This window comes from Candidatus Pantoea communis, from assembly GCF_011752685.1.
GTDB classification, from domain to species: Bacteria; Pseudomonadota; Gammaproteobacteria; order Enterobacterales; family Enterobacteriaceae; genus Pantoea; species Pantoea communis.
The window spans coordinates 56,681-114,351 of record NZ_VWXC01000016.1 but is presented as its reverse complement, the minus strand read 5'-3'; the positions used below and the strand labels follow the sequence as shown (position 1 = coordinate 114,351).

The 57,671-nt window shown below is 55.6% G+C and carries 52 protein-coding genes and 1 pseudogene (2 of these 53 running past the window's edge); 23 read left to right on the top strand and 30 right to left on the bottom strand.

Annotated elements, in window-relative coordinates:
- Together F3J37_RS19900 and F3J37_RS19895 are read right to left on the bottom strand one after the other, a co-directional pair.
- Positions 1–520: the 5' portion of an ABC transporter substrate-binding protein gene (locus F3J37_RS19900; protein WP_166935226.1), read on the bottom strand. 428 nt of this gene lie to the left of the window's left edge; the window shows 520 of its 948 coding nt (coding positions 1–520); it begins with the start codon at positions 518–520; its stop codon lies off the left edge, out of view.
- 9 nt (positions 521–529) lie between these two features.
- Entirely contained in the window at positions 530–1,294 is a 765-nt protein-coding gene (locus F3J37_RS19895; protein WP_160868882.1) for a class II aldolase/adducin family protein, read from the bottom strand.
- 238 nt (positions 1,295–1,532) lie between these two features.
- Between F3J37_RS19895 and F3J37_RS19890 the strand changes: the two genes are divergently transcribed.
- Both F3J37_RS19890 and F3J37_RS19885 read left to right on the top strand, forming a co-directional pair.
- Positions 1,533–3,137 (top strand): EAL domain-containing protein, encoded by a 1,605-nt coding sequence (locus F3J37_RS19890; RefSeq protein WP_160868925.1) that lies wholly within the window; start codon positions 1,533–1,535, stop codon positions 3,135–3,137.
- The gene (locus F3J37_RS19885) at positions 3,112–4,071 is read left to right on the top strand and encodes a D-2-hydroxyacid dehydrogenase family protein (protein WP_166935224.1); all 960 of its coding nucleotides are present in this window, start codon (positions 3,112–3,114) and stop codon (positions 4,069–4,071) included. Before F3J37_RS19890 ends, F3J37_RS19885 begins: the two co-directional genes overlap by 26 nt.
- On the opposite strand, the gene F3J37_RS19880 is transcribed toward F3J37_RS19885, so the two are convergent.
- Positions 4,063–4,530, bottom strand: a complete 468-nt coding sequence (locus F3J37_RS19880) for a hypothetical protein (protein WP_034819738.1) — start codon at positions 4,528–4,530, stop codon at positions 4,063–4,065. The two genes, F3J37_RS19885 and F3J37_RS19880, sit on opposite strands and share 9 nt — an antisense overlap.
- Before the next feature lie 572 nt (positions 4,531–5,102).
- On the opposite strand from F3J37_RS19880, the gene proP reads away from it, so the two are divergent.
- The 3 genes from proP (at position 5,103) to F3J37_RS19865 (ending at position 8,791) form a co-directional block, all read left to right on the top strand.
- Positions 5,103–6,608, top strand: a complete 1,506-nt coding sequence (proP, locus tag F3J37_RS19875; RefSeq protein WP_034819744.1) for a glycine betaine/L-proline transporter ProP — start codon at positions 5,103–5,105, stop codon at positions 6,606–6,608.
- A gap of 117 nt (positions 6,609–6,725) precedes the next feature.
- A complete protein-coding gene (hemB, locus tag F3J37_RS19870; RefSeq protein ID WP_034819746.1) occupies positions 6,726–7,703 on the top strand; it encodes a porphobilinogen synthase in 978 nt (325 codons plus the stop codon).
- Positions 7,704–7,816: 113 nt separating this feature from the next.
- On the top strand, positions 7,817–8,791 hold the full coding sequence (locus tag F3J37_RS19865; RefSeq protein WP_166935222.1) for a sensor domain-containing diguanylate cyclase: 975 nt from the start codon (positions 7,817–7,819) through the stop codon (positions 8,789–8,791).
- Between the two features lie 40 nt (positions 8,792–8,831).
- On the opposite strand, the gene F3J37_RS19860 is transcribed toward F3J37_RS19865, so the two are convergent.
- Positions 8,832–9,857, bottom strand: a complete 1,026-nt coding sequence (locus tag F3J37_RS19860; protein ID WP_166935220.1) for an alpha/beta fold hydrolase — start codon at positions 9,855–9,857, stop codon at positions 8,832–8,834.
- A 322-nt stretch (positions 9,858–10,179) separates the two neighbouring features.
- On the opposite strand from F3J37_RS19860, the gene F3J37_RS19855 reads away from it, so the two are divergent.
- Positions 10,180–10,668, top strand: coding sequence for a helix-turn-helix domain-containing protein (locus F3J37_RS19855; protein WP_058960638.1), 489 nt, complete (start codon positions 10,180–10,182; stop codon positions 10,666–10,668).
- A gap of 196 nt (positions 10,669–10,864) precedes the next feature.
- On the opposite strand, the gene F3J37_RS19850 is transcribed toward F3J37_RS19855, so the two are convergent.
- Positions 10,865–11,866, bottom strand: coding sequence for a GlxA family transcriptional regulator (locus tag F3J37_RS19850; protein ID WP_166935218.1), 1,002 nt, complete (start codon positions 11,864–11,866; stop codon positions 10,865–10,867).
- Positions 11,867–11,954: 88 nt separating this feature from the next.
- Here F3J37_RS19850 and F3J37_RS19845 point away from each other — a divergent pair, with 88 nt between their 5' ends.
- On the top strand, positions 11,955–12,650 hold the full coding sequence (locus tag F3J37_RS19845; protein ID WP_034819757.1) for a cysteine hydrolase family protein: 696 nt from the start codon (positions 11,955–11,957) through the stop codon (positions 12,648–12,650).
- On the opposite strand, the gene F3J37_RS19840 is transcribed toward F3J37_RS19845, so the two are convergent.
- The gene (locus F3J37_RS19840; protein ID WP_058960701.1) at positions 12,651–12,998 is read right to left on the bottom strand and encodes a hypothetical protein; all 348 of its coding nucleotides are present in this window, start codon (positions 12,996–12,998) and stop codon (positions 12,651–12,653) included.
- A gap of 282 nt (positions 12,999–13,280) precedes the next feature.
- On the opposite strand from F3J37_RS19840, the gene F3J37_RS19835 reads away from it, so the two are divergent.
- Complete coding sequence (locus F3J37_RS19835) at positions 13,281–14,273, top strand: glycosyltransferase family 32 protein (protein WP_034819759.1); 993 nt, start codon at positions 13,281–13,283, stop codon at positions 14,271–14,273.
- Positions 14,274–14,339: 66 nt separating this feature from the next.
- Here F3J37_RS19835 and F3J37_RS19830 read toward each other — a convergent pair whose 3' ends face one another.
- Complete coding sequence (locus F3J37_RS19830) at positions 14,340–15,524, bottom strand: BaiN/RdsA family NAD(P)/FAD-dependent oxidoreductase (protein ID WP_166935216.1); 1,185 nt, start codon at positions 15,522–15,524, stop codon at positions 14,340–14,342.
- A gap of 243 nt (positions 15,525–15,767) precedes the next feature.
- Here F3J37_RS19830 and pitA point away from each other — a divergent pair, with 243 nt between their 5' ends.
- Positions 15,768–17,267, top strand: a complete 1,500-nt coding sequence (gene pitA / locus F3J37_RS19825) for an inorganic phosphate transporter PitA (protein ID WP_166935214.1) — start codon at positions 15,768–15,770, stop codon at positions 17,265–17,267.
- A gap of 63 nt (positions 17,268–17,330) precedes the next feature.
- Here the strand turns inward: pitA and uspB are convergent, their stop codons facing one another.
- Positions 17,331–17,666 (bottom strand): universal stress protein UspB, encoded by a 336-nt coding sequence (uspB, locus tag F3J37_RS19820; protein WP_034819764.1) that lies wholly within the window; start codon positions 17,664–17,666, stop codon positions 17,331–17,333.
- A gap of 421 nt (positions 17,667–18,087) precedes the next feature.
- On the opposite strand from uspB, the gene uspA reads away from it, so the two are divergent.
- Positions 18,088–18,525, top strand: coding sequence for a universal stress protein UspA (gene uspA, locus F3J37_RS19815; protein ID WP_034819767.1), 438 nt, complete (start codon positions 18,088–18,090; stop codon positions 18,523–18,525).
- Between the two features lie 102 nt (positions 18,526–18,627).
- Here uspA and rsmJ read toward each other — a convergent pair whose 3' ends face one another.
- Complete coding sequence (gene rsmJ, locus F3J37_RS19810) at positions 18,628–19,377, bottom strand: 16S rRNA (guanine(1516)-N(2))-methyltransferase RsmJ (protein WP_058960645.1); 750 nt, start codon at positions 19,375–19,377, stop codon at positions 18,628–18,630.
- Between the two features lie 8 nt (positions 19,378–19,385).
- Entirely contained in the window at positions 19,386–21,428 is a 2,043-nt protein-coding gene (prlC, locus tag F3J37_RS19805; protein ID WP_160833791.1) for an oligopeptidase A, read from the bottom strand.
- 223 nt (positions 21,429–21,651) lie between these two features.
- Here prlC and F3J37_RS19800 point away from each other — a divergent pair, with 223 nt between their 5' ends.
- Together F3J37_RS19800 and F3J37_RS19795 are read left to right on the top strand one after the other, a co-directional pair.
- Positions 21,652–22,494 (top strand): 23S rRNA (adenine(2030)-N(6))-methyltransferase RlmJ, encoded by an 843-nt coding sequence (locus F3J37_RS19800; protein ID WP_034819774.1) that lies wholly within the window; start codon positions 21,652–21,654, stop codon positions 22,492–22,494.
- Positions 22,495–22,556: 62 nt separating this feature from the next.
- Positions 22,557–23,372 (top strand): CPBP family intramembrane glutamic endopeptidase, encoded by an 816-nt coding sequence (locus F3J37_RS19795; protein WP_166935212.1) that lies wholly within the window; start codon positions 22,557–22,559, stop codon positions 23,370–23,372.
- On the opposite strand, the gene rnz is transcribed toward F3J37_RS19795, so the two are convergent.
- Positions 23,369–24,280 (bottom strand): ribonuclease Z, encoded by a 912-nt coding sequence (gene rnz / locus F3J37_RS19790; protein ID WP_166935210.1) that lies wholly within the window; start codon positions 24,278–24,280, stop codon positions 23,369–23,371. The two genes, F3J37_RS19795 and rnz, sit on opposite strands and share 4 nt — an antisense overlap.
- Before the next feature lie 125 nt (positions 24,281–24,405).
- On the opposite strand from rnz, the gene gorA reads away from it, so the two are divergent.
- Positions 24,406–25,758 (top strand): glutathione-disulfide reductase, encoded by a 1,353-nt coding sequence (gene gorA / locus F3J37_RS19785; protein WP_166935208.1) that lies wholly within the window; start codon positions 24,406–24,408, stop codon positions 25,756–25,758.
- Positions 25,759–25,785: 27 nt separating this feature from the next.
- On the opposite strand, the gene F3J37_RS19780 is transcribed toward gorA, so the two are convergent.
- A complete protein-coding gene (locus F3J37_RS19780; protein ID WP_166935239.1) occupies positions 25,786–26,784 on the bottom strand; it encodes a LacI family DNA-binding transcriptional regulator in 999 nt (332 codons plus the stop codon).
- Between the two features lie 108 nt (positions 26,785–26,892).
- Between F3J37_RS19780 and F3J37_RS19775 the strand changes: the two genes are divergently transcribed.
- The 4 genes from F3J37_RS19775 (at position 26,893) to F3J37_RS19760 (ending at position 31,477) form a co-directional block, all read left to right on the top strand.
- Positions 26,893–27,642: an SDR family oxidoreductase gene (locus F3J37_RS19775; protein WP_166935206.1), complete on the top strand. Its 750-nt coding sequence runs from the start codon at positions 26,893–26,895 to the stop codon at positions 27,640–27,642.
- 19 nt (positions 27,643–27,661) lie between these two features.
- Positions 27,662–29,275: an FGGY-family carbohydrate kinase gene (locus F3J37_RS19770; protein WP_166935204.1), complete on the top strand. Its 1,614-nt coding sequence runs from the start codon at positions 27,662–27,664 to the stop codon at positions 29,273–29,275.
- Positions 29,276–29,505: 230 nt separating this feature from the next.
- Entirely contained in the window at positions 29,506–30,438 is a 933-nt protein-coding gene (locus tag F3J37_RS19765) for a nucleoside recognition family protein (RefSeq protein WP_166935203.1), read from the top strand.
- A gap of 259 nt (positions 30,439–30,697) precedes the next feature.
- The gene (locus F3J37_RS19760) at positions 30,698–31,477 is read left to right on the top strand and encodes an L-threonylcarbamoyladenylate synthase (protein ID WP_166935201.1); all 780 of its coding nucleotides are present in this window, start codon (positions 30,698–30,700) and stop codon (positions 31,475–31,477) included.
- A 42-nt stretch (positions 31,478–31,519) separates the two neighbouring features.
- Here the strand turns inward: F3J37_RS19760 and F3J37_RS19755 are convergent, their stop codons facing one another.
- Positions 31,520–32,536 carry a zinc-dependent alcohol dehydrogenase family protein gene (locus F3J37_RS19755; protein WP_166935199.1) on the bottom strand — a complete coding sequence of 339 codons (1,017 nt, stop codon included), beginning with the start codon at positions 32,534–32,536 and terminating at the stop codon, positions 31,520–31,522.
- 134 nt (positions 32,537–32,670) lie between these two features.
- A complete protein-coding gene (locus F3J37_RS19750) occupies positions 32,671–33,492 on the bottom strand; it encodes an SDR family oxidoreductase (RefSeq protein ID WP_166935197.1) in 822 nt (273 codons plus the stop codon).
- Positions 33,493–33,587: 95 nt separating this feature from the next.
- Between F3J37_RS19750 and F3J37_RS19745 the strand changes: the two genes are divergently transcribed.
- Complete coding sequence (locus F3J37_RS19745) at positions 33,588–34,490, top strand: LysR family transcriptional regulator (protein WP_166935195.1); 903 nt, start codon at positions 33,588–33,590, stop codon at positions 34,488–34,490.
- Between the two features lies 1 nt (position 34,491).
- Here the strand turns inward: F3J37_RS19745 and F3J37_RS19740 are convergent, their stop codons facing one another.
- Positions 34,492–35,133, bottom strand: a complete 642-nt coding sequence (locus tag F3J37_RS19740; RefSeq protein WP_166935193.1) for a hydrolase — start codon at positions 35,131–35,133, stop codon at positions 34,492–34,494.
- Positions 35,134–35,386: 253 nt separating this feature from the next.
- Between F3J37_RS19740 and F3J37_RS19735 the strand changes: the two genes are divergently transcribed.
- On the top strand, positions 35,387–36,304 hold the full coding sequence (locus F3J37_RS19735) for a bestrophin family protein (RefSeq protein WP_097119412.1): 918 nt from the start codon (positions 35,387–35,389) through the stop codon (positions 36,302–36,304).
- Positions 36,305–36,424: 120 nt separating this feature from the next.
- Here the strand turns inward: F3J37_RS19735 and F3J37_RS19730 are convergent, their stop codons facing one another.
- The 4 genes from F3J37_RS19730 to F3J37_RS19715 form a co-directional block, all read right to left on the bottom strand.
- A complete protein-coding gene (locus tag F3J37_RS19730) occupies positions 36,425–37,270 on the bottom strand; it encodes an alpha/beta hydrolase (protein ID WP_034819812.1) in 846 nt (281 codons plus the stop codon).
- A 398-nt stretch (positions 37,271–37,668) separates the two neighbouring features.
- Positions 37,669–38,016, bottom strand: a complete 348-nt coding sequence (locus F3J37_RS19725) for a YaeQ family protein (RefSeq protein WP_045814112.1) — start codon at positions 38,014–38,016, stop codon at positions 37,669–37,671.
- A gap of 26 nt (positions 38,017–38,042) precedes the next feature.
- Positions 38,043–39,392, bottom strand: coding sequence for a cation:proton antiporter (locus tag F3J37_RS19720; protein WP_166935191.1), 1,350 nt, complete (start codon positions 39,390–39,392; stop codon positions 38,043–38,045).
- Between the two features lie 53 nt (positions 39,393–39,445).
- The gene (locus F3J37_RS19715) at positions 39,446–40,654 is read right to left on the bottom strand and encodes an MFS transporter (RefSeq protein ID WP_166935189.1); all 1,209 of its coding nucleotides are present in this window, start codon (positions 40,652–40,654) and stop codon (positions 39,446–39,448) included.
- Positions 40,655–40,746: 92 nt separating this feature from the next.
- Between F3J37_RS19715 and F3J37_RS19710 the strand changes: the two genes are divergently transcribed.
- Positions 40,747–41,676, top strand: coding sequence for a LysR family transcriptional regulator (locus F3J37_RS19710; RefSeq protein WP_166935187.1), 930 nt, complete (start codon positions 40,747–40,749; stop codon positions 41,674–41,676).
- A gap of 39 nt (positions 41,677–41,715) precedes the next feature.
- On the opposite strand, the gene F3J37_RS19705 is transcribed toward F3J37_RS19710, so the two are convergent.
- From F3J37_RS19705 to F3J37_RS19665, 9 genes are all read right to left on the bottom strand, one after another.
- Positions 41,716–42,213: a TIGR00645 family protein gene (locus F3J37_RS19705; RefSeq protein ID WP_045832201.1), complete on the bottom strand. Its 498-nt coding sequence runs from the start codon at positions 42,211–42,213 to the stop codon at positions 41,716–41,718.
- Positions 42,214–42,267: 54 nt separating this feature from the next.
- Positions 42,268–44,943 carry a two-component system sensor histidine kinase KdpD gene (gene kdpD, locus F3J37_RS19700; protein ID WP_166935185.1) on the bottom strand — a complete coding sequence of 892 codons (2,676 nt, stop codon included), beginning with the start codon at positions 44,941–44,943 and terminating at the stop codon, positions 42,268–42,270.
- Positions 44,944–44,988: 45 nt separating this feature from the next.
- Positions 44,989–45,561, bottom strand: coding sequence for a potassium-transporting ATPase subunit KdpC (gene kdpC / locus F3J37_RS19695; protein WP_166935183.1), 573 nt, complete (start codon positions 45,559–45,561; stop codon positions 44,989–44,991).
- A gap of 11 nt (positions 45,562–45,572) precedes the next feature.
- On the bottom strand, positions 45,573–47,621 hold the full coding sequence (gene kdpB / locus F3J37_RS19690; protein WP_058960661.1) for a potassium-transporting ATPase subunit KdpB: 2,049 nt from the start codon (positions 47,619–47,621) through the stop codon (positions 45,573–45,575).
- A 7-nt stretch (positions 47,622–47,628) separates the two neighbouring features.
- On the bottom strand, positions 47,629–49,308 hold the full coding sequence (kdpA, locus tag F3J37_RS19685) for a potassium-transporting ATPase subunit KdpA (protein ID WP_166935181.1): 1,680 nt from the start codon (positions 49,306–49,308) through the stop codon (positions 47,629–47,631).
- On the bottom strand, positions 49,308–49,397 hold the full coding sequence (gene kdpF, locus F3J37_RS19680) for a K(+)-transporting ATPase subunit F (RefSeq protein WP_100701897.1): 90 nt from the start codon (positions 49,395–49,397) through the stop codon (positions 49,308–49,310). The genes kdpA and kdpF overlap by 1 nt, the downstream gene beginning before the upstream one ends.
- 108 nt (positions 49,398–49,505) lie before the next feature.
- Complete coding sequence (locus F3J37_RS19675; RefSeq protein WP_166935179.1) at positions 49,506–50,669, bottom strand: HD-GYP domain-containing protein; 1,164 nt, start codon at positions 50,667–50,669, stop codon at positions 49,506–49,508.
- 180 nt (positions 50,670–50,849) lie between these two features.
- A complete protein-coding gene (locus tag F3J37_RS19670; RefSeq protein ID WP_166935177.1) occupies positions 50,850–51,809 on the bottom strand; it encodes a 2-hydroxyacid dehydrogenase in 960 nt (319 codons plus the stop codon).
- A complete protein-coding gene (locus F3J37_RS19665) occupies positions 51,790–53,184 on the bottom strand; it encodes an MFS transporter (RefSeq protein ID WP_160869231.1) in 1,395 nt (464 codons plus the stop codon). The genes F3J37_RS19670 and F3J37_RS19665 overlap by 20 nt, the downstream gene beginning before the upstream one ends.
- A 468-nt stretch (positions 53,185–53,652) precedes the next feature.
- On the opposite strand from F3J37_RS19665, the gene F3J37_RS19660 reads away from it, so the two are divergent.
- On the top strand, positions 53,653–54,567 hold the full coding sequence (locus F3J37_RS19660) for a sugar ABC transporter substrate-binding protein (protein WP_097119426.1): 915 nt from the start codon (positions 53,653–53,655) through the stop codon (positions 54,565–54,567).
- A gap of 67 nt (positions 54,568–54,634) precedes the next feature.
- Here F3J37_RS19660 and F3J37_RS19655 read toward each other — a convergent pair whose 3' ends face one another.
- Both F3J37_RS19655 and F3J37_RS19650 read right to left on the bottom strand, forming a co-directional pair.
- Positions 54,635–55,129, bottom strand: a complete 495-nt coding sequence (locus F3J37_RS19655; RefSeq protein WP_097119427.1) for a GNAT family N-acetyltransferase — start codon at positions 55,127–55,129, stop codon at positions 54,635–54,637.
- A 63-nt stretch (positions 55,130–55,192) separates the two neighbouring features.
- The gene (locus tag F3J37_RS19650) at positions 55,193–56,353 is read right to left on the bottom strand and encodes an RNA-guided endonuclease TnpB family protein (RefSeq protein ID WP_166935175.1); all 1,161 of its coding nucleotides are present in this window, start codon (positions 56,351–56,353) and stop codon (positions 55,193–55,195) included.
- An 89-nt stretch (positions 56,354–56,442) separates the two neighbouring features.
- Between F3J37_RS19650 and tnpA the strand changes: the two are divergent.
- Both tnpA and F3J37_RS19640 read left to right on the top strand, forming a co-directional pair.
- Positions 56,443–56,838, top strand: a pseudogene (tnpA, locus tag F3J37_RS19645) (IS200/IS605 family transposase); the annotation flags it as partial.
- 87 nt (positions 56,839–56,925) lie between these two features.
- On the top strand, positions 56,926–57,671 hold the 5' end (the start) of the coding sequence (locus tag F3J37_RS19640) for an ABC transporter ATP-binding protein (RefSeq protein ID WP_058960667.1). It continues 1,087 nt past the right edge of the window; 746 of the gene's 1,833 nt are visible here — the first part of the coding sequence; the start codon lies at positions 56,926–56,928; its stop codon lies beyond the right edge, outside the window.

Below are 57,671 nucleotides of genomic sequence, written 5' to 3'. Positions count from 1 at the left end.
AATTAAACGCTGCACTGGCATCGGTTGGCAAAACAAACCGCACCGGCACCGTATCGCGTTTGACCTGCGCTTCTTCCAGCGCTTCATACAACAGATGCTGCGAAATGCTGCCGCGCGCCGATGACACCACCACTTCTTTTCCGGCCAGATCTTTTACGCTGTGGATTGGCGAATCCGCCGGAACGATCAATCCGTTCGAACCGGAATCGCCGACGTTGGTGGCGATGATCTTCAACGGTACGCCACCGGACGCCGCCATCAATACCGGCAAATCTCCGGCGTAGGAGGTATCGACCGCACCCGCACGCTGTGCTTCAAACAGCGGTGCCGCCCCCTGGAAATTCGCCCAGCGATATTGATAGGGCGCATCTTTCATGACATCGGCGGCCTCAATCAGCGAACGCAAATTGCGCGCCTGATCGCCCAGCACCAGAGTGACTTTGCTTAAGTCAGGCGCTGCCTGACTGCTGAACGCCGCGCACAGCAACAGCGTCGAAACTACCGGTTTCAGCCATTTCATAAGGGATTCTCAGAGTGCGTTGCGGTTGAGCTGGCGGATGTAGGCATCCCAGTGCAGCTGATATTTGTGGTTACGGATGCTGTTGTCGAACGCCTGCGCCGCTTTCTCGGATACCTCATCAGGCAGGATGATCAAATCCGCACCGCCCGATTGAGCCGCTAGCTGCGCCTGGCAAGCACGCTCCAGGTAGTAAAGGTTATAGAACGCTTCTTCAATACTGCCGCCGCTGGTCAGCAGGCCGTGATTACGCAGGATTAGCGCATTAAGATCGCCGAGATCGGCCACAATGCGTTGCTGCTCATCAAGATCCAGCGCAATGCCTTCGTAATCGTGATAGCCAAGGCGATGGTGGAAGCGCGTGCTGTGCTGCGAAATCATCAGCAAACCGTTGCGCTGCGCAGAGACACCAATGCCCGCCGCCGTATGCGTATGCAGCACGGCATGCGCATCCGGACGCGCACGGTGAATAGCGCTGTGAATCACAAATCCCGCGTGGTTAATCCCCAGCCCCGTCGGGTCATCAATGATGTTTCCGTCGATATCAATTTTCACCAGCGTCTCCGCCGAGATTTCATCGAAGGTTTGACCGAAAGCGTTAATCAGAAAATGGGGCTGATCGCCCGGCACACGTAGAGAAAAGTGGGTGTAGATATGGTCAGTCCAGCGCAGCCTGGCCGCCAGGTGATAGGCCTGCGCCAGCTTCACACGCGCCTGCCACTCACCTTCGCTAATGCGTTGGCGCAGGGAAGCCACATCCAGGGTTTCAGTGCTCATTTTCGCTCCTCATTTCAGGTCAATATGCTTTCCCAACATCGTGGCACAGCGCTTTTCCCGCTGGGAAATGCCAATAACGGCAAAACATTGTCAATTAACGCAAAGCGACGCCGATATTTGACCTGAGTCAGCCCAGAGCAAAATCAAAACGCTAATATGCACGGCCCCTGGAAGTGTTATGCTGCTGACGCCGCAGCTTAGCCCTCATCTGCTGCTTAAAATGACCGAGGAAAGTCAGGTGCCACCGCAAAGAAAAAATCGCGATTTTGGCTGGCTGTTAATTGTCTGTGCCGGGTTATTACCACTGGTACTGGGCATCCTTTGTACGGCCATTGAAGCACGGCACACGGTGAGCCAGCAGCAGATCTCCACCGCTAACTCCTTACTCACTCAAGCCGAAAAAATGAGTGATAACGCATGGGATATGATCACCCAGCTGCGTCAGTACCATTATCAGCCTTGTGCGAAGATCGAGGATCAACTGCAGCGCGCTGGCACCCTCAACGCCTATTTTCGTTCCGTTGGTCTGCTGAGTGGCGAGAACATCAGCTGCTCATCGGCGTTTGGTTTGGTGCATGGCACCCTGACCCAGATGATGATGCAACCACCGCCGATCACGGGTAAAGCCTGGTGGAGCCTCTCCATTCGTGGCACTTACGGCGTGCCCAATCGGCCCGCCGTGGTGTTTGTGCGTCAACTGCCTGATAGCACCGGCTTCTGGGCGGTGATTGATGGTCAGTATCTGATGGACTTTATGCACGCGATTGGCGAGTCGCGTGGCTATCAGATGAGCATGCGCTTTAGCGGCGGTGCACCCATTACCAGCGGCCCGGCCGACATCGAACCCGAACTGTATCTGAAAAGTGAGCCTTATCAGGCCGAATCCAGCCGCTACCCGATTAGCGTGAATGTCACGGTGCCCGCCTCCGAGTTGCTGAAAGCCTGGCGCCAGGCGCTGTTTATCTTCCTGCCGATGGCGGCGATTTTTTCTATCCTGCTGATGGTATTGACCGCCAACTGGCTGCGCCGCCGCATTTCGTGGGCCGATGAAATCCGCCGCGCGATGCGTAGCCGTCAATTCTCGGTCCATTACCAGCCGGTTTACAGCACGGAAATCGAGCGCTGCAAAGGCGCGGAAGCCCTGTTGCGCTGGCAATTGCCGAATGGTGAGATGATCCGTCCGGATATCTTTATCAGCCACGCCGAATCTGAAGGGATCATTGTGCAGCTGACCCAGCATTTGCTGGATCTGATGGCGGAAGATATTCAGGGCTGGCAGGTTGAGCCCGGTTTCCATATTGGCCTGAACGTGGCGGCAGAACATTTGCAACATGCCGATTTCGTGCAGGACATTCAGCGCTTTGCCCGCCGCATTAAAGACAAACAGATGGTGGTGACGCTGGAGCTCACTGAGCGCAGCCTGATTGATGACGGCGAACTGGTGGCGCGTAAACTCCGCTACCTGCAGTCACACGGCATGAAAGTGGCGATTGATGACTTTGGTACCGGCCACTGCTCACTTTCTTATCTGCTAACCTTCCCGCTGGATTACCTGAAAATCGATCGCGGCTTTATTAACGCCATTGAAGGTCTGGAGGTAGAAACGCCGGTGCTGGATGCCATCATAAATCTGTGCCACAAACTCAAGCTGGATGTGCTCGGTGAAGGGGTGGAAACCTCGTTACAATATGACTACCTGCGGCAGCGTGGCGTGGTGCTAATTCAGGGCTACTATTATGCCCGTCCGATGGATAATGACCGGCTTCGCGCCTGGCTCAATGAGCAAGGGCGTCAGCCACTTCTCGTTGAGGAATCCCATGAGCCTGAATTGCGTCATTCTTGATGATTACCAAAACGTTGCCCTGTCGCTGGCCGATTGGGCATCGCTGCAACCGACTGTCCACACCACCGCACTGACCCGGCATTTTGACAATGAAGATGAGCGGGTGCGCCATATCGAACACGCCGATATCCTCGTTGTTATGCGCGAGCGCACACCTCTCACGGCTGAACTGATTGGTCGCTTGCCTAACCTGAAACTGGTGGTCACCTCCGGCATGCGTAATGCCTCGATTGATCTGCACGCCTGTGCCGAGCGCTATATCGCCGTGTGCGGCACCGCCAGCAGCAGCGCTGCACCGATGGAGCTCACCTGGGGTTTGCTGATTGGGCTGGCACGCCACATCAGGTTAGAAAATCAGGCAATGCGCAATAACGGGCCGTGGCAGCAAACGCTGGGGCTCGGTTTGCAGGGCAAAACGTTGGGCTTAGTGGGGCTGGGTAAAATCGGTGGCGAGATGGCCAAAGTGGCGCAGGCCTTTGGGATGCGCGTTTGCGCATGGAGTCAAAATCTCACCGACTCACGCGCGACCGAATGTGGCGCAGAACGGATGCCTTCGCTGCACGCCTTGATGCAAGCGAGCGATTTTGTCTCGGTGCACCTGGTGCTCAGCGAGCGCTCGCGCCACGTGATTGACCATGCTGCACTGGCGCAGATGAAGCCAGGCGCGCTGTTGATCAACACCTCACGCGCCGCACTTGTCGACCAGCAAGCGATGATTGCCGCGCTGCAATCCGGTCAATTGGCTGGGGCCGGAATCGATGTGTTCGAACAGGAACCGCTATCTGCTGACCACCCGTTGCGCCATCTGCCCAATGTGCTGGCCACGCCTCACCTTGGCTATGTCGCCGACAGCAATTACCGCACCTACTTCACGCAGGCAGTGGAAGATATTCAGGGATGGATAAGCGGCGCACCACTGCGATCGCTACTCTGAGCGACGGCGTTTTTCGGCGATACGCAGCGCCACTTCCAGTGTGTCATCCGCCAGCGTGACTGGCGGGCGCTGGCCATTCAGGCGCTGGTTAATACGTTCTAAGGTCGGCGTCAGCTGTCCCACCAACTGCTGATACTCATCAAGCTGGGTAATGGGTTGATTACGCGCGATACTGGTTTGCGTCAGGCGTTGCAGCTGCCGCAAACTCTCGGCCGCCTGGCTGGTGAGCAATCCCGCCTGCCGCCAGGTTTTCAGGCGTTTCAGCAGTTCATCAGGTTGTTGGGCCAGTAATGCCAATTGGGCATCGGCACGTTCACCGCAGTCGATCCAACCAATCGGTGCCACAGGATCGGTGAACGTTCGCCGTGCATCAGGCGCATAATTGATAAGATTCCTTTCTACACTGTCAATTTGCGACAGCCAGGGATTCTCAAACAATCGGGCGTTTTTTCTCGACATGAACACTCCACCTGAGCCAGGCGGCAGAGTATTACCGAATGATGACAGGCTGGCAAGCAAAGCTTACCGCTTCGCTTAATGATAAGAATTTCTTATTTATTGCGCAACAATCAGGTATAGCAATCAAGCCGCCACTTGTCAGAACAATGGATTAATCAATCAGCAATGCGCAGTTGATATCGCTGATAATCATCAAAATTTTCTCCGCGTTTTTTCAGAAAAAAAATAAATGACACCCTTTGCCACCCTTTTGATGCATTCCTGGCTGAAACGCACGCATTACGCGGCCTGACGCGCGATAACCAGGATTTTATAAGCTGCGTTTTCCCCATCATTCCGCCAGAGTTTTAGCCAAAAAATAGCCAGTTGCTGGCTGAAACATGACAAATATCACACAAAATCGGTATACTCTGTCGCGGGACGTAATCATTTCGCCCCTAATTATTACCGTTGCTACGCCGGATAAAGTCCTCTTTCACGGCTATGCTTAAATCTTCTCAACGCCGTGGACTGGCCACAAAATGTAGTCTGCAGCGTTGAGGAATTTTCGAATTCCAATACAGGGTTACATCATGAAACTACGTAGGAAGCGTGTAAAACCTATCGGACTGGATGACGTCACGATTATCGATGACGCCCGTTTACGTAAAGCCATTACCGCTGCGTCTCTGGGCAACGCGATGGAGTGGTTTGATTTCGGTGTTTATGGCTTTGTGGCGTATGCGCTGGGTAAGGTGTTCTTCCCGGATGCATCGCCTAGTGTGCAGATGATTGCTGCACTGGGTACCTTCTCTGTTCCCTTCCTGATTCGCCCACTGGGTGGACTATTCTTCGGTATGCTCGGCGACAAATACGGTCGTCAGAAAATCCTCTCTATTACCATTGTCATCATGTCGATCAGTACCTTCTGTATCGGCCTGATCCCCTCTTATGCCACCATCGGCATCTGGGCACCGATTCTGCTGCTGCTGGCGAAAATGGCGCAGGGCTTCTCAGTGGGCGGTGAATATACCGGTGCCTCGATCTTTGTCGCGGAATATTCGCCGGACCGTAAGCGTGGCTTTATGGGCAGCTGGCTCGACTTCGGCTCCATAGCCGGCTTCGTGCTGGGTGCGGGCGTCGTGGTGCTGATTTCCACCGTCATCGGTGAAGCGAAATTCCTTGAGTGGGGCTGGCGTCTGCCGTTCTTCCTCGCGCTACCGTTAGGGATCATCGGTCTGTATCTGCGTCACGCACTGGAAGAGACACCGGCGTTCCAGCAGCACGTTGATAAGCTGGAACAAGGCGATCGTGAAGGTCTGCGTGACGGCCCGAAAGTATCCTTCAAAGAGATCGCCACCAAGCACTGGAAAAGTCTGCTGGCCTGTATCGGTCTGGTGATTGCCACCAACGTGACCTACTACATGTTGCTGACCTACATGCCGAGCTACCTGTCGCATAACCTGCACTACTCGGAAGATCACGGCGTGCTGATCATTATCGCCATCATGATGGGTATGCTGTTTGTGCAGCCGGTGATGGGCATGTTGAGTGACCGCTTTGGCCGTCGCCCGTTTATCATCATCGGCAGTATCGCGCTGTTCGCCTTCTCGATTCCGGCATTTATGTTGATTAACAGCGGCGTGCTGGGGCTGATTTTTGCGGGTCTGCTGCTGCTGGCGGTGATCCTTAACGCCTTTACCGGCGTGATGGCTTCGTCGCTGCCGGCGATGTTCCCAACGCACATTCGTTACAGTGCGCTGGCCAGTGCCTTCAATATCTCGGTACTGATTGCCGGTTTAACCCCGACCTTCGCCGCGTGGTTGGTTGAAACAACCAACAATCTGTATATGCCGGCTTATTATCTGATGGTGGTCGCGGTGATTGGTTTGATCACGGGTATCTATATGAAAGAGACCGCCAACAAGCCGCTGCGCGGTGCCACACCGGCGGCGTCGGATATTGAAGAAGCGCGTGAAATCCTGCAGGAGCATCACGACAACATTGAGCAGAAAATCGAAGATATTGATGAAGAGATCGCTAAGCTCGAGGCGAAACGTAAAAACCTGGTGCAGCAGCACCCGGACATCAACGAGTAATCTTCCCCACTCCCGCCGCCCGGCGGGAGTTTTCGTTTCCGCACACAATCCTTCATCCCCGCTGGCGAAAAGGGGTAAACTGTTGTCACTTTTTTCACCAGCAAAAGTTGTACGAACATGTCTGAATTCAATCTTCTCCAACGTCCAAGAAGACTGCGCAAAAGCGCATCAATGCGTGAAATGTTCCAGGAATCCCACCTTCGTCTGAGCGATCTGGCCCTGCCAATCTTCGTTGAAGAAGGCGTGGACGATTACGTGCCGATTAACGCCATGCCGGGTGTGATGCGTATTCCTGAGAAACGTCTCGCCTATGAGATTGAGCGTATCGCCAAAGCCGGTATTCGCTCTGTGATGACCTTCGGTATCTCGCATCACACGGATGCAACCGGCAGCGATGCATGGAATGAGAATGGCCTGGTGGCGCGTATGTCGCGTATCTGCAAAGACACCGTGCCAGAAATGATCGTGATGTCCGATACCTGCTTCTGTGAATACACCAGCCACGGCCACTGTGGCGTGCTGTGCGATCACGGCGTGGATAACGACCAGACATTAATTAACCTCGGCAAACAAGCCGTGGTCGCCGCGCAAGCCGGTGCGGATTTTATCGCCCCTTCAGCGGCAATGGATGGCCAGGTGAAAGCCATTCGTCAGGCACTGGATGCCGCAGGCTTCACCGATACGGCCATCATGTCTTACTCCACCAAGTTCGCCTCTTCATTCTACGGTCCGTTCCGGGAAGCAGCAGGAACGGCATTAAAAGGCGATCGTAAAACTTATCAGATGAATCCGATGAACCGCCGTGAAGCGATTCGCGAGTCCCTGATTGATGAAGCCGAAGGGGCCGATTCACTGATGGTAAAACCGGCGGGTGCTTACCTCGATATTCTGCGTGATATCCGCGAACGCACTACTCTGCCGCTGGCTGCGTACCAGGTGAGTGGTGAATACGCGATGATCAAATTCGCCGCGCAGGCGGGTGCCATCGATGAACGTAATGTGGTTCTGGAAAGCCTTGGTGCGATTAAACGTGCCGGTGCTGACCTGATTTTCAGCTATTTTGCCCTTGATCTTGCCGAGCAAAAAGTGCTCTGATAATCGTTACGCTTAGCAATGGATATCGCACCGTTGCTAAGCGCTTTATGCCGTTATGGCAGCAAAACACCAGTGAAGTTGTACCCGAATAATTTAAAAGAAAGAGTAACGCGATGAAAGCACCTGCACTGCCTGCGGACGAGTCACGTCGTCTGGCCCAGTTACGTGCGCTCAACATTCTGCACACGCCTGCAGAAGAGCGTTTTGATCGTTTAACCCGCCTTGCTCGTCGTTTGTTCGGCGTGCCGGTTGCGCTGGTTAGCCTGCTGGAGGAGGACCACCAGTGGTTCAAATCTATCGCTGGCCAAAGCGCGGCGACCGCACCCCGTAATACGTCGTTCTGTGGCCACGCGGTCCTGCAAGACGATGTGATGGTGGTCGAAAACGCCCTTGAAGATGAGCGTTTCCACGATAATCCGTTAGTGAAAACCTCAGAGAATCCCGTGCGCTTTTACGCGGGTTGTCCGCTGCGTACGCCAGCGGGTGCCAAAGTGGGCACGCTCTGTATCGTCGACCACCATGCGCGCGAATTTAATGCGGATGACATGAATACGCTGCGCGATTTGGCCGCGATGGCCGAAGCAGAGTTGGTGGCGTTCCAGACAGCGACCTCGGATGAACTGACGCAAATCACCAACCGTCGCGGATTTATGACGCTGGGACAGCTCGCGCTGAATGAGTGCGAAGTCAGGCAACTCCCGGCCAGTCTGACCTTCCTCGACCTCGACCGTTTTAAAGCTATCAATGATACGCTCGGCCACCGCGAGGGGGATCGTGCATTGATGGATTTTGCGGATGCGATGAAAGTGAGTTTCCGCCACGCTGATATCTTTGCCCGCCTGGGCGGTGATGAGTTTGTGGTGCTGTTTAACGGCTTACAGCAGGCCGATGCCGAGGGCGTTTTGGCGCGCTTTGATCGTTTCCTGCAAAAGCAAACTCAGGATCTCGACCGCCGCTACGCACTGCACTTCTCATCAGGCATTGTGGAGTTTGATCCCGACCATCCGCTGTCGCTGGAACAGCTGCTGGAAGGCAGCGATGCGCGTATGTACGAAGCCAAAAACGGCAAAAAAAAGCAGGTACAGTAATGCCAGGGCGTGCAAAAGCACGCCCATTTGCCACCGCATCTTACAGTGGACGCGCCAGATCGCTAATCAGCGTCTGATTAAACTTCTGCGGCTCTTCCATCTGCGGCGCATGTCCCATACCTGGGAACTCAATTAAATGTGCCTCCGGAATCATCTTTGTCACCTGTTTGCCCAACACATTGTAATGACCTAACTGCGCTTTGACCGCAGCGGGAGCAATATCGCTGCCAATCGCGGTGGTATCGGCGGTTCCGATCATCAGCGTTGTCGGCACTTTCAGGTCTTTGAATTCGTAATAGACCGGCTGGGTGAAAATCATGTCGTAAATGAGCGCAGAGTTCCACGCCACCTTCTTATGGCCTGGCCCGCTGTTGAGGCCTGCCAGCATATCCACCCACTTGTCGTACTCCGGCTTCCACTGACCGCTGTAGTAAGTCGTCTGTTCATACTTTTTAATGCCCGCCGCACTGAGCTTTAGTTCGCGCTGATACCACTGGTCCACCGAGCGCCACGGTGCGCCTTTGGCTTTCCAATCCTCCAGGCCAATCGGGTTCACCAGCACCAGCTTCTGTGTCTGCTGTGGATACATCAGCGCATAGCGCGTCGCCAGCATGCCACCGGTTGAATGCCCGATAATCACCGCCTTAGCAACGCCAAGATGCGCTAACAGTTGATGGGTATTCAGCGCCAGTTGCTGGAAGCTGTATTGGTAATTGGCGGGTTTCGTCGAGCTGCAAAAGCCAATCTGGTCCGGCGCAATCACCCGATATCCCTGCTGGCTAAGCGCTTTGATGGTGTCTTCCCAGGTTGCACCACAAAAATTCTTACCATGCAGTAATACCACCGTTTGACCATTAGCCTGCTGCGCGGGTTTGACATCCATGTACCCCATGCTCAGCGGTTGCTGCTGTGAGGAGAAATTAAAGTGTTCAAGTGGGTAGGGATACTGAAAACCTTCCAACTGCTCGCCATACACATTGGCCGCTAACGCGGAGGGGGTGGGTAGCGCTGCCATCGCCGTCAAAATCACGGCAAGTGACTGTTTTAGCGGGAAACGAAAAGCCATGCGCACTGCTCCTGAGCTATGAAAAAACCATCAGTCTGGCACGTTAATCGCCAGTGCGTATTGATGAGGTGTGCCAGCGCCACGTTTTCTCATACTGTTAAGCTCGGCAAAGTGATGGAAAATTTGAGTTAAAAATAACGGGCGTAATTACGCTAAATATTCAACATCGATTCAACAAAAGCGGCCTTAATTTCACTAAAAGCAAGACCAGCCTTGATGACAAATAATAAAACAGCCAATTCCTTATGAAACTTTACGTTAATCGGATGAATGGAAAGATTAATTATTTTACACTGTGTCCAGTTAATGGAGGATCAAAAAGATGCCGCAAAAATACAACGAAGGGGTTATTGATTCGGTGACCAAATGGATTATGGACAATCTGGATCAGCGCTTAAGCATTGATGATATCGCCGTGAAATCGGGTTATTCTAAATGGTATTTGCAGAAATTATTTGCCCGCTATCATAATGAAACGCTGGCACGGTATATCCGTAAAAAGAAACTGGCATGCTGTGTCAGCGAGCTGAAATACAGCAACGCACCGATCATCAGTCTGGCCGTAAAATACCATTTTGAAAGCCAGCAATCGTTCACTCGCTCCTTTAAGCAAGTGATGGGTTGCACCCCACTCTACTGCCGTAAGCGTCAGCTGGGGAGCGAAGCCGAGCAGCAATTGAAAGAGAGCACTGATCCATGCGTGATTTGCCGTAAGCATGGATTTAACAGCAGTGAGAAAATGAAAGAAGTGAGAACGCCAGCGCTGCGCTCAGGTCAATTTCCCTCACGTATTGATTGTGTGATGCGTTAATAATTCGCGTAACTATTTTTCTTTGCAGGATTTGCATAACAACGGATGGTTCGCCATCCGTTGTTAAGAATAGCCCTCATTGGCCACGCTGAAATACTCTTCTCATCAGATAGCCTGTCAAAATGATCCGGGAATAATTTTATCCGCCCTATTTTCAATGCATTCTTATCAATAGGTTGATTTACAAACCATTAATTCACACCCGACCACGAAATGTTTTCCGGTATTGTAACGGAGACGTATTCAAATTCTTTTTAAAATGTCGCCTTAACATTAATGGCGAAGAGAATCCGGCTTTTTCTGCGATCAGCTCAATCGGCTGGTCGGTTTTTTCCAAAAATCGCTGCGCCAATGCCAGACGCTGATTCACTAACCAATCACTGAAACAGCTGCCAGTGGTTTGGTTAAAACGGCGCGTAAAACTGCGGCGACTCATCAACGCTCTCTCCGCCAACTGATCCAGCGTGAGGGCCTGCTGCAAATTTTCGGTGGCCCAACTGAGCGCCGACATAAATCGATCGTTGCCCGCCGAGTGATAGACCGGCTGCTCAATATATTGTGCCTGGCCGCCCTGCCGATGCGGCGGTACCACCAGCATGCGCGCCACACTGTTGGCCACATCCACTCCACACTGTTCACGCACCAGATGCAGGCAGCAATCGATACTCGCTGCAGTGCCCGCCGAGGTCACAATCTGCCCTTCGTCGATATACAACACGTCACGGTCAATCGTCACATCGGGGTAAAGCCGTTCAAAATCACTCATCCAACGCCAGTGTGTCGTGGCGCGCTGCTGATGCAGCAAGCCAGCGGCTCCGAGCACAAAGGCGCCAAGACACAAGCCAACAATCTGAGCCCCACGCTGGGCAGCCTGCTGTAACGCCTGCAACAACGCGGGCGGTGGCGCAACGGCAGGATCGCTCCAGCTGGGCACTACCACCATATCCGCTTCGGCCAGCATAGCCAGTTCATGCTCCGCGACAATCGAAAAACCGCTGTTGGTGCGAAGCGGACCGGCGTGGGTGGCACAGATCATTAATTGGTAGCAAGCTCGGCCATCTTCGCGTTCCGCCTTCTCAAACACCGCACAGGGAACGGAAAGATGAAACGGGATGATGTCGTCAAACACCACAATACCGACCTTAATGGGCGCATCCAGGTGCGCCATTTTTGGCGCAAAGTGAACGTTATTTGTCATGCGCAGTACTCCTTCACTTTCGGCACAATCGCCATACTGCTGTGCATCGGAAGTCACCCTGACTTCCCAATTAAAGAGATGATTAGTGATGAAAAACCTTTTTGCTTCAGGCACCTTAGCATTAGCGATGGCAATTTCAGGCAGCGCTATTGCCGAAGAACACAAAGCTGAAAATGCACCGACCATTCGTACCATGAGCGGTGCCACAGCCACCACCCAGCTGACGGCCAATCAAACCGCGGTCATCGTGATTGATATTCAGAACGAATACTTCGCTGGCGGCAAAATGCCCATTCCAGACGGTATGAAAGCACTGCAAAACAGTAAGCGCCTGGTTGAGTTTGCACACAAGCATGGCATGCCGGTGTTCTTCGTCCGCCATGAAGGCGCGGCAGATGGCCCGCTGTTCGCCAAAGGCAGCCGCTTCGCTGAATTCCATAAGGATTTGCAGCCGGGCAAAAATGATCGTGTCATTACCAAAGCCACACCGAGTTCTTTCGTGGGAACCGATTTGAAACAACAACTCGACAGTCTGGGCATCAAGCAGTTAATTGTCACCGGTCTAATGACCCATATGTGCGTGTCGTCCACCGCACGTGATGCCGTACCGCTTGGCTACTCGGTCATTATCCCGGAAGATGCCACCGCCACGCGCGATCTGGCGACCTGGGATAACAAGGTAGTCGATCACAAGGTGCTGCAGCAGAGCGCATTGACAGGCGTTGCTGATGTGTTTGCCGAGATCAAAACCACCGACGCGGTATTAGCGCTGCCCGTGCATTAATCACTGCACTGCTTTACCCGGTAATAACTTTTCAGACATCACCTTGCGGCAGGACAGACTCTCCTGCCGCGCCTGCTGTTGCTGCTCCGCTGACAAATCCTGCCACACGCTTTGCAGATGTTCTGCCAGACCTGACTGGAAATGAATTTTCTGCAGCGCATAGTCCGAGTTGCTGCCTTCAATAATCTGTTGCATCGCCTGGGGTGAGTTGTCGCGCCCATCATGGGTCAAGGTGCAGAACATGGCGATGTAATAGCCTTTGTCTTCATCGCTATAGTGCGGCATCAGCCACCAGACAGCCGCGCTGATGACGATAAGCACGGGCAGAAGGAATTTAAGTTTGAACATGGAATCATAGGCCTGTTTGAAAAAACGCGGCGATTTTAACAGATTCATCGGTTAACAGCCCTTAAACACCCACGGCAACGGTACGGCAAGTGAACGCCGCCTGCGTATTCTCTTAAAGTAACGTTTTCAGAGTTTATTTATTGAGCAGTTCGGCGCTGTTTGTTAATTTTGAGCCACTTTTCGCGCCATTCGCGCTTCATCGTGCCCGCTGTCACAGGGCCGGTTTTTCGCCCTAAAGCGGCAGAAGCTGGGATAGCGGCCGACAGGGTTACAGGAATGATCATGTCCAACCATAAGCTTAAAATGCATTTGATTTCGCTGGCGTTGCTGGCGGAAAAAAAGCTGACCACACGCAAACGCCTTCCCGCCTATCACGCCGCAGCCGAACAGGATATTAACCTGCAGGGTCGTGCTAATCCGCCTGCGCCCATTCCGCGTCAGGTTTGGATGTACTGGGAAAGTGAAAAGCTCCCGGCTGAAGTCCAGATTTTTGTCGATAAGATTGCCCGTGAAAACCCTGGCTATGCGTTGACGGTAATCAACAATCTCAATCTGCATGACTATTTACCAGACCTGAAGTTTGTCCACGCGGGGATGCGGGCTTCGCACAAAAGCGATGTGATTCGCCTGGAGCTGCTGCATCGTTATGGCGGAATCTGGATGGATGCCACCATTATCCTCAATCGCAGCCTCGATGAGCTGTTAGCGGTGAATGCGGATGAGCGTTATGACCTGGTGGCTTTTTACCGCGAGGAATCCACCCGCGATCGCGCTTATCCGGTTATGGAATCCTGGTTTCTCGCCGCGCCGAAAAACAATGCCTTTATCGGCCGCTGGCTGCACTGCTTCCGTCCGATTGTGGAGTTAGGCTCTGAAGCCTTCTTCCAGCAATTATTGGCGCTACCGAACTACGACACGATTCTGCAGGGCATCAAGACGCCGGATTATCTGGTGGTGTATATCGCTCAGCAGCAGGCGCTGCGGGAAGAGAATCACTACAACTTCTACTTACGCAAAGCGGAAGCCGGTGCGTTATTGTATCAAACGCTGAGCGGCTGGCGTCCGGTGAAGCTGAGCCGCATGCTGATGGTGGACGCTTTACCGGAGGTGTTGCCACCGGTGTATAAGCTCACCAGCTTTGACCGCAAATATATCGCAACGCATCTGAAGTATGGCGTGGTCAACAGCGATAGCCTGCTGGGGCAAGTATTGCTGCACGACCAGCCGAAAAACCTGACACCTGCAGTGACGCCGTTACGCAGAGCCAGGCATTAGCGCTGCAACCTCAGCATAAAGCTGAACCTCGTACACTGGCGTCGCCTTTGATGGCGACGTGATAACTCACAGCGCCTGCGCACACGCCCAGGCTGAACTCCACGCCCACTGGAAGTTGTATCCGCCGAGCCAGCCGGTGACATCCACCACTTCACCAATAAAGTACAAACCGGGCACATCGCGCGCTTCCATGGTTTTGGAGGAGAGTTGCGTGGTATCGACGCCGCCCATCGTCACTTCGGCAGTGCGATAACCTTCGGTGCCATTCGGCTGCACGCGCCACTGATGCAACGTGATGACCAACTCCGCCTGCTGCTTGCTGTTGAGCTGCTTCAGCGTCACATCCGGGATCTGCTTCAGCTCCTGCAACACTTCCACCAGACGCTTCGGCAGGATTTTCGCCAGGCTGTTTTTTAGGCTGAGATTCGGATGCGCCTCGCGCTGCACGTTGATGAATTCTTCCAGCGAGGTTTCCGGCGACAGGTTAATGGTGACAAACTCACCCGGCTGCCAGTAGCTGGAGATTTGCAATACCGCCGGACCCGACAAACCGCGATGGGTAAACAGCATCGCTTCTTTAAACAGCGTGCCATCCTGCGCGGTGATGGTGGTGGGCAATGACACACCCGATAAGGTATGCAGCTGCTCAAGCAGTGGCTTATGCAGCGTAAACGGCACCAGGGCTGCGCGCGTCGGGAACACTTTCAAACCAAACTGCTCGGCCACTTTGTACCCGAATGGTGTCACGCCCAGACCCGGCATCGATAAGCCACCGCTGGCGATCACCAATTTCTCAGCCTGCACCTCGGAGCCATTCAGTTGCAGCCTGTAGCCGTTTTCATCGCGCGTCACGCTCAGCACTTCACTGCGCAAGCGCAACATAACCTGCCCGTCTTCGCACTCTTTTAACAGCAAATCCACGATCTGCTGCGCCGAATCATCGCAGAACAACTGGCCGAGGGTTTTCTCGTGATACGCAATCTTGTGGCGATTCACCAGATCGATGAAGTCCCACTGGGTGTAACGCGCCAATGCCGACTTACTGAAATGCGGGTTGTGCGAGAGATAGGCGGCCGGTTCGGTGTACATATTGGTGAAGTTACAGCGGCCACCACCGGACATCAGGATTTTACGTCCCGCCTTTTTGCCGTTATCCAGCAACAGCACCCGACGACCCAACTGCCCTGCCTGCGCCGCACAGAACATGCCGGCAGCGCCTGCACCTATTACGATAACGTCAAACTTGTCCACAGTGCTTAATCCACATAATTGAAAGGCGGTGATTGTAGAGATCTGCGGCATTTCGCGCCAGCGTCAAAAAAATGCCGTAAATGTGTCATATTGTAACTCGCTTATTTTTCAGTCTTTTTACCTTGTCTGATGGGGTTTGTGGCAATTTTAAGACAAAAAAGGACTATATTTTCCTTTCACATCATGCGGGTTGTCGCCGATAATGCGCCGCGTTCATGTCCTCCAAAAAATGGCGTAACGTTTATGCTACATCTGTTCGCTGGTCTTGACCTCAGTACCGGCCTGTTTTTGGTTATCGCTCTGCTGTTCGTATTGTTCTATGAGGCAATCAACGGTTTCCACGACACTGCTAACGCAGTCGCTACCGTCATCTATACCCGCGCGATGCGGGCGCAATTGGCGGTTGTGATGGCGGGTGTTTTCAACTTCTTAGGCGTTTTGCTGGGCGGCTTGAGCGTGGCTTATGCCATCGTGCATATGCTGCCAACTGATTTACTGCTGAATGTGGGTTCCGCTCACGGCCTGGCCATGGTGTTCTCCATGCTGCTGGCGGCCATCATCTGGAACCTCGGCACCTGGTATCTGGGTTTGCCGGCATCCAGTTCTCACACCTTGATCGGCGCGATTATCGGCATTGGTCTCACCAATGCGCTGATGACCGGCACCTCGGTGGTTGATGCCCTCAACCTGCCGAAAGTCATTAATATCTTCCTGTCACTGATCCTGTCGCCGATTGTCGGCCTGGTGATTGCGGGCTCGCTGATTTTCATCCTGCGTCGTTACTGGAGCGGAACCCCTAAACGTTCGCGCATCCACATGACGCCCGCTGACCGTGAAAAGATCGATGGCAAGAAGAAGCCACCGTTCTGGACGCGTATTGCCTTGATCGTTTCGGCGATTGGCGTGAGCTACTCCCACGGTGCGAACGATGGTCAGAAAGGCATTGGCCTGATTATGTTAGTGCTAATCGGTGTTGCGCCTGCGGGTTTCGTGGTCAACATGAATGCCTCAGGTTATGACATCACGCGAACTCGCGATGCGGTCAATCACCTGGAACAGTACTATCAGCAGCACAGCGATTCACTCACGCATATCATCCAGATGGCACCACCTGTTGTGCCTGCACCGGAAGAAGCGGTGGGCGGTCCTCACGAGTTCCATTGCGACAGCAGCCGTGCGCTGCAAGCCATTGACCGTGCTCAGGTGCTGCTAACTAATCTGAATAGCTATGACCAACTGACGGTTGATCAACGCAGCCAGATGCGTCGCCTGCTGATGTGCGTCTCGGACACGGCCGATAAAGCCGCGAAGCTGCCAGAGACCACCCCGGACGATAAGCGCTTCCTTAACAAGTTGAAGGGCGATTTGCTGGGCACCGTCGAGTACGCGCCGATCTGGATCATCATGGCGGTGGCGTTAGCGCTGGGCATTGGTACCATGATTGGCTGGCGTCGCGTGGCGACCACCATCGGTGAGAAAATCGGTAAGAAAGGCATGACTTATGCGCAAGGCATGTCAGCGCAGGTCACTGCGGCTGTGTCGATTGGTATCGCGAGCTATACCGGAATGCCGGTTTCGACCACGCATATTCTGTCATCATCCGTTGCCGGTACCATGCTGGTGGATGGCGGTGGATTACAGAGCCGTACGATCAAAAACATCGCCATGGCGTGGGTGTTCACCCTGCCGGTCTGTATTGTGCTGTCAGGTTCGCTCTACTGGATCGCGCTGAAAATTATCTAAGCCTTTAACGGCAAACAAGAGGGCGACTGTTCAACACAGATCGCCCTTTTTTATTGCCGCTATTTAATGCCAGATCGCCAGGCCAACCAGACTCACCACCACCAAAAAACAGAGCCCGCTGGTCAGGACAAACTGCCTGCGTACGCGCTCGCAGCGGCGAATAAATTCGTCGTCGTGATGATCGCGATAGCGTTTATCCCAGATATAACGCACCAGTCGCACCTGCTTGCTCGGCTGACCATGAGACGTGAAGAAACCTGCCCCATCCACATATTGATACAGCAGCGGATCGCAACCGCGCAGCACAGCCAATAGCGAGCGCAAAGAAGAGAAGTAGCGCGCCATATTCACCAGACAAACCACACACAGAGCCCAAAAAAGCGCGATAGTGCTGATCATGTTCCCCTCCCAGCTGGAGCCGCAATGACGTCGAAGGCAGCGGGGAAATGCTGTAGACGCCCCACGGGAAATTAACCAGCCACAGATGAATCGAATTGCATTGTTGTTATGCGAACCCGAGCGCGTTACCCAGACGGCAGTGGCACTCATTTTCAGTGTAGGAGATCTGTTCAATTTTTTTCCAGCGATGATTTTCGTTCACCGCGAGTGAAAATTGCGATAGCGCTTGATCTTCCTCACAAGCGAGCCGTGGATTGCAGCATTTGTTAACAACTCTGGCTATACTCAGGTCATAACAACAGAACGCCTGCAGGGCATAAATTGTGGTTGGTGGCGCTTCATCGCTGTTTCGCGCAAAGGATTTCGCTCGCCGAGCGGCGGGAATTCAGGTAGCCCCAGAATCTTGAGAAGGAGTTTTATCATGGCTTATAAACACATCCTGATTGCAGTAGACCTTTCCCCGGAAAGCCAGTTGCTGGTTGATAAAGCCGTTTCACTGGCCCGTCCTTATGATGCAAAAATCTCGCTGATCCACGTTGATGTGAATTACTCAGACCTTTACACCGGGCTGATTGACGTCAATCTGGGCGACATGCAGAAACGCATTTCTGAGGAGACGCACACCGCGCTGAAAGAACTTTCTACCAACGCCGGTTATCCGATCAGTGAAACCCTGAGCGGCAGCGGCGATCTCGGCCAGGTGCTGGTGGATGCGATTAAGAAATACGATGTGGATTTGGTGGTCTGTGGTCACCACCAGGATTTCTGGAGCAAGCTGATGTCATCAGCGCGCCAGCTGATCAACACCGTGCATATCGATATGCTGATTGTGCCGCTGCGTGACGAAGAAGACGAATAAAAACAGGGCCAGTCATGGCCCTGTTTTTTTGGTCGCGGCGTAATACATCGCGCGTCTTTAAACCCCGCGCGATAAATTACGCCGCAACGCCATCATGCAGAATCATACCAATGGCGGATAAATATCAAAGCGATGGCTTTTGGTGACCACGGCCGATTGGGTTGCAACGCCCGCTAACGGCGGCGCGTAATCCGGGCGTTTCACCACAATGCGCTTCTTCGCCAGACGACGAGCGGGTTCCAGCAGCGCATCGGCATCCTCATCGGGTCCCACCAGCGACTGAAACACCCGCATCTCCTTCTTCACCATCGCGCTCTTTTGACGATGGGGATACATCGGATCGAGATACACCACATCTGGCGCGGGCGTGATATCACTCAACGCCTGCTGACTCACCACATGCAGCAGCGTCAGACGTTCGCGCAGCCAGCCGCCAATCTCCGCATCTTCATAGCCACGACGTAAGCCATCATCGAGCAGAGCCGCAACCACCGGATGGCGTTCCAGCATGCGCACCCGGCAACCCAGCGCCGCCAGCACAAAGGCATCGCGCCCCAATCCTGCCGTTGCGTCGATCACGTCCGGCAAATAGCCACCTTTGATGCCCACCGCTTTCGCCACCGCCTCGCCGCGCCCACCGCCAAACTTGCGGCGATGCGCCATAGCTCCGGTGACAAAATCCACAAAGATGCCACCCAGTTTAGGCTCATCCAGTTTGCGCAGCTCAAGGCGCTCCGGCGTCAGCACCAGGGCCATTACGGCCTGATCGTCATGCTGTAAGCCCCAGCGCTGCGCCAGATGTAATAAGGCGCCGTCTCCGGCGCCTGATTCATCGATTAAACCGATTTTCACAAGCAGGCTTATCCCTGAATTCCGTAGTGTTCCAGCATCGCATCCAGCTGTGGTTCACGGCCACGGAAGCGTTTGAACAGCTCCATTGGCTCTTCGGAACCGCCGCGCGTCAGGATGTTGTCGAGGAACGACTGGCCGGTTTCACGGTTGAAGATGCCCTCTTCTTCGAAGCGCGAATAGGCATCCGCCGCCAGCACGTCGGCCCACAGATAGCTGTAGTAACCTGCGGCATAACCGCCGGCGAAGACGTGGCTAAACGCATGCGGGAAGCGGCCCCACTCCGGGCTTGGCACCACGGCAACCTGTTTCTTCACTTCACGCAGGGTTTCGAGGATTTGCGCACCTTTTTCCGGATTGAACTCGGTATGCATACGGAAATCGAACAGGCCGAACTCCAGCTGACGCAGGATAAACAGCGCCGCCTGATAGTTCTTCGCCGCCAGCATCTTATCCAGCAGGTCTTTCGGCAGCGGTTCGCCGGTCTCGTAGTGGCCGGAGATAAACGCCAGCGCGTCCGGCTCCCAGCACCAGTTTTCCATAAACTGGCTTGGCAGCTCGACTGCATCCCACGGTACACCGCTAATACCCGACACGCCCGGCGCTTCGATGCGCGTCAGCATGTGGTGCAGGCCGTGACCAAACTCATGGAACAGGGTGGTGACTTCATCGTGGGTAAACAGCGCGGGTTTGCCCTGTACCGGACGGTTGAAGTTACAGGTCAGGTACGCCACCGGCTTCTGCAGACTGCCATCGGCTTTACGCATCTGACCCACGCAATCGTCCATCCACGCCCCGCCACGCTTGTGTTCACGCGCATACAGATCGAGGTAGAAGCTGCCGCGCAGCTCGCCGCTTTCATCGAACAGGTCGAAGAAGCGCACATCTGGATGGTACACATCCACGTCTTTACGCTCTTTGGCGGTGATGCCGTAAATGCGTTTCACCACTTCAAACAGGCCGCTCACCGCACGCTCTTCCGGGAAGTACGGACGCAGTTGCTCATCGCTGATGGTGTAGAGATGCTGTTTCTGCTTCTCGCCGTAGTAAGTGAGATCCCACGGATTCATCTCGTCAACGCCACACTCTTTTTTGGCGAAGGCGCGCAGCTGAGCTAACTCTTTCTCACCCTGCGGACGCGCACGTTTGGCGAGGTCGGTCAGGAAGTCGATCACCTGAGCCGGGTTCTCAGCCATCTTGGTCGCCAGTGATTTGTGCGCGAAGGAGTCAAAGCCCAGCAGCTGTGCCAGCTCGTGACGCAGCGCCAGCTCTTCGGCCATGATCGGGCCGTTATCCCATTTACCGGCATTCGGGCCCTGCTCAGAGGCACGCGTTGAATAGGCGCGGTACATCTCTTCGCGCAGCGCGGCGTTATCGCAATAGGTCATGACTGGCAGATAGCTTGGGATATCCAGCGTCAGCAGCCAGCCTTCTTGTTCTTTAGCTTCGGCCTGCGCTTTAGCCGCAGCCAGCGCGCTTTCTGGCATGCCCGCCAGATCGGCTTCATCGGTGATCAACTTGCTCCAGCCCATGGTGGCGTCGAGCACGTTGTTGCTGTAGGTGGAACCCAGCTCAGACAGGCGCGCGGCGATTTCGCCGTAGCGTTTCTGCTTCTCTTTATCGAGACCGATACCTGAGAGTTCGAAATCACGCAGTGCGTTATCCACCGCTTTCTTCTGTGCGATATCCAGCGCGGCATAGCTGTCGCCCTGTTTCAGATCGCGATAAGCCTGATACAGGCCTTCGTTCTGTCCCACCCAGGTGCTGTATTCTGACAGCAGCGGCAGCGTCTGCTCATAAGCTTCACGCAGTTCCGGGCTGTTCTTCACCGAATTCAGGTGGCTCACCGGCGAGAAAATACGGCTCAGACGGTCATCCACTTCTGCCAGTGGCTGCACTAAATTGTCCCAAGTGTAAGGTGCACCCTGTGCTACAACGCGTTCAACTTCAGCGCGGCAGTTGTTCAGCGCTTCAGTCACAGCAGGAACCACGTGCTCAGGCTTGATCGCGGAAAACGGGGGTAGCGTGTAAGGGGTGAGTAACGGATTGGTCATAAGCGCAGTCCTTTCTTCATGGAGTGGGGGTGGCGCGCAATGGCGCGACGCAATCTTTCTAACATGCGGTCAGTTAACGTGAAAATCAATGCTACTGAGAATGGACCCGTAAAGAAAAAAGCGCGAGCGCCGAAACGTCAGCAATTTTTACGCAGCGCGGCTATAATCGCGCCACACACGATGTTTTTATCTCCTTTGATCCAACCGCGGACCCCTCTTTTTTATGCTGAGTTATCGCCACAGTTTTCATGCCGGCAACCATGCCGACGTGCTCAAACATACCGTTGAAAGCCTGATCCTCACCGCCCTGATGGAGAAGGAAAAACCGTTTCTCTATCTGGACACGCACGCCGGTGCCGGACGTTACCAGCTGAGCGGAGAGCACGCCGAGCGTACCGGTGAATATCTGGAAGGCATTGCGCGCATCTGGCAGCAGCCGGACGCGCCAGAACTGCTGAAGCCTTATCTGACGGCCGTTCGCAACCTCAACCCGCATGGCACCTTGCGCTACTATCCAGGCTCGCCGCTGATCGCCCGCTATCTGCTGCGTGAAGAGGACAAGCTGGAGCTGACCGAGCTGCACTCCAGCGACTATCCGCTGCTACGTTCCGAATTCAGCAAAGATGCCCGTGCACGCGTAGCGCGTGGCGACGGCTATCAGCAGTTAAAAGCCAAACTGCCTCCGCTGAGCCGTCGTGGTCTGATTCTGATCGATCCGCCGTACGAAATGAAAAGCGATTATCAGGATGTGGTGAAAGGCATTCAGGAAGGCTACAAACGCTTTGCTACCGGTGTGTATGCGCTGTGGTATCCGGTGGTGCTGCGCCAGCAAATCAAACACATGATTAAAGACCTGGAAGCCAGCAACATCCGCAACATCTTGCAGATCGAACTGGCCGTGCGCCCGGATAGCGATCAACGCGGCATGACTGCCTCCGGCATGATCGTGATTAACCCGCCGTGGAAGCTGAAAGCGCAGATGGAAGAGCTGCTGCCGTGGCTGCATCAGAAGCTGGTGCCGGCGGGTACCGGTCACTACAGCGTGACGCAGATCGTTCCAGAATAACGGGCTTATAGGGTGTGGTTCCTGAGCCGCCCCTTGCCGTTGCCCTTCTAAGGACACTTTTTATGTGGATCATTCTGGCTGGCGCACTCACTGTGCTGTCACCTGCCAAACGCCTTGCCGTACTTCTGCTGTTATTGGCGACGATAATGGGCCTGTTCCAGGATGTGCTGGACTGGCCTGCTCTCGCCATTTTAGGTGCCATCGCTTTGCTGGCGTGGGTGCGGGTGGAAAATCCCACCAACCGTGCCGTGTTGCTGATCAGCGAAGCGCTGCTGGTGTTGATCGCCGGTGGCCTGTTCCTGCATCTGCTGCCTGGCTTTAACAACCCGCGTCAGATCGAGGAGATGCAGGTTGGCCCCAACAGTGTGCCGTTCAGCTTTTACTACAACTTTGATAAAGCGCTGATTCCCTTTGTGCTGCTGGCTGCCTTGCCCACGCTGTTCCGTACGCAGAAGTTTCCTGCGCCGCACAAGATTCTGTGGCTGCTGTTACTGGCGGCGATCCCGCTGCTGCTGTACGTCGCGATGCTGCTGGGTGGATTGGCGATTGAGCCACACTGGCCGGACTGGCTCGGCAGCTTTATGCTGGCAAATCTGTTCTTTGTTTCGCTGGCCGAAGAAGCGTTCTTCCGTGGCTATGTGCAACAGCGCCTGCGCCAGAAAATCGGTGGCGTAGCGGCACTGTTGCTCACCGCACTGCTGTTTGGTCTGGCGCACTTCCCTGGCGGCATGATGCTGGTGGTCTTCGCCACTCTGGCCGGGTTAATTTACGGCCTGGCGTGGCACTGGAGCGGGCGTGTGTGGGTCGCCACCGGCGTCCATTTCCTGTTCAACATGACGCATCTGCTGTTCTTTACCTATCCGGCGTTACAGCACTAAATTTCGAACACCGCGAAATCCCGTGCCAGCTCGGTCGCTGCAAACACCGACTGGCACTCCGCCAGCAGTCTCTCTCGATCACTCGACAAATAACGCGAACTGAAGTGCGTGGCGATCATGCGTTTTGCACCTGCCAGTTTTGCTACCTCGGCCGCCTGAATCGTCGTGGAGTGGCCGCGACCATTGGCTTTTTCGGCCATTGCGGCTTCCAGCGTGGTTTCATGCACCATCACATCCGCATCAGCCGCCAGCTCAAGTGCCACTTCGGTCGGGCCGGTATCACCGAATATCGCCACCACTTTGCCTCTGGTCGCCGGGCCGAGATACGCCGCGCCGTTAATTTCGCGCCCATCCTCCAACCGGATGCGTTTACCCTCTTTCAAATCCTGATACCACGGCCCACGCGGCACCCCTTCCGCTTTCAGGCGCGGCGCATCGAGGAAGCCCGGTTTATCATGCTGTTCAATGCGATAGCCATAGCACTCCACCACATGATTCATCGGATAGGCGATGACGCGGAACGCACCATCATCCAGCACTTCGCCCGCTTCAATTTCGACGATCTCCAGCGGGAAGCCGGTGTAAGAACCACTGAGACTGAGCGCCGTCTCGACAAACTGTTTGATGCCTTTTGGACCGTAAATGGTCATCGGCTCCAGCAGCCCGGCCATCGAACGGCTGGTGAGCAAGCCCGGCAAGCCAAAGATGTGGTCACCGTGCAGGTGGGTAATAAAGATTTTTTCCAGCTTGCTCGGCTTGAGCGCGGAGCGCATAAACTGATGCTGCGTCGCTTCACCGCAGTCGAACAGCCAGGTGTCGCCCCGTTTCGACAGCGTCAGTGCAATCGCCGTGACGTTACGTTGCAGGCTCGGCGCACCCGCGCCAGTGCCGAGAAAAGTCAGATGCATAATGTCTTCCATGTAAGCGGAACCTGGATTTAACCCTATCACAAACATAGGCTGAACCTTTGCGCCTCTTGCGCAAGCAGCGTTACACTCTATGCCAATTTTCTTCCAACAGATGGACACAACGGATGACCAGACATTTTGACTACCTCGCCATCGGCGGCGGCAGCGGCGGTATCGCCTCAATTAACCGTGCCGCGATGCATGGCCAGAAGTGCGCGCTGATTGAAGCCAAAGAGCTGGGCGGCACCTGTGTCAACGTCGGCTGCGTACCGAAAAAAGTGATGTGGCATGCGGCACAGATTGCCGAAGCTATCCACCTGTACGGCCCGGACTACGGTTTCGATACTACCGTGAATCATTTTGACTGGTCAGTGCTGGTGAAAAACCGCAGCGCCTATATCGATCGCATCCATACCTCTTACGACAACGTGTTAGGTAAAAACAACGTGGAAGTGATCAAGGGCTTCGCCCGCTTTATCGATGCCAACACCGTGGAAGTGAACGGCGAGACCATCACGGCCGATCACATCCTGATCGCCACAGGCGGTCGTCCAAGCCATCCAAAAGTGCCTGGCGCGGAATACGGCATCGACTCTGACGGTTTCTTTGAGCTGGATGCGCTGCCGAAGCGTGTCGCGGTGGTCGGCGCAGGGTATATCGCGGTGGAACTGGCCGGTGTGGTCAACGCACTGGGCGCCGAAACCCATCTGTTTGTGCGTAAGCATGCGCCACTGCGCAGTTTCGATCCGCTGATTGTCGATACGCTGGTGGAAGTGATGCAGGCCGAAGGCCCAACGCTGCATACCGAGTCGATCCCGAAAGCGGTGATCAAGAACGCCGACGGCAGCCTGACGCTGCAGCTGGAAAATGGCCATGAGCAAACCGTCGATTGCCTGGTATGGGCGATTGGTCGCGAACCGGCTACCGATAATCTTAACCTCTCCGTGACCGGCGTGGCGCTGAACGAGAAAGGCTATATCAACGTTGATAAGTTCCAGAACACCAACGTGAAAGGCATCTATGCGGTGGGCGATAACACCGGCGCGGTGGAACTGACCCCCGTCGCCGTCGCTGCCGGTCGTCGCCTCTCCGAGCGTCTGTTCAACAACAAACCCGACGAGCACCTGGATTACAGCAATGTGCCGACCGTGGTATTCAGCCATCCACCGATTGGTACCGTTGGTTTGACCGAACCGCAGGCGCGCGAGCAGTACGGCGACGACCAGGTGAAAGTGTATAAATCTTCCTTCACCGCGATGTACACCGCCGTCACCCAGCATCGCCAGCCGTGCCGCATGAAGCTGGTGTGTGTTGGCCCGGAAGAGAAGATTGTCGGCATTCACGGTATCGGTAACGGTATGGATGAGATGCTGCAAGGCTTCGCTGTGGCACTGAAGATGGGCGCTACCAAGAAAGATTTCGACAACACCGTGGCGATTCATCCGACGGCGGCGGAAGAGTTTGTCACCATGCGTTGATCAATGGGGCGGCATTTGCCGCCCTTTTTACTGCATCAGCAACACCGGCACTTCCACCACCGCCACGTCCTGCTCACCGCTCTCCATCAGGCGGAACACCGTTTCCATCATGCCTGCCACATCCTGTTTCACCATGCTGATGTCTTTACACAACAGCGCGACGAACGGGTCCCAGTCGAAACAGCCAATCGCCGGGTGTTTATCATCGGATAACAGATCCTCAGCACGCAGAAACTGCACCACCCCTTCCAGCGAAATGGTCGAATTCACAAACAGGCCAAATTGCCCCGTTACATACTGCTGAAAGTGATTTTTCAACGCCGTTTGCGCTTTTTCTGGCTCGTAGCCACACAGCAGCAGATTTTCCTCCGGCACAGAAATGCCTCGTTCCTGATGTGCCGCCAAAAAGCCGCACAGGCGCTCTTTACTGTTGTGATCGCTGGCACGCCCTCCGATAAAAATCAGCGGCTGCGGGCACTTCTCCAGCAGGCTACGCGTCAGGCTCAATGCGCCATTGAAGTTATCCGAAATCACTGAAGGCGCCAGCGAACCGGGCAGATCAAGATTCAGCGAGGGAACGCCCGCGGCCTGACAAAGTGCAGTGATACGATCTGGATCGGTGGCTCCGGTCACCACCATGTAATCCACCTGCCAGGAGAGCATGGTGCGCGCCGCTTCGAGTTCCAAATCAGGATCGCGCTGCGTGCAGGTAATGACCGGGAACAGGCCACGATCGCGCGCCATCTGCTCAAAACTTTCCACGATTGAGCCAAAATAACGGTTGTCGTATTTAGGCACGATCATACCGATGGTTTTCGAGCGCGTGGTTCGCAGCATGCTGGCCTGTCGATTCAGCGCATAACCCTGCTCTTGCGCAATCCGGCTCACCTTCTCAGCAGTGCTGGCACTGATGCGCCGCTTCTTCCAGTTGCCGCTTAAAATCGCGCTCACCGCGCTTGCCGAAACTTCCGTGAGTTCCGCGAGGTCATAAATGGTGGTTTTCTTGTTTTTGCCGATCCCCGTCACAGAACCCATCCCTTTATTGCTCTTTTTGTTGCTGGTTAAAAGTCGGGGTGATAGTTGTGCTTCATCGATTGAGCACCACCTAAAACGCCATTGATAAAGGATTATAAGATGAACACGAACCTCTTCTCCATGCATAACCCACTCAACGGAAAAGTTGCCGCCATTACTGGCGCTGCCTCCGGTATCGGTCTGGAATGCAGCAAAGTGCTGCTGCAGGCCGGGGCTAAAGTCGTCCTGATCGATCGCGATGGCGACAAGTTGCAGCAGCTGGTGGCGGAACTAGGCTCTCAGGCATTGCCGCTGCAGATTGACCTGATGGACGGCAAACAGGTTGACGGGATTCTCGACGACATTCTCAAGCTGGCGGGCCGCCTCGATATTTTCCACGCCAACGCCGGTGCCTACATTGGCGGGCCAGTGGCGGAAGGCGATCCCGATATCTGGGATCGCGTACTGAAACTCAACACCAGCGCGGCCTTTCGCTGCGTGCGTTCGGTGCTGCCGCATCTGATCGCGCAGAAATCGGGTGACATCATTTTCACCAGTTCGATTGCGGGCGTGGTGCCCGTGGTCTGGGAACCGATCTACACCGCATCCAAATTTGCAGTGCAGGCTTTTGTGCATTCAACCCGTCGTCAGGTGGCGCAGCATGGTGTGCGCGTCGGTGCAGTGCTGCCGGGTCCGGTGGTCACTGCCCTGCTCGATGACTGGCCGCAGGAGAAACTGGAGGACGCGCTGGCCAATGGCAGCCTGATGCAACCCATTGAAGTGGCGGAATCGGTGCTGTTTATGGTGACACGTTCGCCGGGTGTCACGGTGCGCGATATTGTTATCCTCCCCAACAGCGTTGACCTGTAACCAGCCGAGGTGCAGCAGCATGAGTAACGAAAAATATCTGATTGGTGTCGATGTTGGTTCGGCCAGCGCTCGCGCGGGCGTGTTTGACCGCGCGGGAAATCTGTTAGGCCATGCAAAACAGTCCATCACCACCTTCCGTGCCCACGGTCATGTGGTTGAGCAATCCGCCAATGAGATTTGGCAGGCGGTCAGTCACTGCGTGCGCGAGGCAGTGGCCACTGCCGCTATCGATCCCGCTGCGGTGGCTGGCATTGGCTTCGATGCCACCTGCTCGCTGGTGGTGATCAATGAACAGGGGCAACCGTTGCCCGTCAGCCCAAACGGAGAGGCGGAACGCAATATTATTGTGTGGATGGATCACCGCGCCACGCAGCAGGCCGATGCCATTAACGCGACGAAACATCCGGTGCTCGACTACGTGGGCAGACGCATCTCACCGGAGATGGAGATGCCAAAACTGCTGTGGCTGAAAACCCACAACCCGCAGACGTTCCAGAACGCCGCACACTTTTTCGATCTCACCGATTACCTCAGCTGGCGCGCGACAGGCGATACGGCGCGCTCATCCTGCACCGTCACCTGTAAATGGAACTACCTTGCCCATGAGCAGCGCTGGGATGCCGACTACTTCAGTGCCATTGGCCTGCCGGAATTCGCTCAGGAGAAATTTGCGCGTATCGGACAGCAGATCGTCAAGCCAGGCACACCGTGCGGCACAGGTTTAACCGCGCAGGCCGCCGCCGACTTTGGCTTATCTGCTGGCACGCCCGTGGCCGCCGGGTTAATCGATGCCCATGCAGGCGGCGTCGGTACGCTGGGCGCAGATGGCAGCCCGGAGGATAAACTCGCCTATGTGTTTGGCACCTCGTCCTGCACCATGACGCCGACGCGTGAAGCCGCGTTTGTGCCAGGTGTGTGGGGTCCGTATTACTCGGCGATGGTGCCGGGTTTATGGTTGAGTGAGGGCGGACAAAGCGCGGCAGGCGCCGCCATAGGTCGCCTGCTGGAGATGCATCCAGCCGCCGCGAGTGCACAGCAGGCCGCCGATGCCGCTGGCCTTTCACTGCCGGTGTACCTTGCGGAACAGGCTTTGCAGCAAGCTCGCAGTGAATCAGCAACGGTGGATTTAGTCGAAGGTCTGCATATCGTGCCGGAATTTGCGGGTAATCGTGCACCTTTTGGCGACCCTTACGCGCGAGCGGTGATTTGCGGTCTGGGTATGGACAACGATGAAGCGAGCCTGATCGCACTGTATATCGCCGGCTTGTGCAGCCTCGGCTACGGCCTGCGCCAAATCATTGAGGCGCAAACCAGCAAGGGTATCGTCACGCGGTCGATTGTCATCAGCGGCGGTGCCGGGCAACACTCGCTGGTACGCCAGTTGCTGGCGGACAGCTGCCAGCTTCCTGTGCAATCCACCCACTGCCCTGAGCCGGTATTACTGGGTTCAGCGATTCTTGCCGCTGCCGCCAGTGACGTATATTCCGACGTCACCTCGGCGATGGCCAGCATGACCACTGATGAAAAGCGCTGGCATCCCGAGCCGTCGTATTCCCTGCTGCATCAGCACCGTTATGATGCCTTTAAATTATTGCAGAGCAGCGCACGTAATATTCGTCAGATAAGCGAATAAACATCGAATAATATTCCAGTGCGCCGCACAAACGTCGGCGCACGGTTATTTTTCCCTGCCATTTCCTGCAAGATAAAATTTAATTTCTTCACTACTCAAGTTTACGCCACCGGGATACTATTTATCCCTTAGCTAGCGCCCTTCGCGCTGGCATTTTTATGCGTTTTTTAAGGCAAGGGGAGCAACATGTTTACCGGTATTAAGCCGTGGTTCGAGGTTCAGGCAACCGCATGAATATCATCAGTATAATTATGTCTGCAGGCAAAGCCTCGGTGGATGTCGCGTTGTACACGCTTATTCCTATCATGGTGGTGATGTTATTCATCATGAAATATCTGGAAGTCAAAGGCGTGCTGGATTTTGTGGTACGTCATTCCACTCCGTTATTAAAACCTTTAGGTATTACCGGACTGGCGTTATTTGCCCTGATTCAGCTTAACTTTGTCAGTTTCGCCGCGCCGTTAGCGGCATTAACGATTATGGAAAAACGCGGCACTTCCGATCGCCATATGGCGGCCACGCTGGCGATGCTGTTTGCCATGGGGCAAGCCAACGCTTTTTATCCGTTGATTCCTGCCGGGCTCAACTGGAGTGCCGCGATACTCATCTCCATCTGCGGCGGGGTGCTGGCGGCAGCCACCACTTATCATTTCTTTGGGCGCAAGCTCTCGGATGCAGCGCTGCTCAATGAAGATGAAGCCGTTGCGAATAATGAAAGCAAAATGGGACTGATCGCCATCATCAACAGCGCGGGTGCGGACGCGATTCGTCTGGCGCTGGGATCGCTGCCGATGCTGATTCTCTCACTGTCGGTGGTGGGGATTTTGAAAGAGTCCGGCGGGATTGAGATGCTTACCCGACTGGTTTCTCCGCTGCTGGACAGATTCAACATCTCTGAAGTGTATATTCTGCCTGCACTGACAAAATGCCTGGCAGGCGGCACCGCCTACTACGGCGTGGTAGCCGGGCTGGTCGAAAAAGGTTTATACAGTGCGCACAACATCAACGCCTCGGCGGGTTGGTTTATTCAGACCTTTGATTTACCGGGGATTGGTATCTTCCTTGGCCTGTCGAGTCGTTTCCCGCGTCTGTTCCGTTTCGCCGTGCCGGGCATCATCCTCGGCATTGCGCTGCGCGGTGTGGCACACGCTCTGATATTTTAATTAACCCTGGCGCTGAAAGACTTATTCAGCGCCTTGTTTAAATAACACTACAATTCCCGCGTGTTATTTTAAATTAACCCTATTCCTTTTATCGTTATTTTCATCAGTTGCATCACCTTTAATTATCGTACTATTATCACCAGCATGGTTTTGCACAAACCCATTAATCCCGATGAATTATCCGGTTAATTAATTCCTTAATTACATTGCAGGTAATATTCCTGTACGTCATCTATTGATACGCAGATAGGGTAGATCCATGAGCGGTAAGCAAATAACGTGGAATGGCGGGTTACAACCTGAAGCCATCGAGATTTTGTCCCAGGACGGTGGCATGATTGTGAGCCCAACGAAAGTCGGTTACATCATCATGACCTCCGATAAAGCCGGGTTAGAGCGTAAGTTTGAAGCCAAGCAGCGCAAGCGCAACAAGCCAGGCGTGGTACTGTGTGGCTCGCTGGAACAACTGCGTTCACTGGCTCAACTGACGCCGGAAATTGACCAGCTTTATCAGCAGCATTGGGATCAGGATATTTTGCTGGGCTGTATTTTACCGTGGCGCGAAGATGCGCTGGCGCGTATTCCGGCTGACGGTTCAAAAGAGCTGATGATGGATGGCCGCCAGACCAGTTGCTTCGTGATTAAATTTGGTCGCCCAGGCGAAAATATTGCGAAAGCGCTGTGGGAAGATCTCGGGAAATTCTCCTTCGCCAGTTCAGCCAACCCATCAGGTCAGGGTAACCGTGGTTTGGTTGAAGGAATTGGCGAACGTATTGAATCGCGTGCCGATTTAATTATTGAAGCCAATGACTACGTGAAATCCATTCAGCCTAACGACGAAAATAAAGTGCGCTACGAACAAGGCGTAATGGTGTCGATGGTCGATAGCGAAGGTCGTCTGATTCCACAGCAAAACGGCGAGCGTAAAATCACCCCGTGCCCGGTATTGATTCGCAAAGGCCTTGATGTCGATAAAATCATGGCGTTGCTGTCGGACATCTTCCCGTCCTGGGATTACCGTCACGGCGATTACTACTGATGTAATAAGCCTGTTTCCCGGCGTGGGAAACAGGCTTCCCTGCTACCACTCCACGGTGATTTTGCCGAAGTGTCCCGCCGACTGCTGATGCTGGAAGGCCGCAGGCAGATCGTTCAGCGCACCATAACTGTCACTGATTACCGGGCGAATACCCGTTTGCTCTAACGCGCGCACGAAATCCTGCTGCTGACGACGATGGCCGACAATCAACCCCTGAATACGCGCCTGCTTTGCCATCAATAGCGAGGTGGGTATCACGCCTTCGAACCCGGTCAGCACACCAATTAACGCGATATGACCGCCCACGCGCACCGCTTCAATCGACTGTGCCATGGTGCCCGGCCCGCCCAGTTCAATCACCACATCCGCACCTTTGCCCTCAGTCAGCTGCTGTACCGCTTTGCCCCACTCCGGCGTGGTGCGATAGTTGATGCCCGCATCGGCCCCCAGCTCTTTGGCTCTGGCCAGCTTCTCATCCGATGAAGATGTGACAATCACTCGTGCGCCCATCGCTTTGGCAATTTGCAGCGCGGTAATCGACACGCCGCCGGTGCCCAACGTGACGATGGTATCGCCCGATTTAATCTGCGCATCGCCCACCAGTGCGCGCCATGCCGTCAGGCCAGATGTGGTAATCGTCGCTGCTTCGGCATGCCGCCAGCCGCGCGGTGCGAGGGTAAAGTGATGCGCCGGACGCACCACCACTTCGGCGGCAAACCCATCAGCGCCATCACCTGGCGTTTGGGTGAAATTGCCGACCTGAGCAAACGGTAGCCCATCCTGCCACTGTGGGAAGAAACAGGACACCACGTGATCACCGGGCTTAAAGTCGGTGACGCCTGCACCCACTTCTTCCACCACGCCCGCACCGTCCGCCATCATAATGCGATCCTGCTCGGTGGGGATCGATCCGTTAGCCACCAGCAGATCGTGAAAGTTAAGTGAGGTGGCATGGATCGCCACGCGGATCTCTCCGGCGCCCGGTTTACCGGGATCGGGCAGATCCGCCAGCTGCAAGTGCTCTAAACCGCCGGGTTGTTTCAGGATCATCGCTTTCATAACCACTTTCTCCTTAGCAAAACGCTCAATACAAAGCATGCCGCTGCGAAACGTGCATGCCTTCTTTTGTGCGCTAAGTTTGGCAGCGATGCCGCTTCCCTGCCTGTTACTCCGTGCGGTTATGCGAACAGCTTTTACACATCCGCACGATAGGCTATCTCTTTCTGCAAACGCAGCTCTGCCAGGCGTCGTTCCAGCGCGGCTTCGATATTGTCATACGCCGTGCTGCCCAGTGCCAGACGCAGCGGCATGGCGGGTTGATCCAGCGTGGCGATCATCGCGGTGACAGATTTTACGGCATCGCCTTTGATCGCGAACTCGCCAGACATAATCGCGCGGCGCACTTCACCGGAGGCGGTGTCCCGATAAACATCCTGCGCCTCAGCAATATCCAGCCCGGCACCAAAGTTAGTGGCGGTTGGCCCCGGCTCCACCAGCAGGAAATCGATGCCAAAGCTGGCAACTTCCTGGCGTACCGCTTCAACAAATCCTTCGATGCCCCACTTGCTGGCGTGATACAGGCTGAAGTTGGGATAAGCCACCTGCCCGCCTTCCGAGGAAACCTGCGCGATGCGCCCGCCGCCCTGCAGGCGCAACAATGGAATTACGGCGCGAATCAGCTGAATGGAGCCGGTGAGGTTGGTGGCGATCTGACGATCAATCTGCGTATCGCTCAGCTCTTCCGCCGCGCCAAACAGACCATAGGCGGCATTGCTGACCACCACATCGACGCACTCAACGTTGGCAAATGCCTGCGCGATGGCTGGCGCAATGCTGGCGGTGTTCGCCAAATCCAGCATCATGACCTGTAACTGCTCACCGTATCGTGCTTGCAGTTCCGCCATTGCCTCAGTGCGACGTACGCAGGCCAGCACGCGATCGCCACGTGCCAGTAAATCTTCACTCATTAAGCGGCCCAGCCCACTGCTGGCACCGGTAATTAACCAGGTTTTCATTTTGTCGTCCTCCGGTTGAAAACCCGATGATAGATCGCTTTACTGGTGGTCATAATCTCCCTAATCGCGCATGACCTGGTGAGGAAATACCACCAATGAGAAGACCTTCCTGGCATGAACTTCAGGCCATCAAAACGTTGGGCGAGCAGCGCAGCTTCCGCCGTGCCGCTGAGATGCTCGGCCTGAAGCGCTCTTCACTCAGCCATTTGGTGAAAACGCTGGAACAGAATCTGGGGGTACAGCTTTTTCAGCGCACGACCCGTAGCGTATCGCTCACTGATGCCGGACAACAGTTAATCGATCGCCTCGCTCCACTACTGAATGAAATGGATGAAGTGCTGCACGATGTCAGCGCTCGCCGCCAGCAGCACGCAGGCACCTTACGCATCAGTGCCAGCGATGCGGCTATTAGCATCCTGCTGGAAAAAGTGGTGCCGGGATTTTGCGCTGATTACCCGAATATTCAGCTCGATTTTGCCGCACAGGGTGAACTGGTGGATATCACAGCCGCCGGGTTTGATGCCGGCATTCGGCTGATTGAAGATGTGCCGCAGGATATGGTGGCGATTGCGCTGGGCGGCCCGCTGAATTTTATCACCGTGGCTTCACCGGCCTATCTCGCCGCACACGCCCCCATCAAGCAGCCGCAGGATTTGTTGCAGCAGCAGTGCATTCGCCATCGTCTGCCGAGCGGGAAACGCTATCGCTGGGAGTATGAGAATGCGGGGAAACGCTATGAACTGGATGTACCGGGCACGATCACCTTAGATAATAACGCGCTGATGACCCGCGCGGCCATCAGCGGATTGGGCATTGCTTATGTACCGTCGCTTTACGCCGAAGCGGCGCTGCAATCCGGCCAGTTAGTGGAACTGCTCGCCGACTGGCGGGTGCAGTCGGCAGGTCTGGCCTTGTGGTTCCCGCCCAACCAGCATCAGTCGATGGCGCTGCGGCTGTTTATCGATGCGTTGAAAATCAGTCTGCCGCGCCAGTCGTAATTCAAGCCTGACGCTGTGGTGCTTTGTGCACCATGGTGTAAGCATAATCCACGCCCATGCCGTATGCGCCGCTGTGCTCACGCACCAGATCCATCACCGCATCGTAGGTTTCTTTGCGTGACCAGTCGCGCTGGTATTCCAACAGCACTTGCTGCCAGGTCACCGGCACCGCACCGGCCTGCACCATGCGCTGAATGGAGCGTTCGTGGGCATCGACGCTGGTGCCGCCTGAGGTATCGGTCACGACATACACTTCAAAGCCCTCTTTCAGCGCCATCAGTGCCGGGAAGGTCAGGCACACTTCCGTCCAAAGCGCAGAGATGATCAGCTTCTTACGGCCGGTTTGCTTCACCGCTTCAACGAATTTGGCATCTTCCCATGAGTTCATCGAGGTGCGTTCAATCGGCTTCGATTCCGGGTGCACCGCCAGCAGTTCTGGCCAGATGTAGCCGCTAAAACTTTCGGTTTCTACAGAGGTATAAATCACCGGCACGTCGAAAACTTTGCCCGCTTTTGCCAAAGCGACGGTGTTATTTTTGAGCTGCTGGCGATCAATATTGGCGACGCCGAAAGCCATCTGTGGCTGGTGGTCGATAAAGATCAGAGTTGAGTTCTGTGGGTCGAGCAGGTCGAGTTTAGACATGATGTATTCCTCTAAAGTGTTTTTAAATTTGTGTGTTGTGCTGCTGGAATGAACTTTAGAGAAAGGGGCCGCGAAGAGATAACGCAAAGAATTTTACAACTTGTTCAAACTGTTTTTAGAAGACTGATTTAAAAAGATAAATTAACACTCAACACAGCAATTTCAGCCTCAAATGCGCTGTTTTTCACATTGCTTCCGGTGTATCAGCAGGCGTAACCTGTGCCAACAAAATCATAAAAAACACCATCGCAAAATGATCGTACGTCCTCGTCAACACTGGTTCATCAGGTTGTTTGATTGGCACGGCTCGGTGCTGGTTAGCATTGTGTTTCGCCTGTCGCTCAACCTGCTGATGTCGGTGATCGCCATTATCGGCTATCCGTGGTACTCCACTTTCGGCATTCACCTCACGACTGCACCGTTCAGCCTGATTGGTGTGTCGATTGCCATCTTTCTTGGCTTCCGCAATAACGCCAGCTATGCGCGATTTATTGAAGCACGTACGCTGTGGGGCAATATGCACATCACGCAGCGCTCACTGCTGCGCCAGATAAAATGCATTCGCGGCATCAGTGAAGCGCAAGTGCAGGAGTTTGTAGGGCTGCAGCTGGCATTTAGCTGGGCAATGAAACATCGGCTGCGTAAAACCGATGCGCAGGCCGATCTGGCGCGCTTGCTGCCGGAGAAGTGGCATAGTGCCGTATTGAGCCATCCGATGCCGACCTCACAGACGTTGTTATGCATGGGCGAATGGCTGGCGCAGCGGCGCGATGAGGGTCTGGTGTCGGATATTGTCTGGCAGAGTATCGATGACAATCTCAATCATCTGTCGGCTTATCTGGGCGGCTGCGATCGCCTTGCCAGCACGCCGATTCCGTTTGCCTACAGCCTGATTCTGCATCGCACCGTGTACCTGTTCTGTACCCTGCTACCGTTTGCGCTGGTGGCGGATTTGCATCTGATGACGCCGCTGGTGTCGGTGTTTATCTCGTACACCTTCCTATCGCTGGAGTCACTGGCGGAAGAGCTGGAAGATCCGTTCGGCACTGCGCCCAACCATCTGCCACTGGATGCGCTGTGCGTGAATATCGAACGTAATTTGAAGGCGATGAACAATGATTTCCCGTTGCCGGAACCGCGCCAGCCGGATGAGCATTTTAATCTGACGTAAAGCGTCCATTTGCCTGGCGCGCATAACAACACAGCCGGGCATATGGCTAACAGCTCAGACCGACCACATAGCTAACACTTTTGTGGTCCGTCTCTTCGGATAATACTTTTTTTTGCCCGATTAACTGTGCAGATCCAGCCAGCGCACATACGCCTGATCCCAGAGCGCAGCAGGCGTACCCGCTTTCCCCAGACCAAAGCCATGCCCACCGCTGCTCAGCTCAATCAACTCCACTGGCACCTGCATCCGACGGCAGGCATCGCGCATCATTTCAGTGTTATGGGGATTGGAGGTGTGATCATCTTCCGCCTGCGCCAGGAACGTCGGTGGATATTGTCGGGTGACATAATTCTGCACTGACCAGTTCGCTTCCTGAGTGGGTGTGGCGTGATCGCCTACCATCATCAGGTGCGTCTTGGTGTTCTGATACGGCGCTTCGAGGGTGATCACCGGATAAATCAGGCCAACGCTATCGGCCGTAGGTCGGATTTGATCGAGCGGGTCCTGCGCCGGATAGGTTTCGAAATCAGGACGTGCGGCCGCCATGCCAAGCAGATGTCCGCCAGCGGAGAAGCCGAGCAGATGCACTTTACTCTCCATAGAACGCACCAGACGAATGGCGCGCTGCGCATCCTGCAGCGGCGCGAGATTGCCCGCCTGCCACTTTTCTCCCGGCAAGCGGTAACTCAGTACATACACGGTGTAACCGTTGGCATTTAACCAGCGCGCTACAGGCCAGGCTTCACGTCCCATGCCGATAAAACGATAGCCGCCGCCAGCCGCCACGATCACCGCTTCGCCGTTGGGATTCTCGGGGCGAAATCGTTGAATCGCCGGAGAAACGATGTTGGTCCAGGAGCCGTTCATACTGACTTTCAACAGCCCAGACGGCCCACCGCCGCCCGGCGGATCGTCTGGCCACAATGGGATAATGTCATCACGGGCAAACAGTTTGCCTGTGGTCATTGAGAGGACGGTTGCCCCGGTTGCCAACAAAAAGTGACGCCGTGTAAGTTTCATGCCCAGTAGCCAGTATTGAAATAAACATGTCAGCCTTGTGGGCTGCGTCTCGTTATGTGATACGTGTCAACTTTCAACGCTGGCGATTATGTACGCATTTTGTACAAAAGATCCATAGAAAAAGCGCCTATAAAGGCGCTTATTTTATAGTGAATCCGCCAAATTTTTCCGCTACATGAAAGCGAACACTCGAGATCACGTAATTGGTTAGACGCTGAAATCCCCTAAATAATTCGAGCTGTAGCAAGGCGGCAAGTGCGTGAGTCCCCAGGAGCTTACTGCAGTAAGTGACTGGGGCGAGCAGACGCAGCCAATGCCGCTACAGTTCGAAGTATGACGGGGATTTAATCCTGTTGCTGGAATTGGGTCATCACAGTTTGCTCGCACTGCTGCTGATTATGGCGCAGCTGCGCGCGTTCATCCTCGCCCAGTTCCATCCAGGCGCTGATCACTTCCTGCGCCGTTTCTTCATTGAATTCAGGCTTATCCATCGCCGAAGAAGACTGGCTGGCAGCCAGCTGAGACTTCATCTTCGCGGTATAGGTATCCAGATCGCTGGTCTTTTTTTCCGTGCTCACCAGATGGCACAACTGGCTGGCATACACATTCTCTTCACTGGTGTTATCACCGTCAGCGGCGAAGAGAGGGGCGGAAAGCGAGAGCCCAACGAGGGCGATTAATATGGCTTTCATAACAGACTCCAGTAATTTCCAGAAAATCACTTTTGATTATGTTGCGCACGTGCCGCCTGACGGGCGGCACGCCAGTTTAATAACGGCGTCACCGTGATGCCGTGCAGCACGATGCTGCACACCACTAACGTCAACGCCATATCCACCATTTGCTCTGCCTGCGGGCCACGCATGCCGTGCACCCAGGCATAAGCAATGTAATTGATACTGCCGATGCCGCGAATCCCCAGCCAGCCAATGAGCAGACGGCGCATGAGCGGTATCTCACAGCGCCAGGTGGTGATCCACACCGCCAGCGGACGCACGACCACAAACAGCAGCAGCGCGAGGCCAATGCCGGTGAGATTCCAGTGCTGCGCCAGTGTGACTCCCAGCACCACCATCATCGCGGCGGCCAGCAACCGCTCGATGGTATCACCAAATGACAACGCATCGCCGACCACCAGGCCCACTGATTTCACCATACCGCTGCCACCGTGTGCCAGCCGTTGGTTGGGATTGACGCGGGCTTCTGCGGGCAGGTATTGCTCCTCTTCTGACAACGCTTCCTGCGGATAGTGCTTCACCACGCGCAGTTCTGCACGACGTAATCCCACGCCAGCCGCAAAAGTCGCCAGGAAGCCCGAGGCCTCCAGCGACTGCGCCGCCGCATAACTGAGCGCGATGAGCGCCAGCGCGAGAAAATCATTGGGCGCTGTGTCCTGATGCGCGCTGCGCAGATGGGTTGCCAGATGGCCAATGACGCGACCCATTAGATACCCAATCGCTAGCCCGCCACCAATGGCCCACAATCCATCTTTCAACACCCATTCACTCAGATGGCCGATATCCAGTGAGCCAGATTGCATCAGCAGTAACGCCAGCATCAACAGCGGTAGCGCCGAACCATCGTTCATTCCCGCTTCGCTGGAGAGCGCCACGCGCAACGCGTCATCATCACGCGCATCGTTAACGGAAATCAGACTCGCCAGCACCGGGTCGGTGGGTGCCACGATGGCACCAAATGCCAGCGATATCGCCCAATCGAAGCCGGTCATCCAATGCACCAGCAGCGTCATGCCGCCTACGGTAAGCAGCATCGCGGGAAAGGCCAATCGCACGCCGACACGCCAGGCATGTGCGTTGAGCGGGAGACGTAACTTAAGTCCGGTGATAAACAGCGAGGCGGCCATGGCGATTTCAGTGAGGTGGGCCGCAAGGTTGGCGTGCCCGAGGATGTCGATTTGCAGCAGATTGAAGACCCACGGGCCGCACAAAATGCCCGCAAGCAGGTAGAGCCCAAACGAAGTCACTGGCCCACGATGGATCCATCCGGAGGCCAGTGACATAAGAAGTAACAGACCACCGGTGGCGGCGGTCCAGGCCAGGAAGTTCATAACGCTCCGTTTTTAAATAACATTCTCCCTTAAGCCTGGCACAAGATACTCAATCAGTTTTTCAGATGGCGGCTCGCCAGACGGATCATCAGGGCAAGCGCAGCGGCGAGTGTGGAGAGCGTCACCACGCCGGTCCAGCCGAAGTGGGCCAGCGCCAGGCTTCCAAGTGCCGCACCGGTCGCCATGCCAATAAACACCACGGTAAACATCAACGCATTCAGTCGGCTACGCGCTTCTGGTGCCAGACTGTAGACCAGCGTCTGATGCGCCACCAGCGTGGCCTGCACGCCCAAATCGAAGCCGATGGTGCTGATGATGATCAGGCCAATCTGAGCCGGAACCGGTAACAGTGGCAGCAGGAACATCAGCGCAAATGACACCATCACCAGCGTGGCACCATACTGGGTGACACGTGCAGGGCCGATGCGATCCGCCACGCTTCCCGCCAGCGGTGCCGCCAGGGCCCCAGCCGCACCCGCCAGACCAAACGCCCCTGCTACTGCACTGTCAAAATGGAAGCGCTCACTTAGCATCAGGGCCAGCGTTGACCAGAAGGCACTGAAACCCACCGACAGCAAGCCCTGCGCCAGTGCGGCACGACGTAGCGTCTGGTGATGTTGCCACAGGTGCGCCAGCGACAGCAGCAGACGTGGATAGCTGACAGAGGTGCCCGGTTTGAAGCGCGGCAACACACGCCACAGCGCGAGGCTAATCAACAGCACGGCCACCGCCGCCACCATGTACATGGTGCGCCAGCCCAGATATTCCGCCACCACGCCGCTCACCACGCGTGACAGCAGAATACCGACCAGCAAGCCGGTCATCACCGTGCCCACTGTTTTACCGCGACTGCGTTCTGGCGCGAGTGCCGCCGAAGCAGGCACGATGTCCTGTGCCACGGTCGCGGTTAAGCCGGTGACAAAGCTGGCGATCAGTAACGCGTTGATGCCGCCCGAGAAGCCACACAGCAACAGCGCGGCGACCAGCATCAGTCCTTTAATCAGGATAATGGTGCGGCGGTCATGGCGGTCACCGAGCGGTGCCAGCAGCAGAATACCGAGTGCATATCCCGCCTGGGTCAGCATCGGCACCATACCAACACTGCCGATACCGACGTTAAATTGTTTGCTGATGATATCCAGCATCGGCTGACTGTAGTAAATCGATGCCACGCTAAGCCCGGCACCTGCAGCAAGCGTGAACACCAGCGGCGCTGGCAGTTTTTCAGCTGGCAATGCAGTAGATTGCGAAATGGCTGACATAGTGAATTCCCCCGTGAAAGTGCGCTTATTAAAGCGCGTCGCGGCCATACGCGGTAGACTCGTCAAACACAGAACTGTTATGTACGGTGCGTATGAGCAATCCAACCAGTATTGACCGCATTGAACTGATGCAGACCTTTATTCGTATTGTCGAAAGTGGATCGCTGTCAGCCGCCGCTGCGCAGTTGGGCACGACACAACCCACCATCAGCCGCCGGTTGCAGGCACTGGAACAGCGGTTAGGACTGAAGCTGATTCTGCGCACGACTCATGCATTGAAACTCACCGATGACGGCGAGCGTTGTTATGCGCAGGCGCGGCAGTTGCTGGCGACCTGGCATGCGCTGGAAGATGAACTAACGGGGTCCAGTGACGATCCGATTGGCACACTGCGCGTGCGTGCGCCCCATGCGTTTGGCCAGGACCAGTTGATCGATCCGCTGGTGGATTACCTGCAGCGTTACCCGCGTCTGACGGTGGAGTGGATGCTCAATGATCGCACGCCGGACTTTATCAGCGAAAATGTCGATTGCGCGATTCAGGTGGGTGCAGTGAACGATCCCTCGCTGGTGGCGATTCTGCTGGCCGAAGTGCCGCGCTTTGTGGTGGCCGCACCTTCACTGCTGGCACAGCATGCGCCGATTGAGGATGTCAGCCAACTGACCGACCTGCCATGGCTGGCGCTGACCAGCTTTTACCGCAATGAGCTTGCACTACAGCGCTTGAGTGATGGGCAGCCGATGAATCTGCCGATTGCGCCTCGCCTCGCCAGCGACAGCTTATACGCCATCCGCAAAGCCGCGCTGGCGGGCATGGGTGCGGCGATTGTGTCGTCGTGGGTAGTACAGGAGGACTTAGCAAAAGGGGATTTGATTCAGCTGGTGCCCGAGTGGCAAGCGCCGCCGCTGCCGGTGTGGCTGACCTATCCGTGGGCCAGCTATTATCCCGCCAGGTTGCGACAGTTTTTCGCGATGATCAGAGAGGTGATGCCGAAACTGGCGGGCACACAGCCGGTGCGGTGAGGGTCCAGGGCGCCATAATGGCGCACCTCGTACACGAAACTACTTCTTCTCGACCTTCGACATATTATCCAGCCAGCCCATCACAAAGGCCGACAGCACAAAGGTCAGGTGGATAATCACGTACCACATCAGCTTGCTGTTCTCGACGTTGCGCGCGTCCATGAAGATGCGCAGCAGGTGAATCGATGAAATCGCCACAATCGAGGCCGCGACTTTGTTCTTCAGCGAGCCGGAATCCATCTTGCCCAGCCAGCTCAGCTTCTCTTTATTCTCATCAATATCCAGCTTAGAAACAAAGTTCTCATAGCCGGAGAGCATCACCATCACCAGCAAACCGCCGACCAGCGTCATGTCCACCAGCGACAGCAGCAGCAGAATCAGATCGTTCTCGGCGATGCTGAAAATGTTGGGCAACAGGTGAAAAATTTCCTGGAAAAATTTAACGGTCAGCGCCAGCAGCCCCAGCGAAAGTCCAATGTAAACCGGAGCCAGCAACCAGCGCGATGAATACATCAGGTTCTCGATAAAACGTTCCATAATTTCCCATTAATCAACAGACAAGTGGGCGAGTATAACCGAACTTGTGTGAAGTTATTTCAGCGCTTCTTCAGAAATTTCAGGCGCTACCGGCAGCGGCAGCGACAAGCGAAACTCCGCGCCGCCTTGCGGTCGGTTTTCTGCCCAGATGCGCCCGCGATGGGATTCAATAATGGTTTTACTGATCGCCAGACCGAGCCCGACACCCGGCACCGCCGACTCCTTATCGCCGCGCGCAAACTTGTCGAAAATGCGCGTCATATTCTCTTCGGCGATCCCTGGACCGTTGTCCCAGACGGCAATCTCCAGCCGCTCTTTATCACGCCAGGCGCGAATACCGTGCTGCGCGGCGTTTCCGGCATATTTGAGGCTGTTCTCAATCAGATTGGTAAACACCCGCTCCAGCATCGCGCTATCGCCTTTGATCAGCACCAGTTCCGGCGGCAAATCGAGTGCAAAATCGTGTCCTTTCAATGAGGGGCCCATACTGCTCAGCGCCCCGCCAATCACTTCATCCAGCGCCACCCACTCCTCGCGCAGATTCAGTCCGCCAGACTGAATACGCGCCATATCCAGCATATTGCTCACCAGCCGAATGGTGCTTAATGTCTGTTCCCGAATCTGGTTCGCCTGGCCGACATATTTTGAGTTATCGCCGGCCAAATCCAGCATCAGCATTTCCGCCTGACCGAACAGCACCGTCAGCGGCGTGCGCAGGTCATGCGACAACGCGGATAACAGTGCGTTACGCAGCTGTTCACGCTCAGCCGCCAGCCGTGAGGCCGCTTCACTCTGTGACAGCGCCATGCGCTCCAGTGCGTTGGCGATCAACACCGTGAAGGTTTCCACCAGACGCTGCTGTTCGGGAATCATCAGTTGGCGCAGATTCTCAGGCTCAACCACCAATAAACCCCGGCAGTGATTTCCGCTTTTCAACGGCAGAATTTGATACGGCACCGCTGGCAAGGTATCGGTGCCTGCACCGGCGGGTTGTGCTTTGCTAAAGCTCCATTTGGCGATGCCGAGATCGGGCGGCGTACCAATACTGCTCTCACCCACCGCCTGTAACTCACCCTGATCATCCGGCAGCAGCAGCTGGCTGCGTGCCTGCAAGGTGACATCAATCACGCGCTGGCTGGTGGCGGCGATATCCTGCGGCGTGAGCGCGCTGCCGAGCGATTTTGCCATCTCATACAAATGCCGCGCACGCTGTTCACGATAGCGCGCGACTTTAGCCTGATAACGCACGCCTGCTGTCAGGTTCCCGACGATCACCCCTACCGCCAGCATCACCGCGAAGGTCACCAGATACTGCAAATCCGATACCGCCACAGTGCCGGTCGGGGCGACAAAGAACAGGTCAAAAGCCAGGATGTTGATCACCGTGGCAAACACCGAGGGCCAGCGGCCAAAGCGCAGCGCGACTAACACCACGGCTAACAGATAAATCATCACGCCGTTGGCCGGATCGAACTCCACCAGTAGCCAGCGACCTACGATCGTCACCAGAATACACAGCGCAATCGCCATCAGGCAGCCGCGCAGATGCAGCCGCCACTTATCACTGTTGGCCTGTTTACCGCCCATCGGATGCGGCGCGTCGCGCACCGGTTCGTCCAGTGCCACCACCAGCAAATCGAGGTCTGGGCCAAGCTGGCCCAAACGCTGGGCAAAACTGTCGCGCCGCCAGCGCCGTTGCGGCTGACGACCGGTGACGATTTTGCCGAGATTATGCTCGCGCGCGTAACGCAGCACGGCGCGGGCTTCATCGGGATCGGACAGGGTGGCGGTTTCCGCACCCAGCTCTTGGGCCAGTTGCAGCGTGCGTAAAATGGCACGACGACGTGCTTCCGGCAGGCGATTCAGACGCGGCGTTTCCACGTACACTGCGTGCCACTCGCTGCCGAGACGCGCGGCTAAACGCGCGGCGGTGCGCACCAGTTTTTCACTGCCGGTGTCGTCGCCGATGCACAATAAAATGGCGTCACGTGTGTGCCAGACTTTGTCGCGGCCCTGCTGGTCGCGCCAGGCACGCATCTGATCGTCCACGCGGTCCGCGGTACGGCGCAGCGCCAGTTCGCGCAGGGCAAACAGGTTGCCTTTGCGGAAGAAGTTTTCAATCGCACGTTCAGCACGATCGCCGACGTAGACTTTGCCCTCTTTTAGCCGCTGGCGCAGATCGTCCGGTGGCAGATCCACCAGCACCACCTCATCGGCGCTATCGAAAAACGGATCGGGTACGGTTTCGCGCACCTGAATGCCGGTCACGCCGCCGACCACATCATTGAGGCTTTCCAGATGCTGCACGTTGACGGTGGTGATCACGTCGATGCCCGCTTCCAGCAACTCCTCGATGTCCTGCCAGCGCTTGGGATGGCGCGAACCCTGTACGTTGGTGTGCGCCAGTTCGTCCATCAGAATTACCGCCGGATGACGCGCCAGTGCCGCATCGAGGTCGAATTCAGCGTGCCGTGAACGCCCTGTGGCGCGACGTGGCAAAACCGCCAGGCCGTTGAGCAGCGCAGCGGTTTCTTCACGTCCATGGGTTTCCACCACCCCCGCCAGCACATCGAGGCCTTGCGCACGTAAACGCTGTGCCTCCTGCAACATGGCGAAGGTTTTCCCCACGCCCGCACAGGCGCCAAAGTAGATTTTCAGCTTACCGCGATGGCTGTCGCTGTGATTCAGCAGCAGCGCATCGGGATCGGGGCGGGTGATTTCGTCGTTCATCAGTTATCCGTCGTGAAAAGCGCGATAAATCGCGCTATCAATCAATTATCCCTGTAGCGCATCCAGCGCCATATTCAGACGCAGCACGTTCACCGTCTCTTCACCGATAAACGGCAGCAGCGGACGCTCGGTATTACGGGCAATCAGCGCTTCCACATCTTTCAGCGCCATATTACGCGCTGCCGCGATACGCGGTGCCTGCCACAGTGCCGCTTCCGGCGAAATATCCGGATCGAGCCCACTCGCCGATGCGGTCACCAACTCAACCGGCACCGCAGTTGGAGCCTGTGGATTAGCGGTGCGCAGGGCAGCCACGCGCTCGGCCACCGCTTTATCCAGTGCCGGATTGCTCGCCGCCAGGTTGCTGCCGCTGGAGGCCAACGCGTTGTAGGGCGCATCGCCGGTCGCTGATGGACGGCCCCAGAAATGGCCGGGCTGCGTAAATACCTGACCAATCAAATCGGAACCGCGCTCCGCGCCATCCTGCTCAATCAACGAACCGTTGGCCTGTGACGGAAACCACCACTGCGCTAAGCCGGTGGTCAGCAGCGGATAGACCGCGCCGGTTAACAGCGTCAGCAGTATTAACAATACAATAGCCGGACGTAACTGACTCATTTCTCTTCTCCTTAAACCAAGCCAAACAGCGTCAGCAGCAGGTCGATGGCTTTAATACCAATAAACGGCACCACTAATCCGCCGACACCGTAAATCCACAGGTTGCGGCGCAACAGCGCAGCAGCACTCATCGGACGGTAGCTCACGCCTTTTAGCGCCAGCGGGATCAGGAACACAATCACCAGCGCGTTGAAAATGACCGCCGATAGAATCGCTGAGTTCGGTGAGTGCAGATGCATCACGTTCAGCATATTGAGCTGCGGATAGGTGGCCGCAAACGCCGCCGGGATGATGGCAAAGTACTTCGCCACATCATTGGCGATACTGAAGGTGGTCAGCGAACCGCGCGTCATCAGCATCTGTTTACCGATGTGCACCACTTCCAGCAGTTTGGTCGGATTGGAGTCGAGGTCGACCATGTTCCCGGCCTCTTTCGCCGCCTGCGTGCCCGAGTTCATCGCCACCGCCACATCTGCCTGTGCCAGCGCGGGCGCATCGTTGGTGCCGTCGCCGGTCATCGCCACTAAACGCCCTTCCGCCTGATACTGACGAATCAGTGCCAGCTTGGCTTCCGGTGTCGCTTCCGAGAGGAAATCATCCACGCCCGCTTCTGCCGCGATGGCCGCCGCCGTCAGTGGGTTATCGCCGGTAATCATCACCGTCTTGATGCCCATTTTGCGCAGCTCGGCAAAACGCTCTTTGATGCCGCCTTTGACGATATCTTTTAGCGCCACCACGCCCAGCACCTGTGCGCCTTCGGCCACCACCAGTGGTGTGCCACCCGCGCGCGCCACTTCTTCCACACTGGCGTTCACTTCTGCCGGGAAACGGCCGTTATTGGCTTCGATATGGCGGCGAACGGCGTCAACCGCCCCTTTACGAATCAAACGATCCTGCACGTTGACGCCGCTCATGCGCGTTTGTGCCGAAAACGGAATAAAACTCGCGCCCATGCTGCTGAGATCGCGTTCGCGCAGGTTAAATTTTTGCTTCGCCAGCACCACGATGCTGCGCCCTTCCGGGGTTTCATCCGCCAGCGAGGCCAGCTGCGCCGCATCCGCCAACTGCTGCTCGGTGACGCCGGGCGCAGGCATAAACTGCGTCGCCTGGCGGTTACCCAGCGTGATGGTGCCGGTCTTATCCAGCATCAGCACATCGACATCACCCGCTGCTTCCACCGCACGACCGCTGGTGGCGATGACGTTTGCACCGAGCATGCGGCTCATCCCCGCCACGCCAATCGCCGACAGCAAGCCGCCGATAGTGGTCGGAATCAGACACACCAGCAGCGCCACCAGCACCGTTACGCTCACCGGCGTGCCGCCGTAGGCCGAGAACGGCCACAGGGTGGCCGTCGCCAGCAGGAACACGATGGTCAGCGACACCAGCAGAATGGTCAGCGCGATCTCGTTCGGTGTTTTGCGGCGTTTGGCGCCCTCGACCATGGCAATCATGCGATCGAGGAAGGTTTCGCCCGGATTGACGCTGCACTGAATCACCAGCCAGTCGGAAAGAATGCGCGTACCGCCCGTCACAGATGAAAAATCGCCGCCTGATTCGCGGATCACCGGAGCCGATTCGCCGGTAATCGCACTCTCATCCACTGACGCGCCGCCTTCCAGCACTTCGCCGTCACACGGGATGATGTCACCCGCTTCCACCAGCACCACATCGCCTTTACGCAAGGTGTCTGCCGCTACCGGCTGCCACTGCGCGCCATGACGTGGCTCAGCCAGCTTTTTCGCATCACTGGTTTTACTGATGCCTTTCAGGCTGTTGGCCTGCGCCTTGCTGCGCCCTTCCGCCAGCGCTTCGGCGAAGTTGGCAAACAGCACGGTGAACCACAGCCAGATGGCGACCCCGGCGGTAAACCCGGCGTTACCGCTCAGGTGGCCTGTCAGCATGCCGATGGCCAGCAGCGAGGTCAGCACGCTGCCGAGCCACACCAGGAACATTACCGGGTTGCGAAACTGCACGCGCGGATCGAGTTTCTTCACCGCATCCAGCACCGCGGTTTTCGTCAGCGCTGCATCAAACAGCGCCAGTTGTTGACGACTCATGATTCCGTTATCCCTGAATTAATTGCAGATGTTCCGCCACCGGGCCGAGTGCCAGCGCGGGGATAAAGGTCAGTGCCCCCACCAGCAATACGGTGCCAATCAGCAGCGCGATAAACAGTGGACCGTGGGTCGGTAACGTACCGTTGCCCACCGGCTGGATTTTCTTCGCCGCCAGTGAGCCAGCGATCGCCATCACCGGAATGATGATGCCGAAGCGTCCCACCAACATGCAGAAGGCCAGCAACAGGTTCCAGAACGGGGTGTTGGCGCTCAAACCGGCAAAAGCACTGCCGTTGTTATTGGCCGCCGACGAGACGGCATACAGCACTTCGCTAAAGCCGTGGATGCCAGGATTCGCCATACCCGCGCGCCCCGCATCGGTCATCATCGCCAGCGCGGTCCCGAGCAGCACCAGAGTGGGCGTCACCAGAATCGCCAGTGCGGTCATTTTCATCTCCCACACGTCGATTTTTTTACCCATGTATTCCGGTGTGCGACCAATCATCAGACCGGCGATAAACACCCCGAGCAGCACGAACAGCAGCATGCCGTACAATCCGGCACCGACGCCGCCAAACACCACTTCACCCAGCTGCATCAGCCACATCGGCACCATGCCGCCGAGGGCAGTAAAGGAGTCATGCATGGCATTCACCGCACCGCACGAGGCAGCAGTGGTGATCACCGCAAACAGGCTGGAGTTGAGGATGCCAAAGCGCGTCTCTTTGCCTTCCATGTTGATGGCGCTGTCTGCACCGAGTGCCAGGAAGTGCGGGTTACCGCGCAGTTCTGCCCACATCACGGTAACCACCGCCAGCACAAACATGATGGTCATCGCCCACAGCAGCATGTGGCCCTGACGGCGGTCGCCCAGATGCTGACCGAAGGTGAAGCACAGCGCGGCCGGGATCAGAAAGATACTCAGCATCTGCACGAAGTTGGTCAGCGCGGTCGGGTTTTCAAACGGATGGGCGGAGTTGACGTTAAAGAAGCCCCCGCCGTTGGTGCCGAGCATTTTGATCGCTTCCTGCGAAGCCACCGGACCGAGTGGCAGCGTTTGCTTCGCCCCTTCCAGCGTGGTGAGTGCGTGATAAGGCTCAAACGTCTGGATGCTGCCCTGATAAACAAAGAACAGCGCTATTAGCAGGCTGATCGGCAGCAGCACATACACCGTGATGCGTGTCAGGTCGCGCCAGGCGTTGCCCAGCGTATCCAGTGAGCGATTGGCAAAACCACGGATCAGCGCAAAGGCCACCGCAATACCGGTCGCCGCCGACAGGAAGTTTTGCACCGTGAGGCCCGCCATCTGGCTAAAATAGCTCACCGTGCTTTCGCCCGCGTAAGCCTGCCAGTTGGTGTTGGTGACAAAGCTGACGGCGGTGTTGAGCGCCAGATCCCAGCTTAGATTAGGCAGGTGTTGCGGGTTGAGCGGCAGCGACCCCTGCGACATCAAAATCGCCAGCAATAATAAGAACCCCAGCGCGTTGAACAGCAGGATCGCCAGCAGATAGTGCGGCCAGCGCATCGCGCCACTCTCCACACCGGCCAGCCGCCACAGCGCCCGCTCGGTACGCGGCAACAGCGGCTTGTCGGCCACTAACACCGCAAGAAAACGCCCGAGCGGTTGTGCCAGCACCATTAGCACCAGCAGATAGACCGCAATCAGTAAAAACGCATTCGCAGCCATCAGAATGCCTCCGCATTAAGCAGGGCATAGATCAGGTAGCCCAACAAGATAAACACCAGCACGATGCCGGCAATCACGCCCACGCTCACAGCAACCTCCAGAGGATTTGGTAGTGCTGCAAGCATGCGCGGCGCGGCATAAAGAAGGGGTAAAAAGGCGGGAATCCGGCGTAAAGAAAGTATAAAAATGCAGTCGAATTAGGCGGTTTCCAGTGCCCAGATACGATTGAGGTCGATGTTCTGCCACAGGCTATTGTCTTCGGCCCCCGTGATACTGTCGGTGCAGAACGAATCCCCGAGATCCAGCTCTTCCGGTTTCACCTCACGCTGAGCGTGCAGCGACCAGAACACATGCACTTTGGGTTTTAACAGCGATTTTTCACCGGCCTGCACCACCAGCGCCACACGCCCAGACGCGAGTCGTACCAGCGATCCCACCGGATAAATGCCAATGGTGCGCACAAAGGCGTGCAATAGCGTATTGTCGAAGTGACCGCGCCAGCTCAGCATATTGTGCATCGCTTCGGCGGGGGTCCATCCCTTGCGATACGGACGATTGGAGGTCACGGCATCATAGACATCGCATACCGCGGCCATACGAGAAAACAGCGAAATCTCTTCGCCTTTCAGTTTATGGGGGTAACCGCTGCCATCGACTTTTTCGTGGTGATGCAGCGCAATATCTAACAGGTCTTCCCCTGCATCAGCCTCCATTAGCATCTGTGCACCGATAATCGGATGCTCGCGCATGATGGTGAACTCCTCGTCGGTGAGCTTGCCGGGTTTGTTGAGGATCTCCAGCGGCACCGCCGATTTACCGACATCATGCAGCAAACCGCCCATGCCCACGCGCCGCTGCTGGTGTTCATCGAGCCCCATTTTTTTGCCCAGCGAGATCATCAACCCGCACACCGCCATGGAGTGCAAATAGGTGTAATCGTCGTGATTTTTCAGCCGCGCCACGCTGAGCAGCGCAGTGGGTTCACGGGTAATCGATCCGGCAATATCGTCCACCAGGTCCATCGTATAGTTGAGGTCCAGCCCCTGACCCATACGCGCCTCGTTGAACATCGCCAGCACCTGTGGCTTGCCCTGATTGAAGATGGTTTGTGCCTGGTCCAGTTCCTGGAAAAATGGGGTTTGCGGAATGGCTTTCTTCGGCGCAGGCTTCGCAGGTGCCTGCACCGACTTATCGAGATCGATCCAGATTTGCTGGATCCCTTCGTTGCGGATCATCGCGATCTGGCGTTTATCGGTGATCAGCATTTGGTTGCGAATGCGTTTGTCCTTGAGCCACCAAACCTCCAGTTTGTGGATGAACATTCCTTGCCGCAGTTCGTCAACGGTAATCAGCTTTATCACGATATCTCTCCTTAATATCAGTGGATGGTAAGGAGAGGTATCGGCAGCTGAGCAAATAATCTTCAGGTGTGATTTGTGCGATCTGTGGGAGGGGAAGTGATTTGGATTAGCGCAATGAATTTGCACCGCTACGTTTGCCTGATGGCATTGGTGACGGCGCGATTTATCATGAGACAGAAACTACACCACCCGCGTTAACACCGCTTCGCCCTGCGAAAACGCCAGCAGGTTTTCAAACACCAAATCTGCCATCGCCGCCATGGTTTCATGGGTGCTGCTGGCGAGATGCGGGGTGATCACCACATCATCACGCTGCAGTAACGCAGCAGGCACCGCCGGCTCATGCTCGAACACATCCAGACCGGCACCCGCAATCTCACCGGCTTCGAGCGCCGCAATCAACGCCTGCTCATCCACCACACTGCCGCGCGCAATGTTGATTAAAAAGCCCTTTGGCCCCAGCGCACGCAGCACTTCAGCATTCACCAGATGATGTGTGGCGGCACCGCCAGGAATGGTCAGCACCAAAAAATCAGCCTGCTTTGCCAGTGATAACAGCGAATCGTGGCGCGTGTAAGGCACATCCGGGCGTGAACGCGGGTTGTAAAAATGCACATCCATATCAAACGCCTGCGCGCGCTTCGCCAGCTCCTTACCAATCCCGCCCAGCCCGACAATCCCGCACACTTTACCGCCTACTTTGGTGGTCAACGGATAGCGCCCTTTCGCTTGCCAGTTACCGGCGCGCACATAACGATCCGATGCGCTGATGTGGCGCGCCACATCCAGCAGCAGCGCCATGCCGGTATCCGCCACGCAGCTGTTTAAAACGCCTGGCGTGTTGGTCACCACGATGCCACGCGCTTCGGCGGCAGCAATGTCTATCGCGTCATAGCCCACACCGTTACTGCAAATCACCTTTAGATTGGGCAACTGCGCCAGTAGCTCCGCATTCGCCCCCATCAACGCATTGCCGCTGGTCACCAGCGCATCAATACTGGCACCGTGCTCGGCCAGCCACGCGGCCTGATCATCCTGCTGCCACAGCCGCGAAGTAGAGAAGTGCGCGTCGAGATTATCCTGCAGCCGCTGCGGTAACAGCGGCCCTTTTAGCAATACGTTAAACGGCTTTAATCCCATCTTGTTTCCCCTGATTTTCGAAGGATGTTGCAGACGAATCCTGCTCGTCACCGACGCGTTCAATCGGGCCCATCACCAGCAGGAACAGCAGCGCCGCGACGATGCAATGCGCGCCAACGAACACCAATCCAATACTGTAGCTGCCGGTCAAACCGACGATGATGCCGAACAGCAGTGGCGTGATAAATCCGGCCATATTGCCGATGCCATTGAAGATCGCGCCCGCCAGACCTACTGCTTCTTTCGGTGCGGTATCACTGACAATCGTCCAGGTACCCGCGCCCGCCGCCACGCCTTTCCCGAAGAAGGCAAACGACATAATGGCAATAATGCCGGCATTGGTCGGGATCACCGCAGCCAGAATCAGCGAGGCGGCCATCAGCATGCCGACGATATACGGCGTTTTACGCGCCCACGACAGGCTCCAGCCGTTAGCCAGCAACTTGTCAGAGATGTAACCGCCGCTGATGCCGCCCAGGAAGCCAAACAGCGCCGGAGCGATGGTGGCAAAGCCCGCTTCCATGATGTTCATGCCGCGTGCCTGCACCAGGTAAATCGGGAACCAGGTGATAAAGAAGTAGCTGAGCGCAATGATGCAGTATTGCCCGATATAGGCGCACCACAGCATGCGATTGCTGAGCAAGGTTTTAAACATCGCTTTGCTCAAGGGTGGACGTGCTTTGAGCGTTTGCGCTGAATCGATATCCACCAGTGCACCGCCCTCCTCAATGTATTTCAGCTCTGCGGCTGACACATGCGGATGCTGTTTCGGGCTGCGCATATACCAACCCCACACAAACACCGCCAGCACGCCAATACCGCCCAGCACAAAGAACGGCCACTCCCAGCCGAAGCGGGATACCAGCCAGCCGGACAGCGGCGAGAAAATGGCAACGGCGAAGTACTGCGCCGAGGCAAACAGCGATGAGGCACGACCGCGTTCGGCACCGGGGAACCACATGATCACCGCACGCGCGTTGGCCGGAAAGCTCGGTGCTTCAATCAGTCCGAGGGCAAAGCGCAGCGCAAACATCAGCGTCAGCGCCATGGTCATGCCGTTGGAAAACTCGCCAATAAAACCCATTAAAATGGTCGAAACCGACCAAAGCGCCAGCGTCACGCCATAGACTTTTTTCGTACCGAAGCGGTCAAGGAAAATCCCGCCGGGGATCTGGCCGATCACATAGGCCCAACTGAATGCCGAGAGGATCAGGCCAAGCTGGATCGCTGATAAACCGAACTCCTCTTTGATCGCCGATCCGGAGATCGACAGGATCGAACGGTCGGCATAGGCCACCACGGATAGAAACAGGATCAGACAGAGGATCCAGATACGCACATGACTGTTCTCATTGCGGTTTTTGCTTAGTAACATGGCTGAACCCCTTGATGAAGGAGCGTCCTGCTCCGAAGCGATGATGTTCAGGAATACCGCTTAAATTTCACTGTTCAGCAACTATAGAGAGCCAGATATGGAGTGGTCATTGTGCGAATGGAGGAATCCGCGCGGCTTTTTTGCGCTGGTTTTGGCATCTGCCACAAAGTAGGGTGCGGCGCTGCACAGAACCTTAAATAAGCCGATGCTTTTACGCCGGAATGTGCGCCAGCTCTGAGAAAAACCTTCGCAACATCACTATGAGGCTGCAAACCATCATTTGCCCGCTCGTCATAGGAGGCCGCCAGCATGATGCACCCGCGAGCAAAGTGTGCGCTTAGCTGCAAAATCCATACATGTTGATTGTCAGGGTCCTTACCGCCTCGTAGTCTGAAAATGATTTCATTGAGCCATTTTAACTCTCATTGAAACATTCATTCTAATAACAAACTTACCCTGGAGTCCGCGATGAAAACCCTCAAGGCGATACTGTTGCTTGGCCTGCTGTCCAGCTCTGCCTCGGCGTTGGCAGAAAAGATCGGCGTATCAATGGCGTATTTCGATCAGAACTTTTTAACCATTATTCGCCAGTCGATTGATAAAGAGGCCAAAGCGCGCGGGCTCGATGTGCAATTTGAAGATGCGCGCGGCGACGTTGGCCGTCAGACCGATCAGGTGCAGAGCTTTATCGGCGCGGGCGTCGACGCCATCATCGTCGATCCGGTGGATTCCGCCAGCACGCCGCAGCTGACCAAACTGGCGCAGCAGGCGAAAATCCCGCTGGTATATGTGAACCGCACACCAGGCGATAAATCGCTGCCGTCCGGCGTGGTGTTTGTCGGTTCAGACGAGCGCGAATCGGGTACCTTGCAAATGGAAGCGCTGGCGAAAATGGCCAACTACAAAGGCAATGTAGCAATCATGATCGGCAATCTGACCGACGCAGGCGCACTGCAACGCACCAAAGATGTCGAGCAGGTGGTGGCGAAATATCCGGGCATGAAAGTGGTGCAGAAGCAGCCAGCGAACTATGCACGTAACGAAGGCATGGATTTGATGCTCAACTGGATTGGCAACGGCGAAGCGATTGATATCGTTGCCGCTAACAACGATGAAATGGCAATCGGTGCCGCGATGGCGCTGGCGAAGAGCAACAAGAAAATTCTGGTAGGCGGTATTGATGCCACGCCGGATGGCCTGAAAGCCATGGCGCAGGACAAAATGCAGGTCACCGTGTTCCAGGATGCGATTGGTCAGGGCAAAGCCTCAGTGGATGTGGCGCAGAAGCTGATGAAAGGCGAGAAAGTGGATTCACACGTGTGGATCCCGTTTGAACTGGTGACCAAAGAGAATATGCAGAAGTACGTGGAGAAGAGTCAGTAATTAAGGCCAATACCGCGCGATAAACCGCGCCGTCCTGCGACGGCGCAATGTATTGCGCAATCCACGATTACTCCCGCAGTTTCGCCATGACCACGATGTCGTGATACTCCCCCTCACGCAGGCAGGCTTTACGCTTCACGCCCTCTTGCTCAAAGCCGAGGCGCTGGTACAACCGTATCGCACGCGCGTTGTCATGAAACGCTTCCAGCTCAATACGCACCACACCGAGCCAGTTAAAGGCATAGTCGATGGCGTTGCGAATCAGTTTCTCACCGATACCCCGCCCGCCAAACGCTGGATCGACGCTGATACCAAAACTGATGCTGTGACGCGTACGCGGGCGCTGTTCGACAAACAGCGTCAGCTCGCCCACCATCTGCCCATCAATCTCGGCCACGAAACCGATATAGCCCGCCGCGTCCATGTTTTCGAATTTTTTCTGCCAGGTTTGCACGCTGGGAAACGGCAGCTGCGTGGTCCAGCGATACACGTCGGGGTGGCTGTAAAGGCGTTGATAAGCGGCCGCATCGGCCGGTTCGCGACCGCGAATGATCAGATCCATGTCGGTAATCCCTTTCACTTGCAGTGACTGCTCCCCGCCGTAAACGGCGAGGCTTCCCACTTCTCAGGCTGCAACTGGCACAGAGCCAGAATTATGCAAGCCTCCATGGGCTTTGACGACGTGACCCGCCGCCATTAATTCTGTTATGTCCTTGTGCTGTATGTTGACCGCCGCGTTTATATCGCGGTCATGATCGGCACTACAGCCGGGGCATTTCCATTCGCGCACCTTTAGCGGCATTTCCGTCATTTTGTGACCGCAACAATGGCACGTTTTTGAGCTGGCGAACCACTGATCCAGTTTGACCAGGTGAACCCCTGCCGACGCCGCTTTGTAGGCGAGTTTAGCCACAAATCCAGACCATGCCGCATCCCCGATATGACGGGCAAGTCGACAGTTTTTCATCATGTTTGCCGATTTCAGTGTTTCCACAATCACCGCTTGGTTTTCGTCGATAATGCGTCTGGAAAGTTTGTGCTGGAAATCAGCGCGGGCATTGGCTACCCGTTCGTGTTGGGCGGCAAGGCGTAAGCGAGCCTTGCGGCGGTTTTTGCTGCCCATTTTCTTACGGGATAGTGCCTTGTTGTCACGGCGCAAGCGGCGGTATGCGTTGACCAGATGGCGTGGATTCGCCACCTTGCCGCCGTCACTATCGATCAGGTAGTGCGATAGCCCCAGATCATAGCCCGCTACGGTAGTGATGTAAGTCGGCTTTGCTGCTGCCTCTTGTCCATCATCTGCGAGTATCGAGGCATAGTATTTGCCCGCCGCGTTGCGGGTGATCGTGATGCTGGAAACCTTGCCGACAATCTCCCGGTGCACCTTCGCCCGGACAGGCTTCAGTTTTGGCAACTGGATAGCGTCAGTTAACACTTTCCCGTTGGGATGGTAGCTGGATTGCTTGCCATGTTTGCTTTTGAATGTGGGGAATCCGGCCCGTTTCTGAAAGAAGTTAGCAAATGCCCGGTCCAGATTGATGACCGCTTGCTGAAGCGCCAGCGAGTCATATTCTTTGAGCCAGCCATAGCGACGTGACTTCTTCGCCACGGCCAGCAACGGCTTTATGTCACGTACTGGCTTGAGGGAAATGCCGTGATGCTGGTACATATGGCGGCTGATATGAAGGGCTTTATTGTAGGCAAAGCGCACCGCGCCGAACTGCGCATTTAAGAATGCGGCTTGTTCTGCGGTGGGATAAATGCGTACTTTGGTTGCTCTCTTCATTTTCAGGTCCACAGCGAATTGTCGCTCACTTTACGCGCGGCAGAATGCGTGTTCAATGGGCTATACATAACCAGACATTTGCGGGTTAGCTCTCACGCCGCCATAGCATCAGTAAACGGGTCGTGCATCTGATATTGACGACGAAATACCGACGAAATATTTTCGACGGCATGATGATCCAGCAGATAGATACGGGAAGCGTTTCAAGCGCCGCGGAGAAGCGGGAAATTGAGATGTTGGAAATGGACGGGAAAGCGGATCACGTTCACGTTTTGATAGCGTACCCGCCGAAACTGTCTATCCGTGTGCTGGTGAATAATTTGAAGTCGATCAGTAGCCGCCGTGTGCGCATTCTGAATACACACTTACGCAAGGCGAGTAATAGCGAGGTGCTCTGGTCACGCTCCTGTTTCGCCTGTAGTGCTGGCGGCGCTACAATTGAAACATTGAAGGTTTACGTAGCCTCGCAGAAAACGCCTTATTAGCTCTCCCTTATATCCCCGCCCGATTGGGCGAGGGTTTACGGGGAATTTGCTAAGCTGTTAACTCTTACCAAACGGAAGAGTGACTTTATGTTGTATCGTCGTTTTGAACGTTTTATCAATATTTTCCAGGATGCACCAACCGATTCTCCCCCTTCCAGCGTCTGGCCGTTTTACCTCTATTATCTGCGTCAGGTATGGCCGAGCTTTGTTGCGCTGCTGATTGTGGGATTAGCGCAGGCGCTGATTGAAGTGGCGCTGTTTAGCTATCTCAGCCGCATCATCGATCTGGTCAATCACTCGACGCCCGCCACGCTGTTCACCGACAACTGGCAGGTGCTGCTATGGATGGGGTTTGTCGCGCTGATTCTGCGGCCGGTGATTATCGCGCTGCACGATATGCTGGTGCATCAGAGTATCAACCCGAGCATGACCAGCATGATCCGCTGGCAGCATCACAACTACGTACTGCGCCAGAGCCTGAACTTCTTCCAGAACGATTTCGCCGGACGCATCGCCCAGCGCATCATGCAGACCGGCAACTCCCTGCGCGATTCCGCGGTGCAGCTGGTGGATGCCATCTGGCATGTGGTGATTTACGCGGTGACTTCGCTGGTGCTGTTTGCCGAGGCCGACTGGCGCCTGATGATTCCACTGATTATCTGGATTGTGGCGTATAGCGTCTCTCTGAGCTTCTTTGTGCCGCGCGTGAAGCAACGTTCGGTGGTCTCTTCCGAAGCGCGTTCCAAACTGATGGGCACTATCGTCGATGGCTATACCAACATCGCCACCATCAAACTGTTCGCGCACAACGATCTGGAAAAACGCTACGCGCG

Coding starts and splice junctions, on each gene's coding strand:
- F3J37_RS19895 (WP_160868882.1), bottom strand. CDS start 1,294: ATGAGCACTGAAACCCTGGATGTGGCTTCCCTGCGCCAACGCATTAGC.
- F3J37_RS19885 (WP_166935224.1), top strand. CDS start 3,112: ATGAGCCTGAATTGCGTCATTCTTGATGATTACCAAAACGTTGCCCTG.
- F3J37_RS19880 (WP_034819738.1), bottom strand. CDS start 4,530: ATGTCGAGAAAAAACGCCCGATTGTTTGAGAATCCCTGGCTGTCGCAA.
- proP (WP_034819744.1), top strand. CDS start 5,103: ATGAAACTACGTAGGAAGCGTGTAAAACCTATCGGACTGGATGACGTC.
- hemB (WP_034819746.1), top strand. CDS start 6,726: ATGTCTGAATTCAATCTTCTCCAACGTCCAAGAAGACTGCGCAAAAGC.
- F3J37_RS19865 (WP_166935222.1), top strand. CDS start 7,817: ATGAAAGCACCTGCACTGCCTGCGGACGAGTCACGTCGTCTGGCCCAG.
- F3J37_RS19860 (WP_166935220.1), bottom strand. CDS start 9,857: ATGGCTTTTCGTTTCCCGCTAAAACAGTCACTTGCCGTGATTTTGACG.
- F3J37_RS19855 (WP_058960638.1), top strand. CDS start 10,180: ATGCCGCAAAAATACAACGAAGGGGTTATTGATTCGGTGACCAAATGG.
- F3J37_RS19850 (WP_166935218.1), bottom strand. CDS start 11,866: ATGACAAATAACGTTCACTTTGCGCCAAAAATGGCGCACCTGGATGCG.
- F3J37_RS19845 (WP_034819757.1), top strand. CDS start 11,955: ATGAAAAACCTTTTTGCTTCAGGCACCTTAGCATTAGCGATGGCAATT.
- F3J37_RS19840 (WP_058960701.1), bottom strand. CDS start 12,998: ATGTTCAAACTTAAATTCCTTCTGCCCGTGCTTATCGTCATCAGCGCG.
- F3J37_RS19835 (WP_034819759.1), top strand. CDS start 13,281: ATGTCCAACCATAAGCTTAAAATGCATTTGATTTCGCTGGCGTTGCTG.
- pitA (WP_166935214.1), top strand. CDS start 15,768: ATGCTACATCTGTTCGCTGGTCTTGACCTCAGTACCGGCCTGTTTTTG.
- uspB (WP_034819764.1), bottom strand. CDS start 17,666: ATGATCAGCACTATCGCGCTTTTTTGGGCTCTGTGTGTGGTTTGTCTG.
- uspA (WP_034819767.1), top strand. CDS start 18,088: ATGGCTTATAAACACATCCTGATTGCAGTAGACCTTTCCCCGGAAAGC.
- prlC (WP_160833791.1), bottom strand. CDS start 21,428: ATGACCAATCCGTTACTCACCCCTTACACGCTACCCCCGTTTTCCGCG.
- F3J37_RS19800 (WP_034819774.1), top strand. CDS start 21,652: ATGCTGAGTTATCGCCACAGTTTTCATGCCGGCAACCATGCCGACGTG.
- F3J37_RS19795 (WP_166935212.1), top strand. CDS start 22,557: ATGTGGATCATTCTGGCTGGCGCACTCACTGTGCTGTCACCTGCCAAA.
- rnz (WP_166935210.1), bottom strand. CDS start 24,280: ATGCATCTGACTTTTCTCGGCACTGGCGCGGGTGCGCCGAGCCTGCAA.
- gorA (WP_166935208.1), top strand. CDS start 24,406: ATGACCAGACATTTTGACTACCTCGCCATCGGCGGCGGCAGCGGCGGT.
- F3J37_RS19775 (WP_166935206.1), top strand. CDS start 26,893: ATGAACACGAACCTCTTCTCCATGCATAACCCACTCAACGGAAAAGTT.
- F3J37_RS19770 (WP_166935204.1), top strand. CDS start 27,662: ATGAGTAACGAAAAATATCTGATTGGTGTCGATGTTGGTTCGGCCAGC.
- F3J37_RS19765 (WP_166935203.1), top strand. CDS start 29,506: ATGAATATCATCAGTATAATTATGTCTGCAGGCAAAGCCTCGGTGGAT.
- F3J37_RS19760 (WP_166935201.1), top strand. CDS start 30,698: ATGAGCGGTAAGCAAATAACGTGGAATGGCGGGTTACAACCTGAAGCC.
- F3J37_RS19755 (WP_166935199.1), bottom strand. CDS start 32,536: ATGAAAGCGATGATCCTGAAACAACCCGGCGGTTTAGAGCACTTGCAG.
- F3J37_RS19750 (WP_166935197.1), bottom strand. CDS start 33,492: ATGAAAACCTGGTTAATTACCGGTGCCAGCAGTGGGCTGGGCCGCTTA.
- F3J37_RS19745 (WP_166935195.1), top strand. CDS start 33,588: ATGAGAAGACCTTCCTGGCATGAACTTCAGGCCATCAAAACGTTGGGC.
- F3J37_RS19740 (WP_166935193.1), bottom strand. CDS start 35,133: ATGTCTAAACTCGACCTGCTCGACCCACAGAACTCAACTCTGATCTTT.
- F3J37_RS19735 (WP_097119412.1), top strand. CDS start 35,387: ATGATCGTACGTCCTCGTCAACACTGGTTCATCAGGTTGTTTGATTGG.
- F3J37_RS19730 (WP_034819812.1), bottom strand. CDS start 37,270: ATGACCACAGGCAAACTGTTTGCCCGTGATGACATTATCCCATTGTGG.
- F3J37_RS19725 (WP_045814112.1), bottom strand. CDS start 38,016: ATGAAAGCCATATTAATCGCCCTCGTTGGGCTCTCGCTTTCCGCCCCT.
- F3J37_RS19720 (WP_166935191.1), bottom strand. CDS start 39,392: ATGAACTTCCTGGCCTGGACCGCCGCCACCGGTGGTCTGTTACTTCTT.
- F3J37_RS19715 (WP_166935189.1), bottom strand. CDS start 40,654: ATGTCAGCCATTTCGCAATCTACTGCATTGCCAGCTGAAAAACTGCCA.
- F3J37_RS19710 (WP_166935187.1), top strand. CDS start 40,747: ATGAGCAATCCAACCAGTATTGACCGCATTGAACTGATGCAGACCTTT.
- F3J37_RS19705 (WP_045832201.1), bottom strand. CDS start 42,213: ATGGAACGTTTTATCGAGAACCTGATGTATTCATCGCGCTGGTTGCTG.
- kdpD (WP_166935185.1), bottom strand. CDS start 44,943: ATGAACGACGAAATCACCCGCCCCGATCCCGATGCGCTGCTGCTGAAT.
- kdpC (WP_166935183.1), bottom strand. CDS start 45,561: ATGAGTCAGTTACGTCCGGCTATTGTATTGTTAATACTGCTGACGCTG.
- kdpB (WP_058960661.1), bottom strand. CDS start 47,621: ATGAGTCGTCAACAACTGGCGCTGTTTGATGCAGCGCTGACGAAAACC.
- kdpA (WP_166935181.1), bottom strand. CDS start 49,308: ATGGCTGCGAATGCGTTTTTACTGATTGCGGTCTATCTGCTGGTGCTA.
- F3J37_RS19670 (WP_166935177.1), bottom strand. CDS start 51,809: ATGGGATTAAAGCCGTTTAACGTATTGCTAAAAGGGCCGCTGTTACCG.
- F3J37_RS19665 (WP_160869231.1), bottom strand. CDS start 53,184: ATGTTACTAAGCAAAAACCGCAATGAGAACAGTCATGTGCGTATCTGG.
- F3J37_RS19660 (WP_097119426.1), top strand. CDS start 53,653: ATGAAAACCCTCAAGGCGATACTGTTGCTTGGCCTGCTGTCCAGCTCT.
- F3J37_RS19655 (WP_097119427.1), bottom strand. CDS start 55,129: ATGGATCTGATCATTCGCGGTCGCGAACCGGCCGATGCGGCCGCTTAT.
- F3J37_RS19650 (WP_166935175.1), bottom strand. CDS start 56,353: ATGAAGAGAGCAACCAAAGTACGCATTTATCCCACCGCAGAACAAGCC.